The sequence below is a fragment of the Nostoc sp. DedVER02 genome, from assembly GCF_034530675.2.
Taxonomy (GTDB): Bacteria; Cyanobacteriota; Cyanobacteriia; order Cyanobacteriales; family Nostocaceae; genus Nostoc.
On record NZ_JAVRCP020000022.1, the window covers coordinates 1 to 57,671 of the forward strand.

At 39.1% G+C, this 57,671-nt stretch carries 41 protein-coding genes and 2 pseudogenes (1 of these 43 running past the window's edge); 19 read left to right on the plus strand and 24 right to left on the minus strand.

The window, feature by feature from the left end:
• Positions 1-67 precede the first annotated feature (67 nt).
• The 3 genes and pseudogenes from RMZ41_RS20715 to RMZ41_RS20725 form a co-directional block, all read right to left on the minus strand.
• Positions 68-391, minus strand: a pseudogene (locus RMZ41_RS20715) (FAD-dependent oxidoreductase); the annotation flags it as partial.
• A gap of 114 nt (positions 392-505) precedes the next feature.
• Positions 506-2,041 carry an NAD(P)/FAD-dependent oxidoreductase gene (locus RMZ41_RS20720; RefSeq protein ID WP_322642705.1) on the minus strand — a complete coding sequence of 512 codons (1,536 nt, stop codon included), beginning with the start codon at positions 2,039-2,041 and terminating at the stop codon, positions 506-508.
• 402 nt (positions 2,042-2,443) lie between these two features.
• Positions 2,444-2,734 carry a hypothetical protein gene (locus RMZ41_RS20725; RefSeq protein ID WP_322734394.1) on the minus strand — a complete coding sequence of 97 codons (291 nt, stop codon included), beginning with the start codon at positions 2,732-2,734 and terminating at the stop codon, positions 2,444-2,446.
• A 599-nt stretch (positions 2,735-3,333) separates the two neighbouring features.
• Between RMZ41_RS20725 and RMZ41_RS20730 the strand changes: the two genes are divergently transcribed.
• On the plus strand, positions 3,334-4,236 hold the full coding sequence (locus tag RMZ41_RS20730) for an ABC transporter ATP-binding protein (protein WP_322642703.1): 903 nt from the start codon (positions 3,334-3,336) through the stop codon (positions 4,234-4,236).
• Positions 4,237-4,238: 2 nt separating this feature from the next.
• Here the strand turns inward: RMZ41_RS20730 and RMZ41_RS20735 are convergent, their stop codons facing one another.
• Positions 4,239-4,919, minus strand: coding sequence for a tetratricopeptide repeat protein (locus RMZ41_RS20735; RefSeq protein WP_322642702.1), 681 nt, complete (start codon positions 4,917-4,919; stop codon positions 4,239-4,241).
• 811 nt (positions 4,920-5,730) lie between these two features.
• Here RMZ41_RS20735 and RMZ41_RS20740 point away from each other — a divergent pair.
• Positions 5,731-6,057 (plus strand): YbjQ family protein, encoded by a 327-nt coding sequence (locus RMZ41_RS20740; RefSeq protein WP_100900674.1) that lies wholly within the window; start codon positions 5,731-5,733, stop codon positions 6,055-6,057.
• A gap of 243 nt (positions 6,058-6,300) precedes the next feature.
• Here RMZ41_RS20740 and RMZ41_RS20745 read toward each other — a convergent pair whose 3' ends face one another.
• A complete protein-coding gene (locus RMZ41_RS20745) occupies positions 6,301-6,753 on the minus strand; it encodes a hypothetical protein (RefSeq protein ID WP_322642701.1) in 453 nt (150 codons plus the stop codon).
• A gap of 844 nt (positions 6,754-7,597) precedes the next feature.
• On the opposite strand from RMZ41_RS20745, the gene RMZ41_RS20750 reads away from it, so the two are divergent.
• The 9 genes from RMZ41_RS20750 (at position 7,598) to RMZ41_RS20790 (ending at position 18,873) form a co-directional block, all read left to right on the plus strand.
• Positions 7,598-8,230, plus strand: a complete 633-nt coding sequence (locus tag RMZ41_RS20750; RefSeq protein ID WP_322642700.1) for a hypothetical protein — start codon at positions 7,598-7,600, stop codon at positions 8,228-8,230.
• 327 nt (positions 8,231-8,557) lie between these two features.
• Complete coding sequence (locus RMZ41_RS20755; protein WP_322642699.1) at positions 8,558-10,204, plus strand: alpha/beta hydrolase; 1,647 nt, start codon at positions 8,558-8,560, stop codon at positions 10,202-10,204.
• An 803-nt stretch (positions 10,205-11,007) separates the two neighbouring features.
• Complete coding sequence (locus tag RMZ41_RS20760; RefSeq protein WP_322642698.1) at positions 11,008-11,676, plus strand: DUF6875 domain-containing protein; 669 nt, start codon at positions 11,008-11,010, stop codon at positions 11,674-11,676.
• 236 nt (positions 11,677-11,912) lie between these two features.
• Positions 11,913-12,377 carry a CYTH domain-containing protein gene (locus RMZ41_RS20765; protein ID WP_322642708.1) on the plus strand — a complete coding sequence of 155 codons (465 nt, stop codon included), beginning with the start codon at positions 11,913-11,915 and terminating at the stop codon, positions 12,375-12,377.
• Between the two features lie 500 nt (positions 12,378-12,877).
• Positions 12,878-13,093 carry a hypothetical protein gene (locus tag RMZ41_RS20770; RefSeq protein WP_322642697.1) on the plus strand — a complete coding sequence of 72 codons (216 nt, stop codon included), beginning with the start codon at positions 12,878-12,880 and terminating at the stop codon, positions 13,091-13,093.
• 72 nt (positions 13,094-13,165) lie between these two features.
• Positions 13,166-13,372, plus strand: coding sequence for a hypothetical protein (locus RMZ41_RS20775; RefSeq protein WP_322642696.1), 207 nt, complete (start codon positions 13,166-13,168; stop codon positions 13,370-13,372).
• A 326-nt stretch (positions 13,373-13,698) separates the two neighbouring features.
• Complete coding sequence (gene namA / locus RMZ41_RS20780; RefSeq protein WP_322642695.1) at positions 13,699-14,766, plus strand: NADPH dehydrogenase NamA; 1,068 nt, start codon at positions 13,699-13,701, stop codon at positions 14,764-14,766.
• A gap of 371 nt (positions 14,767-15,137) precedes the next feature.
• Positions 15,138-16,457 carry an MFS transporter gene (locus RMZ41_RS20785; RefSeq protein WP_322642694.1) on the plus strand — a complete coding sequence of 440 codons (1,320 nt, stop codon included), beginning with the start codon at positions 15,138-15,140 and terminating at the stop codon, positions 16,455-16,457.
• A gap of 604 nt (positions 16,458-17,061) precedes the next feature.
• Positions 17,062-18,873, plus strand: coding sequence for a vanadium-dependent haloperoxidase (locus RMZ41_RS20790; protein WP_322642693.1), 1,812 nt, complete (start codon positions 17,062-17,064; stop codon positions 18,871-18,873).
• Between the two features lie 105 nt (positions 18,874-18,978).
• Here RMZ41_RS20790 and RMZ41_RS20795 read toward each other — a convergent pair whose 3' ends face one another.
• The 3 genes from RMZ41_RS20795 to RMZ41_RS20805 all read right to left on the minus strand — a co-directional run bounded on the left by RMZ41_RS20795 (position 18,979) and on the right by RMZ41_RS20805 (position 22,951).
• Positions 18,979-19,785, minus strand: a complete 807-nt coding sequence (locus tag RMZ41_RS20795; protein WP_322642692.1) for a pentapeptide repeat-containing protein — start codon at positions 19,783-19,785, stop codon at positions 18,979-18,981.
• Between the two features lie 10 nt (positions 19,786-19,795).
• Complete coding sequence (locus RMZ41_RS20800; protein WP_322642691.1) at positions 19,796-20,437, minus strand: hypothetical protein; 642 nt, start codon at positions 20,435-20,437, stop codon at positions 19,796-19,798.
• Positions 20,438-21,112: 675 nt separating this feature from the next.
• Positions 21,113-22,951, minus strand: a complete 1,839-nt coding sequence (locus tag RMZ41_RS20805; RefSeq protein ID WP_322642690.1) for an alkaline phosphatase family protein — start codon at positions 22,949-22,951, stop codon at positions 21,113-21,115.
• Positions 22,952-23,294: 343 nt separating this feature from the next.
• Here RMZ41_RS20805 and RMZ41_RS20810 point away from each other — a divergent pair, with 343 nt between their 5' ends.
• Positions 23,295-24,284 (plus strand): DUF1350 family protein, encoded by a 990-nt coding sequence (locus tag RMZ41_RS20810; protein ID WP_322642689.1) that lies wholly within the window; start codon positions 23,295-23,297, stop codon positions 24,282-24,284.
• A gap of 138 nt (positions 24,285-24,422) precedes the next feature.
• Here RMZ41_RS20810 and argC read toward each other — a convergent pair whose 3' ends face one another.
• Positions 24,423-25,391 (minus strand): N-acetyl-gamma-glutamyl-phosphate reductase, encoded by a 969-nt coding sequence (gene argC, locus RMZ41_RS20815; protein ID WP_322642707.1) that lies wholly within the window; start codon positions 25,389-25,391, stop codon positions 24,423-24,425.
• Between the two features lie 743 nt (positions 25,392-26,134).
• On the opposite strand from argC, the gene RMZ41_RS20820 reads away from it, so the two are divergent.
• Positions 26,135-27,391: an MFS transporter gene (locus RMZ41_RS20820; protein WP_322642688.1), complete on the plus strand. Its 1,257-nt coding sequence runs from the start codon at positions 26,135-26,137 to the stop codon at positions 27,389-27,391.
• Positions 27,392-27,585: 194 nt separating this feature from the next.
• Here the strand turns inward: RMZ41_RS20820 and glpK are convergent, their stop codons facing one another.
• From glpK to RMZ41_RS20835, 3 genes and pseudogenes are all read right to left on the minus strand, one after another.
• Positions 27,586-29,097, minus strand: a complete 1,512-nt coding sequence (gene glpK, locus RMZ41_RS20825) for a glycerol kinase GlpK (RefSeq protein WP_322642687.1) — start codon at positions 29,095-29,097, stop codon at positions 27,586-27,588.
• A 168-nt stretch (positions 29,098-29,265) separates the two neighbouring features.
• Positions 29,266-30,439 (minus strand): annotated as a pseudogene (locus RMZ41_RS20830) (PAS domain S-box protein).
• A 1,262-nt stretch (positions 30,440-31,701) separates the two neighbouring features.
• Positions 31,702-32,994, minus strand: coding sequence for a hypothetical protein (locus tag RMZ41_RS20835; protein WP_322642686.1), 1,293 nt, complete (start codon positions 32,992-32,994; stop codon positions 31,702-31,704).
• A gap of 762 nt (positions 32,995-33,756) precedes the next feature.
• Here RMZ41_RS20835 and RMZ41_RS20840 point away from each other — a divergent pair.
• Positions 33,757-34,068 carry a hypothetical protein gene (locus RMZ41_RS20840; protein WP_322642685.1) on the plus strand — a complete coding sequence of 104 codons (312 nt, stop codon included), beginning with the start codon at positions 33,757-33,759 and terminating at the stop codon, positions 34,066-34,068.
• Positions 34,069-34,373: 305 nt separating this feature from the next.
• On the opposite strand, the gene egtC is transcribed toward RMZ41_RS20840, so the two are convergent.
• Positions 34,374-35,162 carry an ergothioneine biosynthesis protein EgtC gene (gene egtC / locus RMZ41_RS20845; protein ID WP_322642684.1) on the minus strand — a complete coding sequence of 263 codons (789 nt, stop codon included), beginning with the start codon at positions 35,160-35,162 and terminating at the stop codon, positions 34,374-34,376.
• Between egtC and RMZ41_RS20850 the strand changes: the two genes are divergently transcribed.
• A complete protein-coding gene (locus tag RMZ41_RS20850; protein WP_322642683.1) occupies positions 35,161-35,928 on the plus strand; it encodes a DNA polymerase beta superfamily protein in 768 nt (255 codons plus the stop codon). The two genes, egtC and RMZ41_RS20850, sit on opposite strands and share 2 nt — an antisense overlap.
• 309 nt (positions 35,929-36,237) lie before the next feature.
• Here RMZ41_RS20850 and RMZ41_RS20855 read toward each other — a convergent pair whose 3' ends face one another.
• From RMZ41_RS20855 to bchM, 3 genes are all read right to left on the minus strand, one after another.
• A complete protein-coding gene (locus RMZ41_RS20855) occupies positions 36,238-36,618 on the minus strand; it encodes a DUF423 domain-containing protein (RefSeq protein WP_322642682.1) in 381 nt (126 codons plus the stop codon).
• Between the two features lie 152 nt (positions 36,619-36,770).
• Entirely contained in the window at positions 36,771-37,259 is a 489-nt protein-coding gene (locus RMZ41_RS20860) for a hypothetical protein (protein WP_322642681.1), read from the minus strand.
• 242 nt (positions 37,260-37,501) lie between these two features.
• A complete protein-coding gene (bchM, locus tag RMZ41_RS20865; RefSeq protein ID WP_322642680.1) occupies positions 37,502-38,188 on the minus strand; it encodes a magnesium protoporphyrin IX methyltransferase in 687 nt (228 codons plus the stop codon).
• A gap of 605 nt (positions 38,189-38,793) precedes the next feature.
• Between bchM and RMZ41_RS20870 the strand changes: the two genes are divergently transcribed.
• Complete coding sequence (locus RMZ41_RS20870; RefSeq protein WP_322642679.1) at positions 38,794-40,875, plus strand: cation:proton antiporter; 2,082 nt, start codon at positions 38,794-38,796, stop codon at positions 40,873-40,875.
• 53 nt (positions 40,876-40,928) lie between these two features.
• Here RMZ41_RS20870 and RMZ41_RS20875 read toward each other — a convergent pair whose 3' ends face one another.
• Complete coding sequence (locus tag RMZ41_RS20875; protein ID WP_322642678.1) at positions 40,929-41,894, minus strand: DUF4351 domain-containing protein; 966 nt, start codon at positions 41,892-41,894, stop codon at positions 40,929-40,931.
• Between the two features lie 368 nt (positions 41,895-42,262).
• Between RMZ41_RS20875 and RMZ41_RS20880 the strand changes: the two genes are divergently transcribed.
• Positions 42,263-45,289, plus strand: coding sequence for an SMC family ATPase (locus RMZ41_RS20880; RefSeq protein WP_322642677.1), 3,027 nt, complete (start codon positions 42,263-42,265; stop codon positions 45,287-45,289).
• Positions 45,290-45,321: 32 nt separating this feature from the next.
• Here the strand turns inward: RMZ41_RS20880 and RMZ41_RS20885 are convergent, their stop codons facing one another.
• From RMZ41_RS20885 to RMZ41_RS20895, 3 genes are all read right to left on the minus strand, one after another.
• Positions 45,322-46,791, minus strand: a complete 1,470-nt coding sequence (locus RMZ41_RS20885; protein WP_322642676.1) for a peptidoglycan-binding protein — start codon at positions 46,789-46,791, stop codon at positions 45,322-45,324.
• A gap of 182 nt (positions 46,792-46,973) precedes the next feature.
• A complete protein-coding gene (locus RMZ41_RS20890; RefSeq protein ID WP_322642675.1) occupies positions 46,974-47,516 on the minus strand; it encodes an SH3 domain-containing protein in 543 nt (180 codons plus the stop codon).
• Between the two features lie 531 nt (positions 47,517-48,047).
• A complete protein-coding gene (locus RMZ41_RS20895) occupies positions 48,048-49,487 on the minus strand; it encodes a pentapeptide repeat-containing protein (RefSeq protein WP_322642674.1) in 1,440 nt (479 codons plus the stop codon).
• 277 nt (positions 49,488-49,764) lie between these two features.
• Between RMZ41_RS20895 and RMZ41_RS20900 the strand changes: the two genes are divergently transcribed.
• Together RMZ41_RS20900 and RMZ41_RS20905 are read left to right on the plus strand one after the other, a co-directional pair.
• Complete coding sequence (locus tag RMZ41_RS20900) at positions 49,765-50,100, plus strand: hypothetical protein (protein ID WP_322642673.1); 336 nt, start codon at positions 49,765-49,767, stop codon at positions 50,098-50,100.
• Positions 50,101-50,133: 33 nt separating this feature from the next.
• Entirely contained in the window at positions 50,134-53,544 is a 3,411-nt protein-coding gene (locus tag RMZ41_RS20905) for a LamG-like jellyroll fold domain-containing protein (RefSeq protein WP_322642672.1), read from the plus strand.
• Between the two features lie 35 nt (positions 53,545-53,579).
• Here RMZ41_RS20905 and RMZ41_RS20910 read toward each other — a convergent pair whose 3' ends face one another.
• The 4 genes from RMZ41_RS20910 to RMZ41_RS20925 all read right to left on the minus strand — a co-directional run.
• Positions 53,580-54,311 (minus strand): CHAT domain-containing protein, encoded by a 732-nt coding sequence (locus tag RMZ41_RS20910; protein WP_322642671.1) that lies wholly within the window; start codon positions 54,309-54,311, stop codon positions 53,580-53,582.
• A gap of 408 nt (positions 54,312-54,719) precedes the next feature.
• Positions 54,720-56,231, minus strand: coding sequence for an AAA family ATPase (locus RMZ41_RS20915; protein WP_322642670.1), 1,512 nt, complete (start codon positions 56,229-56,231; stop codon positions 54,720-54,722).
• A gap of 498 nt (positions 56,232-56,729) precedes the next feature.
• Complete coding sequence (locus RMZ41_RS20920; RefSeq protein WP_322642669.1) at positions 56,730-57,248, minus strand: YceD family protein; 519 nt, start codon at positions 57,246-57,248, stop codon at positions 56,730-56,732.
• Between the two features lie 184 nt (positions 57,249-57,432).
• Positions 57,433-57,671, minus strand: partial view of a protein jag gene (locus RMZ41_RS20925; protein WP_322642668.1) — the end only. 292 nt of this gene lie beyond the right edge of the window; 239 of the gene's 531 nt are visible here — the last part of the coding sequence; its start codon lies off the right edge, out of view — the gene reads right to left on this strand; the stop codon is at positions 57,433-57,435.

Below are 57,671 nucleotides of genomic sequence, written 5' to 3' on the forward strand. Positions count from 1 at the left end.
GATGATTGCTTCTCTTACTTCTTACGACTTTATCCTTGAAGCCTTATTTAGCGCAGCTTCATAAAGAATTGGTATCAGTTGTTACCCTCGATAAAAAGCGATCGCCATTTTTGGGGAATAAAGCTGAACCAACATGGATGGGTTCTAGTTCGACTCCTAGCTCTTGCATGAGAGCAATGAAGTTATGAAATATGCTAGGAAATTCTAATACTCCACTTTCCAACATTTCATTACAATCGGATTGGTTAGGCAATACATTCTTGTTAAGTGTGCGAATATGTCCCCCCAACATGGGCTGCCGTTCAAACACGGTGACATGATGCCCTTGTTTATCAAGCAGGTAAGCTGTAGCCATACCACTGGCTCCACCACCGATAACTGCAATTCTCATAACTGACCTCTCATACCAATTCGTAATTCGTAGTTCGTAATTCGTAATTAAGAAAGTCTTACTTAGTCTAAGTTTCAGGGTTTAGAACTGTTTCATTATTTTCGTGAAATGGTATTAGCTGTCACCTAAAAGCACGTCACCAGATAATCTTTGATACAGCAATGCTCCAGTCCAGAATGTGGGAGCAAAACCTGGATAACCGGATGAGGCATTGCAGAAATAGAAATGGTTGAGTGAGGTTTCGTGATTCAACCGTCCCAAGCCCATGTTGCGCGGTGTGAGACTAGAACCATAGGAATTCCCATTGGGACACCAACAAAAACGTTCATTGGTGGTGGGGCTACCCGTGACATGGAAGACTATATGTTTTCTAAAATTCGGTACATATTGTTTTTCTACTACATCCAGAATGGAATCGAATATCTCTTGCTTTTTCTGGTTGTAGGCTTTGCGATCGCGGCGCAACTCCTTAAAATAGTTGTAATTGGCAACGGTAAGGAATTCGACAATCTGGCAATCCTCTGGGCAATCCCGACTCGCTTCTGTTAATAAAGTGGGCGTTGTTATCGCAAAGCTGGGATTGGAAAAGTCATTGTGTTGATACATCTGAGCAAAAGCTTCATTCAAATCCTCATGACCTGTGTGGAAGAGATTCCACTTGCCAAATCCATAATCTCTGAGGTCGAGGTCTTTGACGACGCAATAAACCATGTAGTTAGATGCAGAATACTCATAGTTGAGTTTTCGGCGCACGGTTTTGGAAAAGTTTGACTCACCAATCATTTTGGCGGCTTTTTTGGGGTCAATGTTGCAAATCACGGTGTCGCCTGTAAATTCGTGAGTTTGATGGGTGGTTAAATCCATCGCCTCAACACCAGTGATGGTTCGGTCTGTAAGTCTAAAATTCGTGACTTCATGGTTGAGCAGTACCTCCCCTCCGTGTGATTCAATCACTTTGACTAAGGAATTGATGACATGCTCAAAATGCTGGGTTGGATAAAATGCACCAGCTTGATAGCCTTTGAACAAAGCGACCCAGGCATAAAACGAGAGTTGATTCGGAGGCAATAAAAAATCAGGCCATTGCAGAGCCAATAGGGTTTGGGCGGCTTGAGGTAGCTGAAACTTGTCGAATACATCCTGAAGTGTGCTGTTGAGATATTGGACAGCGCAAAATACTTCACCTGCATGGTTGAGCAGTTCAATTGGCTTAACTGGAGGAGCAAGTCTTTTCAAACCAGCGCTCGTTTTTTCAACGTCGTTGATGAATTGGCGAATGCAATTACTATGATTAGGAAACAGCGTTGATAATCGCTGAATCAATTCCTCCGGTTCCGAAGGAATATCTAATGCATATCCCGGCATTCGCATGTGGTCAAAACCATTCGGGTCGTACCGCTCAAAAGTCACTTCCCCATCTAAACCCAGTTTTTTGAGTACGCGATTAACCGTTTGTCCTTCACCGCAATCCCAAACATAATGGAATTGAGCATTAAACGTGTATTTTTTAGCTAGTGTAAACGTGTGACCAAAGCCGCCTGGATGCTCATGAGCTTCGAGTATTTGCACGGTCTTGCCGGAGTTTGCCATCAAAGCGCCAAAGACCAATGCCGATAAACCACTGCCGACAATCAGGTAATCCGGTTTCATAGGATATAAGCCTGTCCAACTGAAGGGCCGTTTGCAGCATACTAGTAGGCATAAATCTTAGAGACTTCCTATGCTGTCAGAGCTTTAGTTGCGATCGGATTAGGGACTGTAATGCTGAGTAAAAAGTAAAGTTATACAACTAAGGTAAATCCGAAAAATAAAATGTCCCTAAGAAGTAAGGTTTTACAACTAAAGGAAATCTAAGAAATAAAATGCCCACCTACTATATGAGCATTATTGTATCTATCCGAAAATCAAATTAACCTTAACTAAGGATATAAAATGCTACCTTTAGTAACTAAAATAAATACGCCAAAAGAGTGAGACGGCTCAAATTACAGATTAAATCGGCTAGGTAATCACAATTCAAAACCGTTATTTTTCTTTCTAAACTAACATCGACTATAGTGCTTCTCGAATAGAAGCAATACAGTTTAACTTCTCTCCTAAAAGGCTACGGGGTACACACAAGTCTTTTAAAGTTACCCTACATTTGACCTGCAATCCCAATGCATTGACCTGCAATCTTAATGCATCGACCTGCAACCTTAATGCATCGACCTGCAACCTTAATGCATCGACCTGCAACCTTAATGCATCGACCTGCAATCTTAATGCATCGACCTGCAATCTTAATGCATCGACCTGCAATCTTAATGCATCGACCTGCAATCTTAATGCATCGACCTGCAATGATTAGCCTACTCTACATTACGTAGCAACTGTAAAAGATTTGTGTGTACACAGTAGCTCCTAAAAGGAGAGAGGCTTTGAATCTTACCTACAAGGGAAGGGGCTAAAGATTAGCTCTGTATAGGAATCATATTTGATTTCTGAAAAATCTAAGTATTTGTTGGGTGTGTTAGGCGTAAGCCGTAACGCACCATTCTTAAGGCTTTGGTGCCGTACTCTTTGCGCTCACACCCTACGTATCTTTTCAAAAATCAAGTTTACTGACGAGATGTATAAGATGTATTACTAAGAACATCAAAGTAGATGTTCTTAGTAATACATTATGAGTAAAAAACATCCAGCGCAAAAAGGAAACTCAGAACTGTGGTAGCAAAAACATCTACCTACGCCAGCCATTGAACAAATAGAGAAGCGAAGAAAAAACGTTTAACTCCTTGTTTGGAGAGCAACCTTACAGGTAATCAGTATCAGTACTAATACCATTTTGCTTTTATATTTTGAATTAAGAATTATTTCTCTTAAATGGTTATAGGATTTTATCTGCCGCAATTATTTTTCAAATAAAGTGATTGTAAATTTTTAATTGGAGCAATGTTATTATGAGTGCTGCTGTTTTTCTAGAAAACGTCTACAAGTTTTATAACAATGTACCTGTAGTCAATGACCTGTCATTCAAAATTGAACCAGGGGAAATATTTGCTCTACTTGGCCCAAACGGTGCAGGTAAATCAACCACAATTCGGATGCTGACTACACTCACCAAACCGTCCCAAGGACGGATAGAAGTAGGTGGATATGATGTGATAAAAGAAGCAATGCTAGCAAAACAAAGTATTGGTGTAGTTTTGCAGCAAACCAGTGTGGATAACGATTTAAGCGTTTGGGAAAATATGGAACTGCATGGGAGACTACATCACATTAGTAACCCGCAGCGACAAAAACTGATTAATCAATGGCTAGAGTATGTTGAGCTAGCAGAAAAACGTAATGATTTGGTAAAAACCCTGTCTGGGGGTATGAAACGACGGTTGCAGATTGCGAGAGCTTTATTGCATCAGCCACAAATTCTGTTTTTGGATGAACCAACCGTAGGACTAGACCCCCAAACCAGGCGGCGACTTTGGGAAATTATTCGGGATTTAAATAAACAAGGGATGACGATATTACTGACAACTCATTATATGGATGAAGTCGAATTTTTGTGCGATGCTTTTGGCTCTACCAAGCCAGGACGCATCGGTATTATGGATGGCGGTAGGCTAATTTCTTTGGGAACTTTACAACAACTCCGTTCTGTTCACGGTGAAGGTTTGGTGATGAAACAATTGGGTTTGTCTGAAGTGGGGAATGAGAGTGCGCGTAGTTGGGAATATTTGTTTTTCCCATCATTAGAATCCGCGAATATTTACTTGAATGAACAGTCTGATAAAACCGGAATGATGGTGCGTCCCTCTAACCTGGAAGATATTTTTGTGGAATTAACGGGACGCAAGTTAGATTAACCTCATCCTCCTAACTGTCGCAGCATGGCTTCTACTCTGTCTACTCCTTGGGAGTCATTGCGACGCTTGTACAAGTCGCGGGCTTTTTGAAGCAAGCTGTTGGCAAGTTTCGCTTGTCGTCGCTGTTTATACATGGAACCCATCAACTCATAAGTTTGGGCATTGTTCTTATCTAAGTCGATTGCTTGTTGGTATGCCCAGGTAGCAGCAGTATAGTCTCCCATGCGAGATTGGGTTACAGCCAATCCCAAGTAGGCGTTGACGTTGTTACGGTTCAACTGTATGGCGCGACGGTAGCCTTCTTTTGCTCCAGGGGTGTCTCCCAAATTGGCTTTGATGTAACCTACAGCGTAGTAAAAATCACTATTGTTAGGGTTGATGGCGATCGCACGACGATAAGAAGTTAGTGCTGCTTGGTAATTTCCCTGTTGAGCGTATAAGTAGCCAATACCTGAATGAATTTTAGCATTTTTGGGATCTAGGCTAGCTGCTTCTTTATAAACTGCGATCGCACCAGCATAATCGCCACCATCCACTAACCTCCGTCCTTCTTCTAGTAGTTGCTTTAATTGTGGGTTTTTAGCTTGTGCCACTAATACCTCAGCCTGAGCCACTGAAGGTATAGTGAAGGCAAAGCATCCTAGTAAAACCACGCTAAACACAAATGATGTAGGCTTGTACACAGTAAATTTCCTGAAATTTTAGATGACTTTTTTCTTGTACATTAAAACAAAAATCTGGACTTTTGAAAACTGTATTTCTTCGTATTGATTAAGATGTGAATAGTTCATCTCATCTTTCCTTTACAATCAACAATACATTACAGAGTTTTTACTGAATAATGAAGTGTAAGATATCAAGTTCAGATGAAGTTACATACATATAAATCAGTAAAATAACAAAATGAAACTTTTTAATTCAGTAGTTATACGTGCATTTTAGAGAAAGGCTACAGATATCTAACTTAATCCTAAAGAGGTGATAAGTAGGTAGGTGTAATTAAATATAAGAGCAAACCTCACCCTCAATCCCTCTCCTCAGTAAGCAAAGAGAAGCTGGAGGCAGGGTGGGTTTTATATTTAATTTGGCCCACTTTTTTATGCCAATTTCAGAGGTTTTAACATTTATTACTGTTTTTTATTTTATTTAATAGCTCGCTGGTTCTGTATTAAATTTTCCTTGCATTTGGAGTCATTAATACTATCTTTTAGTAAACTGCTATCCAGACCTTTACATCCTTTTTTAGTCATTAGGTGGTAAGATAAACTTAGTAATTAAAATGTTCCTTCAGATTTTAACTTTTAGTCAGTACAATAGTAGAAATAAAAGCGTATTTGCGATGACCCTGTGCGCTCTTTCTCTGGAAGCGATCGCAATCTAAAAGTATGTGCGAGTATGTCGATAAAAACTGTATCAATACAGACTATACTTGGAAATGTATTTTGATAATAAATATCAAATCTTAACCAAATATGCCATCAAGGAGACTAATTTATGATAATAACTACCACTGATGTGATTCAAGGAGCCGTGATTGAGTCATATTTAGGCATTGTGACAGCAGAAGTAGTCTATGGTAGCAATTTCTTGCGGGACTTTTTAGCTGGTATTCGGGATATTATTGGTGGACGCACTGGTAGCTATGAGCGTTTATTTGAGCAGGGTCAACGCAAGGCACTAGAAGAATTAGAACAGCGAGCGCAACGTTTAGGAGCAAATGCAGTGATTGGGATTGAAATTGATACTGGTACAATCAATCTTGACCAGTCAGGAGTTCTTTTGCTGATTACTGCCACAGGTACTGCGGTAAGAATGCGTTAATTTTTGATTATCTTTACTTTTGAAAGTTGTTATAAAGCTGACAAACTTTTATCTCAAGTCTAACTGCATACACGATTAAAGCTGCTTTTTTATAGAAGTAAATAATTATTATTCAGGTATTAAGACTGAAGAAGAACGTAATTTTACTTTCTACTTTTGTGGGAATCCCACGTTCTTCAACAGGTGGATATCGACTATCTCTATTTTTTCCATTATAAAGATTTTAATTGAGTATTTTTACCTTTATCCCTTGTTTTGACTAGTTTTTAGTTCCGGGAAAGTCAACGTCCAATTTTTATTATCATTGATTTGAAAGTACAAGCCTTGGAAAATAAGCCTTAGAGCAGTTCGAGTTCTAATAAACTTTTTCAGCAGATAAGTTCCTGGTTCAGCAAATATATCATTAAAGTTTTTTTGATAACCAAATTGTTTTGAACAGTAACTTGCAGCACCTTGGACTGTTAACACAAAAAATTCAGCTTGTTTGTATTCATCAGGAATCATAAAGATTCCATATACATGGTGACGACCACGCCACGGCTGAATAATAACTTTAGTCGCATTCACTTTGAATTTTGTAGTTTTTGATGCTAAAAAAGCTTCGGAATTACAATCAGAATCATTCACAGGCCACCACACTGTAATAATAATCACAGAGAATAGCAGAATTAAAGTAAAGTAAAGTCTGCGACGCATAAAGTCAAGAAAAATTGTTGATGCGGTTGTTCAAATTCGATGAGTAATTATAGTGAAGCTACAGCAGTAAAGCTATTCACCTGCAACAACTCTGCAACACCTCTGCAACAAGTTCCAAATAGCAAAGACAAAATATTAATCAGGCGATTAAATTTTGATAAAAAAATTGTATTCAAAATCTCAACCACCAAAAAACTACAGATTGTATCTGCACTTGCCTATTCTGTTTTAGAGCTTCGTTACAGGATTAAATCTAGCTGAAAACTAATCAATATTTTGTGGCTAATAACACTGATATATGCTTATTTTTTTTACTGTGATTAATTCTACAATCTGTTGCTATTATTATTTTTTGATTATATTTATTCCTACTAACAGCGCCTTGGTGTACACTTCTGTAAATAATAGCCAAAATTATAGTTTTAGTTAGGTATACTCCATTAAGTGCCCATATTTACAGTAGCTTTACCTAACTTTTGTAATGGTAGATTCTAAAAAAATTATATTTGTATAACAGAGCGATTGCTGTCAAGTACAGGATAAAATCTGCTTTTATTTTTTGACAATCAATAGAGTAGTAAAATACACAAATGCCTCTGATACATTCCCGAAAAAAAGATAAAAATTTTATATTGAGAATTTATAAAGAATTATTCAAATATCAATAAACCCTAAAATGTATTAAAAGTTATTGCAGAAACCCATACTTTATTACCAAAGATAGACTAAGCAACTATTTCTGTTGATAGATATTAAAACAAACGATTAAGTTATTTAATCTTAAACAGAAACATGAATATATTTGAGATAAAGTTTGCTCAAAGAGCATTGGAGAACATAAACGATGTCATACGTAAATCGTACAGGTAATGACGTTATTCCTAATGAACCTGCTGTAGCAGGGCGAGTAGCTGAATATCACGATCTTGTTCGTTGGGGGCCGATTATTTCTGGTTTATTGGTTTCTTTAGCTACTCAATTAATTTTAAGCGCTATAATTGGCGCTGTTGCGGCAGGCACTGTTGAAGGTTCAGGCGCACCCAGAACAATTGCCCCTAACGCTGCGGGTAATGCGGGGCTTTGGTCAACTATCGCTTTACTAATTTCTCTATTTACTGGTGGTTGGGTTACTGCTCGTGCTTGTGGCCCAATGAACCGGAATACGGCTCTTCTTAATGGCGCAATTCTTTGGGCAACAACTTTAGCGGTTAGCTCATGGCTATTAGCAAGTGGAGTATCTGGTGCTTTTGGTGTTGCTGCTTCTAACGCTGGAGAAGTTATAAATCAGGTACAACAGCAAGGTGGTGTTAATATACCACAAGCAAACGTAAGTGCCCAACAAGCTCGGGAAGCGGCAGCTAATTTACGTTCAGGATTATGGTGGTTTGTGTTTGGTTCTTTGTTGGGTTTAATAGCTTCAATGATTGGAGCCGTAACTGGTACTCGCAGTCCCCGCGCTAACAATTACAATCCTTAAAAATTTGTCTGAAAAATCAAATGCTTTTTTTAGCACCTTAAGAAAAGGTGCTTTTGTCTTTTGTTTATTTTTTAGCAACTAAGAATCAAGCTTTGAACTAAAAATAGATAATTTTATTGGTTTAAATACTCTATGTTTTGATTGAATACTTATTTAATACTGACACTTATAAGGTTAGTTATATATAGGACTACTATTTGATTTTTGAAAAGATACGTAGGGTGTGAGCGCAAAGAGTACGGCACCAAAGCCTTAAGAAATGAATGGGGTAGTCAAATACACAAATATTCGTTATATTCCCGTAAGTAATGATTGGTATAAATATTTATGGGAAGAAGTTGGGGAAGCCTTAAGACAGTTGCAGGTTTCTTGGGTGCGGTCGCACTTACACAGTTCGCAGTAAATAGTTCGGCCATTGCGGCTGACACCGTTGTTATCCGTTTAGGCTTATTTACAGAATCCGTTTCTCTGGCTGAGTTGCAAAAGGCAGCAAAAACCGGGGAATTGCCTGGAAGTTTACAGCCTTATGCCAAAGGATTATCTGAACAACAACGCCGCTTCTTCTTGGGAGCGCTGGGCATGAATATACCAATGAATGTTGTCACCATTAATCGGTTAGTTAATACTCAGATTGGTACAACTATTCTCAATGACTTCGCTACTGCCTTAGCCAGAAAAGATAAAGCTGGGGTACAAGCACTTAGAGCAGGATTGGTATTAGGCTCTACTGCACCACAGGGTCTTTCTATACTAAGTTTTATCGCTGCTTATCCGAGTAAGCGTTTGGAAATTAATTTGCCACAGGCTTTTATAGTTGCAGGGAATTTGAATACAGCTTTTTGGCGTACCCAGCAATTTATGCTATCCATTGCTCCCCAACTCGATCCTAGAACACCGAAGATTGCATTTCCTTTTGATCCTAGCCAATCAGGAAATGCTCAAGTAAAAATACTCAACTTAAGCCTGAATGACCAAAAGCGTAACCGCAAAATTCCAGTTGATATTTACTGGTCAACTGCTGCAACCCCCAATAAACCCGTAATTGTCTTTTCTCACGGTTTCGCATCAGTCCGCACAGACTTACGCTACTTAGCAGAACATCTAGCATCCCACGGTTATGTAGTAGCAGCTTTAGAACATCCTGGTAGTAATGCGGCAAATACTGACTTAGCATTACAAGGCAAAACTAGGGTTGTGCAGCCTCAAGAGTTTTTAAATCGCCCTCAAGATATTAGTTTTGTTCTCGATGAATTAGAAAAACTTAACCAAACGCCTAATCATCCTCTCCAAGGGAAACTTGCAACCACAAACGCGATGGTTGTTGGTTATTCTTTTGGTGGTGGTACAGCTTTAGCACTTGCTGGAGCCGAATTACAATTAGAACGGCTCAAACAACGCTGTAAAAAGAATTTGGCTATCTTAAGTCTGGGAGAAGCTATGCAATGCATTGCCCAAGAATTACCAGAAAATACCTACCAACTACGGGATACTAGAATCAAACAGGCGATCGCTCTCAATCCTACAACTTCTCTGATGTTTGGCGAAACTGGATTAACTAAGGTGCAAATTCCTACTTTAGTATTAGCAGGTTCTGCTGATAAAACCGCCCCAGCTTTAAGCGAACAGATTGTGGGATTTGACAAAATTCCATCCCCAAAATGGCTAGTTGGTATAGTTGGGGGTACTCATCTAAGTATAAAAGACCCTAGTACTACTTTGGATCAGGTAGGACAACCAAATACACCGATTAGTGGTGGTGAAGTTGTGGGTGAACAAGCAGCAGATGTTCGCAAGTACCTTAAAGCCATAACTCTGGCTTTTGCTGCACAGATGACTCCAGAAGCTCAAAAGTATGCTATCTTCCTGACATCAGATTATGCTCAATTCGCTTCAACTACGGCATTTCCATTTCGCCTAATTACGCAGATTCCTCCTGATGCTATGACAGTGATAAAAGAATCTGTTGATAAATAAGGGACTGCCAACTAAAAAATATCCGCCTTTTGTCAATCAATTAAAATACTCAAAACATTCCTAGTAAAAATGATAATCGTATGCGGGGAGCGAGGTAGGAGGCAAGCGTGGCTCCCCTCCTCCCCTGTTTTAATTATCATTATCTTTAAATTTCATACTTTCATTCATGCTCCTACAGTAATCTTGCTACAGCTTTATCTACAATAATCGTTACAACAGTTTCTTTTCGCATGAAGTACAAAGCTACGGGTTTTTAGGCAGGAGGAAGGAGGTAGAACTCTTAATCTCATGAATAAGTTCTGCATTTTGTACCTCACTGACAAACTGCTGTAAATTAACTCTATTGTATGAAATTGAACTTCATTTTTAATATTTTACTTAAGCAAAATCTAACTAACTTGATATTAAGCTGATTCTATTGCTAAATTAACACTAAATTTTTACAGTAGAAATAACTATTTAGATATAAACTTTACAATATACTCGTTGAAAATAATAGAAACTTGAGAGTAGAAAATAGTAAGAGTAGTAGCTGGATAATACATGTATATTCTCGCTAAACCACGAGAAATTAATGGACACAAATTGCTTGTTGCAAAAATATGTTTGTGTATTGATTGCCATAAAATTATAATAAACAAAAATTATATACTATTTTTGTTTCTTTATAATGAATTGCTGAAGAATAAATCACAAAATTCATACGTGTTTTTTTGCTTAAATAGTTTTTGTTTATAAGCATATAGTTTTGAAGAAACATTTCCGAATTTTGACTTTAAATTTATTCAGTTTTACTCAAATTTATGGAACTTTATACAACTACTGAAATCAAACAAATCAAGCAAAGTGAAGACCTTCCTTACTTGCTTGAAATTATGGATTGGGTGAAAAGCTTTTTAGGGAAGCCTCATCCTGATTTAGGAAGACCTGGCCCAGTTTGCCCCTTTGTACCTCACTCTCTCAAGTCAAACAGTATTCGTCTAGCAGTTATTCGTACAAAAGATTTGTATCCAGAGCAATTAGAAGAGATTGTTGGACGCTACCGAAATCTCTTTATTGAGATGAAAGTTAAAGAGCAAGAATTAGCAATTAATAAAGCTTTTTTACTTATCTTTCCTGATATTAATGAAGAATCTTATAAAATAATAGATAGTGTCCAGAAAAAGCTTAAAACTTTATTTGTTGAATCAGGACTAATGATAGGAGAGTTTCATAAACGTAATCAAAGTCCTGGTCTGCATAACCCAAACTTTCGCCCACTCCGTAGCCCTATCCCCTTGTTAGCTATCCGGTTTATGGTTGAAGCTGATCTACCTTTCCTTCAGAGTCCGGCTGATCCCCACTTACGTATTAGGTATCTAGAAGCTTATTTAAAATATTTTGGTCATAAATTTACAGATGAAACAAAGTTTAAAAATGCTAATCAAGGATTAGCTTTGGCAAGAGAAGAACTTACAGCTATTGTCAGGTAAATTACTATAGGATTACTATTTGATTTTTGAACGAAATTAGGTATCGTAGCGTGTGTTAGAACGGAGTTAGTAACGCACTATTATCACGGGTTTGATGTGTTACGCTGTCGCTAACACATCCTACGGATATTTTCAGAAATAAAACCGAATTCCTATATAATGTTTTAAAAAACAATAAATCTACTCTATAAACCCTATTTATTCATAATCTTTTTTTGAAAAAAGGTATTGTAAAAATGGCGACAGAAATAGAAAGAAAATATTTAGTTATCGGAGATAGCTGGAGAGCATTAGCTGAGGGTAGTGTATATCGTCAAGGATATATTGCCACACAAAACAAAGCAACTGTACGTATACGTGTAGTAGGGGAAAAAAGTTATTTGACCATTAAAGGCCCCAATATAAAATATTCGAGATTAGAGTTTGAGTATCCTATTCCTGTAAAAGATGCTCAAGAAATACTTGAGACATTATGTGAACGTCCATTTATAGAGAAAATCAGATATAAAATCGAGTTTGGTGGTTTAATTTGGGAAATCGATGAGTTTGATGGTGTTAACAAAGGATTAATACTAGCAGAAGTTGAACTTAATGATGAAAATCAACAAATTGAACTACCAAGCTGGATTGGACAAGAAGTTTCTGATGACTCCAGATATTTCAACAGCAATTTAGTAAAACACCCTTTTTCACAATGGTAATGGCTAAAATTTTGCTAAAATCCCTAACGAATAGCTAACGAGACTCAGAGATACACACCCAGAATTACAGAAAATTAATTTCATCTAGCCTATTCGATGCTGAATCTGTTGTTTAACCATTAATGACAAGTATAATTATTATCCTTCAGTGTTAGGAATTACGTAACCAATAGCGCTTATAGTGTGTTGTTGGGCGTAATTCCTAATTTTTTTGAAAAAGTTTTCGCTACAGACTCAACTTTTTTACAGACTAATATCAATAAATTTTAATAACCTCTTGTTTTTTAGCGCAATCTATGTAAATCTAATCTCATAATTACATATTACTGTAACTCGGTCAAATTACCGTAGTTAACTGGTGAATTTTCTGGGTGAGCTAATCAACTCAAAATTTAGTGCTAAATAAACTTTTACCTTCTATTACAAGGGTTTTTAAAAGCTATCTCTCACGGTACGAGAGCAGAATCAATGCCCAATTCAATAAGTTAGGAGATTTAATCGTGAGTAAATATACATCTAAGTCAGATAATAGTTTAATCTCAGAACTGAATTTAAAGACTAATGTTTTAGTCATAAGTGGGAGACTATCAGCAACTTGGGCGGCTTGGAATGCTGCTGTTCAAGGGGTAATAGTGGTACTGCTATTCAATATGTTTTATCAGACACAGAACAACGGAAAGCTTTACGGAGTTTTCTCTGAGAGTGTCCTTGAATAAAGTGTGTATTAGATCAGACTTATATAAACCTGAATAAAAAATCAAACAGTGATATTAGTGGAGAAGAAAGCTATGTTTCTTGGACAAATTGAAAGAGAATATTTTTATGGAGAAATTTGGCCAATTTCGCAAAAAACTAAATTACCAGATCATTTACAGTTATTAATCGATCAAGAAGAAGTCAAATGCGATATTTGGGAATTGCAAAACCAAGAACCGGATTATAAGCCGATTCATCCAAGTCTTAATCAGGTTTCGAGTGAATCGCGGCAGAAATAAACTAACCATTCTAGATGAATGAAACGCTTCCATTATTAGAATTCTGCCTTCTCCCAAGGGGAGACGCTAAAAGCGATCTACCTCCTGCCTCAAAACCAATAGCTTTGTACTTCATGTAAAAGAAAACTGCTGTAAGAGTCTTATACATGAGGATTGGGACAGAGGGAAAGTATTTGTATATTGGCGTTTTTTTTATTAGCTGTAGCTTTGATGGCTCATTTCAGTGTACGCAACAAAAAATCTTCAGCCGTTTAATGCAAAATTGAGTTCATTCTGCAAATCCCTCCCCAATTTATTTTAACTAGCAAGAGAAGGAATAAATATTAATGGCACATCTGTTTGAAGCATTCAAGATTCGTGAAGTTACATTTCGCAACCGTATTGCTGTTTCACCGATGTGTCAATATTCCAGTACGAATGGATATGCTAATGATTGGCACGTTATTCATTTAGCTTCTCGCGCAGTTGGTGGTGCGGGTATAGTCCTAACAGAAGCAGCAGCTGTAGAACCTCGCGGACGCATTAGCCCTCAAGATTTGGGAATCTGGTCAGATGCACACATAGAAACTTTAGCTAAAACTGTGGCATTGATTCATAATTTTGGGGCTGTTGCAGGTATTCAACTTGCTCATGCAGGTAGAAAAGCCAGTACTGCCAAACCAAGTAAAGGCGGGAAAGTGCTGGATGAATCTCAGGAAGGTTGGCGACCTTTGATTTCGAGTAGTGCGATCGCATTCAGTAAAGATAGTCCAGTTCCAGAAGCCCTCAGTATTGATGGAATTCAGGAAGTTATTGATGCCTTTGTCCAAGCTGCTAAACGTTCTCTGCAAGCTGGTTTCAAGGTAGTTGAAATTCATGCTGCTCACGGCTACTTATTTCACCAGTTTCTCTCACCCCTTGCTAACCAACGGCAAGATGATTATGGTGGTAGCTTTGAAAACCGCACTCGTTTACTTAGAGAAGTTGTTCAAGCAGTCCGAGAGGTTTGGCCTGAAACGCATCCACTTTGGGTACGTCTTTCTGTCACAGATTGGGCAGATAAAGGTTGGGACATTGAGCAAAGTATCGCTTTAAGTGACAAACTTAAGTCTTTAGGAGTTGATCTGATTGATAGTTCATCAGGTGGCATTATACCGGGTATCAATATACCAATTAAACCTGGCTATCAGACTCAGTTTGCCGAACGCATCCGCCGCGAAGCCAATATCCAGACAGGAGCCGTAGGCTTAATTACAACCCCTGAACAAGCTGATGAAATTATTCGCACAGAAGTAGCTGATATAGTACTGTTGGGACGTGAACTACTCCGCAACCCTTACTGGCCGCATCTAGCAGCCAAACAATTAGGACACGATAAACTCTGGCCTGTTCAATACGATCGAGCTTGGCTATGATCTCACGTTCTCCACCCGTTGCTGCTTGTCGGTAGGGTTTATGGATTGATTTGCAAACATTGCGGGTATTCGACCAGACATGTTGCTGTACATACTCTAGTCACATTCTGGCTATTTTTTTATGTTAATACTAAGCACACAAACTTTATGAATTACTAATATTCAGCTTGACTAATACTCTCTGAGGGCTGGTGATATGTAAGTCTGCTTTCATCAAGAAAATTAGTAGAGACGTTGGAATATCTCTACTAAAGTTACAAAAGTTTGTAATGAAGAATTTATCACTCAATCTCAAAGGCTAAAGCCGTTATTACAAATAACTAGTTCAGATTTTAAAGTTAAGTCTATTTTGACAAAATTGGGAAATATTCATGCTACCAACCAATAGAGAGAACTTCCAAAAATACAAACGAAATTTTGCTAATTTTGAACTTCCCCCTGCGCTTAAATCTGTAAATTTTTCTTGTTTCGTTATTGGAGAAAGCTTATCTTTTTTTGGGTCTTGGATGACTCAAATTGCATTAGTATGGTTAGTTTATCAATTAACTAATTCAGCTGTATTAGTTGGAGTTGCTGGATTTACGAATCAAGCTATGGGTTTGATTATTACTCCTTTAGTAGGAGTGTTGCTAGATCGCTGGAATTTACGATATGTTCTATTAACTACTCAGCTAGTATCTATTCTGTTATCTTCTATCCTGACTTTTTTAACTATTAGCAATAACATCAACGTTGTATGGATTATTGTTATTGGCACACTTCAGGGAATAGTGAAATCTTTTGATTTACCAGCCCGCCAGGTAATTATCCCTAGACTTTTGGATAATAAATCAGATACTTATAGTGCAATGGCTTCCCATTCATTCTTGATTAATACAGCAAAGTTTGTTAGTCCTATGATTGGAGGTTTACTAATTGCTAGGACTGGCGCAGCTTCTTGCTTTTTAGTAGATAGTATTAGCTATTTACCTTTTGTATCTGCAATCTTAACTATCAAAGTAAACCCAATTATCAATAACTCATCGACTCAAAAACCCAAAATTTTGAATAATATTAAAGAAGGGTTTGTTTATGCATACAAATTTTTGCCAATTAAATATTTATTGATCTTGCAAATTGTTATCTGTTTTATGGGAATGACTCATGTCAATCTTGTACCAATTTTTGCTCAAGAGGTTTTGAAGGGTAATGCTGAAACGATGGGTTATCTAATGACGGCTTCGGCTCTTGGTTCCATCGTTTCAGGCATTTATCTCATTTCTAGAAAAAATATTATAGGATTGGGAAAGATTATAGCTATTTCTGCCACGATTTTAGGTTTAAGTTTAATAGTTTTTTCTCGCTCAACCAATTTAGAAATTTGTTTAATATTCATGTTTATTATAGGCATGAATAATACTTTAACTTTGGCTTCAATTAATAACTTTATGCAGTCGATTCTGCTTGATGAAGATAAAAGAGGTAGAGTAACTAGTATATTTACAACTGGTTTTTTAGGAATACTACCTTTTGGTAATTTATTTTTTGGAGCATTAGCAGGCTATTTTGGTGTTACTAATGCTTTATTATTTGGTGGTATTTGTTGCATTTTTGGAGCATATTTTTTTAGTAGACAACTGCCCGAAATAAGAAAGATATTACATCCAGTTTATGCAGAGTTGGGCTTACTTACACAATCCAGTAAAAGCTAAATGTCTAAGAATGTAGGACAATACGGCTCAGTTAAGTCTTAATTTTTTATCAAAGTAATTTTTTAACAAACCGCGATCGCTTAGTGTCTCATAGAGAAGGCGCAAAGAAAGCGATCGCGCAGTGTCTCGTCAGTGAACAAAGAAATGCTTGCTTAACGAGACTGTATTGGGTTTGATTTTTGAAAAAAACTCGGTACGCTTTAATCCTCTTGCCCCTTCCTCTGGGGCTTTCACACTATTGCTAAATTTATTGTAAAAACCTCTTGATTTTAATCCCTAATTGTGAGAAAGTCTGACTTAACAACACTAAATACTGTAAATCAGTCGAGTTACCGTATTTTAGTTTAACTAGAATTAGCAGTGGTTTTAGCGAAGTATCACTGCTATCTGATCGAAGGCATCATATCAGCACTGAATGCCGACATGACTTTTGGGAAAATCACTCTAGTAGAGTAACCCCAGGTTTTATTGCAAATCCGGTAAGATTACTCTGTTTCTTCGGAGATGGGTATCTTGTTTGGGCTAGTTGTTCTAGCTTTCAATTGCTCATGTATTCACACATGACTAGCTTTTGGCATTATTTTTTACCCGTGGAGAACATCTTATGCAAGTAGATCCTAATTCTCATCAAGATTCTGAGCTAGATACTCAGGCTAATAGTGAAGTAGAGAAACCAAAACAACCGCGTGTAAGTAGCAAACGTTTTTTTGGTAGTCATGCCAGTAGACGTTCATTCCTTGGTCGTGCTGGTTTGTTTAGTGCTGCTAGCGTTGTTGCAGGAGTTTTCGGTTCACCTTTCTCGTCAAAGAACGGAGGAGATATTGTACAAGCCCAAGATATTAACAGGCGGTATAATAATCGACCGTTCGACTACAACAGATTTGTTGATAAAGCCTATCGAGTACGTGTTGAAGCAGCTAGACTTGAACGGAATATTCCCATTCCGCCACATCCAACCAACGGCGATGAGGAACGTTATCCGAACAAAATCGGTTCTGATAGTAGGGGACTACCTCATAACGGACTTGGTGAAGTTCAATTGGAAGCTTACAAGTCTTTGACTAAAGCACTAACAACACAAAACCCGAATGATTATGAAAATATTATCTTGGGTGGTACGAGAAAGCTGGTCAATCCTCAAGGGCCACTAGCAATTAGCCTAGAAGGAATCAATGCAGCCCAGATAGCAGTGCCGCCACCACCGACTCTAGCTAGTAAAGAACGTGCTGCTGAAGCAGTTGAACTCTACTGGCAAGCTTTACTCCGAGATGTGCCTCTTTCTAAGCTCGAAAACAATACTGACAACCCAAAGGTTTTAGCAGCTGTTGAAGACCTCAACAAGCTTTCAGCCTTTCGAGGGCCAAAACAAAATGGCCGTGTCACCCCTCAAACTTTATTTCGCGGTAGTGTCAATTACGTCAATTCAGATCAAACTACAAAATATGTTATTCCACCAGGAGTACTAGATGGGCCTTACATCTCACAATTTTTATTACGAACTATTTCTTGGGGAACTCAATCTGTTTCGCCACTGATTCGTACTGCTCTTCCTGGTAATGATTTTCTAATCGATTTCCAAGAATGGTTAACTATTCAGAATGGAGGTAGTTCCGGGAAGTCTATTAAATACGACCCCAACAACCGTTATATAGTTACGGTTCGGGATTTAGGTGAGTATGCCCATATTGGCGGCCCCACATACCTTGGTGCTTCTTTTATTCTTGGTAGCATCGGTACACCTTTAAACCCGGGCAATCCCTACATCAACTCGAAAACTCAAAGTGGTTCTAATGCAACCTTTGCAGTAGGACATTTACAAGCTTTGCTTAACTTGGCTAGTTCACGTGTCATTAGAGCGTCATACTGGCAGAAATATTATGTACACCGCATTCTACGCCCGGAAGCCTATGGTGGGCTAGTTTACAACAATATTATCAATAAAACTCAGTATCCGATTAATTCCGAGGTCTTGAATTCTAAAGCTTTGGCTCAGACCTTTAGCACCTTTGGCAGCTATCTATTACCCCAAGCATATCCAGAAGGAGCGCCTACCCATTCCTCCTATACAGGTGGTGCGGCTGCCACTGCTGGCGTTAATGTCACGCTGTTGAAAGCATTTTTTGATGAAAACTTTGTTATCCCCGATCCTGTAGTGCCTGATCCCAACGATCCTACAAAAGTAATTCCTTATAGTGGGCCACCACTGACTGTAGGTGGAGAGTTGAATAAACTGGCAACTAACTATGCTATTGGTCGCGGTCATGGTGGTATCCATTGGCGTTCGGATGGTTCAGCTGCTTTAGCTTTAGGGGAAGAGGTTGCTATTAGTCTGCTGAGGGATGAGAAATTGGGTTACAACGAAATATTCAATGGCTTCACCTTCACAAAATTTGATGGTTCAAAAGTCACTGTTTAAAGCGATTTTGGTATTTAATGATTTCAAAACTTTTGTATAGACGCGAAATTGCTGTAATGCTTTCGCGTCTCTATAAAGTACAACGTTAATGCTGTTTGTTGTTAACTAATTGTGCCTTGAAGCATCAGGCATAATTGCCTCCTGAAGATTTGCACCGATGAGGTTAGCTCCTCTCAAGTCGGCTCCTCTGAGGTTAGCTCCTCTGAGATTAGCGCCTCCTAAATTTGCGCCTCTCAGGTTAGTCCAACTCAAGTCAGCTTGACTCAAATCAGCTTCACTTAAGTTAGCCCGCAACAGGTAAGCACCACTGAAGCGAGCCTTATTTAAATTAGCTTTGTAAAGGTCAGTTTTATAAAGATAAGCCCCCAGTAATTCCGCCTCATATAAGGTTGCCTCGCTGAGGTCAGCCTCAATCAAGTTAGCTTCAATCAGGTTGGTAAAAGAGAGATTAGCCCGGATTAGTTTCGCTGCACCTAAATCAGCATCTCTTAAGTTAGCGTTTCTTAGGTCAGTTCCAATTAGATTAGCATGAGCGATCGCAGCGCCTCTCAAATTTGCCTCACTCAAGTCGGCTCCAATCAAATTAGCATGACTCAAATCTGCCTGCGTAAGCATAGCACCACTCAAGTTAGCAACACTGAAGTTAGCATTACTCAAGTTAGCTTCAACAAGCAAGGCTTTGGAGAGGTTAGCACTACTGAGGTCAGCACCACTGAGGTTTGCTCGCACGAGTAAAGCATTACCTAAATCTACCTTTCTCAAATTTACCTCCTGGAGGTTTGCGCCTCTGAGGTTATCCCCTTGCAGATTTGCGGCGCTGAGGTCTGGTTCAATCTGAGGATTTCTCTTTCTCCACTCAATCCATGTAACTGCACCTGCTTTCAGTAAAGCTAGATGCTCTCGATTTGCCATTTTCTCTCCTTTACTCCTGACGACCACCTAGAGGATTTGCCCGACCAGCTACACTTTCGATGGCCGATAACGCCCCTGCCGCACCTGCTAGAATATCTCGCTCATGTCCACCTAAGTAAAGCCGTCCAAAACTTCCTACAGCTTGAACCTCAAGGATGTTAATCGATGCGGCTTTTTCAGCTTCATTAGCAGCGAGTGCCGCGTAAGCAGCAGGCTCCACTTCTAATACATACAGTGTTTGTCCTGCTAGTAGTAGCTGTCCCCGTCGCGTGCGATTAATAAGTTGTGTTTGGTAAGCATCGATGTTGCGGATAATTTGGCTAGAAACAACACGCGGCTTTAGACATTCCTCTTTTCGGACTCCTAATGTCGCTAAAATGGCTTGACCAGCAGCCCGTGTTTCGCCTTGAGAGCTAGAATGAACTTCCAACAGTCCGTAGAGTCGTTCAACTACCTGTACTCCCGGACGAACAGAGGCCGCTTTCAGCGCTACATCCGTAATCTTATTAATTTCGATACCAGGAGAGATTTCAATCCACAGTGATGTATCCCCTGGTAATGGTAAGAAGCCTTGGGCTACTGTTCCCATATATGCTGCATGTTGAGGTTGCAGGCTGTCGAGAAATACGAAACTGCGTAGTTCTATTCCCAAGATTTTGCTCTCCAGTCATAAGGGTAAAAGTTATCTATTGCAATATATGAGTGCTTAACTTGGGTAATTTTTGCCACAAGTGAAGGATGGAAAAATACAAAGTATAAAAATTTTGCTGTCGATAAATTTTACACCTGAGAAGTATTTGGCAGTAAAAACCGCCTTGATAATTGTACAAGCTTTATTACGCACAAATCGCTGGCGACAATGCTTAACTGGTCTTGATTTACTGATAAAGTTGATGTGACAAAAAAGTTTTTAGCTAAACTGAAGCGGGAAAAGTTCGCTGGGCTTGTGCCAATATCTTCAAAATGCTGCCAATCAAACTGACAGTGTTAGGATTTACATATTGCACGTAAAAACGATGTTGATATTAGCAAGTTGCTTTATGATGAAGTGTTCTAAGGAGTAGGATAGTTTTCTGGTTTTGCTCAACTTTTCAATATCAGGAATGCTTCAACTTGCGATGAATACCTTCAAGATAATGAGGATGAAGAATTTGTTTACATTCCAGATCCCTCAATTTAAATAGCACATAACTAAGCACGTAGCAAGGTTCCTGAGTGACCATGTTACTGCTTGGCTTTCTGCCCTAATAGCTATAAAAATTAAGCTGCAATTCGGGGTCGGGTATTGGGTACAGTTTGAGCCAACAAACGAGTATAAAATTGCGTACTATTTTGCTAAACCGAGCGTCCGACCAGGAAAACCAGCAACATCAAAATATCTAGTTGAGCCAACAGTTTGATACTTCAAGATTGTTCTTAATCCATTACTACTTGGTTGAGATGTCAAAGTATTAGATTTAAAAGAAACTTTTTTGGCTCCTCTGACCAAAGATTCATCTAAAACACGACCTATAAGTTTTCCTTGATGAGGAGTCTTCAAATTTAAAATCTTAGCTAAGGTAATAGCCACATCAGCATTACTCACAGGTACTCGGTCTACAAAAGCTTTCTTAAAGTCAGGGCCGATTGCAGCCATATAATTGTAAGTATCAGCACGGCTAAAAGAGCCATGCATCCCCTGTCCTTGCTGTAAAGCAGAGTCTGCAACTTCGACACCGCAAGCAGTTGGGTCGCCACAGCCTGTATCAAATGTTCGAAAGTTTACTGCGATCGCAGGGCTAGGAAGATGAGATTTACCATTAAGCGCGATCGCACTTAAGGGTAAAGTCCCTGGAATCGAACCTAATGTATCATTTACAAATAAACCACTAACATAATCTTCTTTTAAGAGGATATCTATAACTTTTTTAGCAAGTGCTTTGTTATTTTGACTATTAGGTAAATAAATCAAATCTGAACCACCATTAGCAGCCACTAACACATCAGGTTTATTCAGATCTTTACCAATCAAACCGTTTTTAGAAAACTGACCCTGAGTTGGATCGACCGCAACATTTTGCTTATCTGGATCGAATAAAGGCAATCCTAAACCATGAGCAATATCAACAGCTAAAAAACCAGGTGGCAAAAATCCTTTTACAACATCTGGATAATCAAGTGTCTTTGAATAACTGGTTTTACTCTCCTTGCTGATGGTAGAAAAACCGTGATCGGCTGTCACAAAAATATCTGTGGAAGCTTCTAAATTTAGCTGTTTGAGAACGGCACGGATTTGTCCGAGATTGTTATCGACATTTTGACGGGCCGCTAGTGAAGTGGGGCCATTAATCCCTGGAGTCAGAGTGTTTAGACTATCACCTTGGTTATGCTGAGTTCCATCTGGATCGCGTGACCAATAAATTAAAGCAAAAGGTTTTTGCCGTTGTTTGAATAGAGGTAATAGAACTTTTGTAGTTATATCGGCAAAGTATTGTTGTTGAACTATATTAGCGATTTTAGTACCTGGTACTGTGCTGTTTCCAGATTTGCCGTTATCTCCTCGCGTCGGTGATTTTAAGTCAATGCCATTTTTTGTTAACAGTTCAGCTATTTCGGGACTCAAAGGAATTCCCGTTTGAGAACCTGTGGCATCATCAATTATGATTGTAGATTTACCACTTCGTTGAGTAATATCTTGAATTAATACTGGCCCAATCTTTCCAACGGCGGCGGTACTAAATCCAGCTTCACGCGCGGCATCTAACAGACTTTCTTCGTTTAAATAATTGCCATCAAAGTGTTGGCTAATTTCACCCAATACAGCATTATTTTCTAAGAAAGGAACGGGGCTATTATTAGCACTATTGACAGGAAAGCCAACATTAATTGTATTGCTGAAATCACCAGTATCACCGAGATAATGTCCAGTTGCGATCGCAGAAGCATTAGCGGTAGTAAAAGTAGGAAACAGCGAATGACTATTGACAAAACTTACACCTTGCTGGCGAATTTGATGAAGATTAGGAGTTTCTCTAGCATTAACTTTACTAGGTCGCAATCCATCGGTAATGAAAATTATTACATTGTGTTGAGGTTTGGTCTTAGCAAATCCTGAAACTGCCAACACTGTAACTAGTGTAACAGTAGCTATTATCAGAAAACTCTTATATATCTTAGGTAAAACCATCTGCACTACATCTCCAAATATAGATATTTCTCGCTTTTTGGGACTTTAGTATTTTATTTAACCATGTATCAAACTTTATGGCGTATTAATTGGAACACCAATTTTTTCATACCAGAATAAATTTAGATGGCTGCTTGAACTTCAGTCAATTGAATGTGGTAACTTGAGTATTTATACTCAGAATAAATATACAAGCTTTTTGAATCCATATAAGTAAAGTTTATTGGTTTAGATGAGCATCCCAGTTTTGGAAAAATATCTTTTAAATAATCCGAAAAGCAACAACTTCAGTTTGGAGATTAAGCATACAGTTACCAAAATCAGATAGACTCATTGCTAAATCATGGTTAATACAAATTTAAAACTGAGATTTAAACCTGTTTCTCACAGTTGGGTTGCTCTGCATCCACAGCCTAAAGGAGTAATTCAATTTGTTGCAGGAGCTTTCTTTGGTACATTTGCACCCATGCTTTTTTATCGCCATCTGCTTCAATCTCTATTTGAGCAGGGATATACTATTATTCTTTTACCGTTTAATTTTACGTTTGACCATTATGTAGAAGCGGGTTTTCTCATGAGAGAGCAGTATGAAATTCTGCCAGAGCTTGTGAGGATGGCAACTGTTGAAGGATATGATTATGAAGCCTATCTAGATGATAAAAACTTTTCTTGGATCGGACATAGCCTTGGCTGTAAATATATTTCCTTGTTAGAAGGATTTACTGCCTTACCTCCAGAGCCTCAAGAAAGGGAAAAGTTTATTCGGAGTCTGCTAGCTTATACTTCAAATGAGTCACAGATAGAAACTGTTATTGCAGATATTAATATTCTCTTTGAGGAGCTTCAACGAAAAATTGCAGAAGATCAGAAACTAATTTGCACTTATGTAAATCGGAAAGTTAAAATTAATAGCATCTTTATTAAAGGGCAAGTTTCTATCCTCTTAGCGCCTGATATTAGTGATACAGCAAGCGCAATCCGCCCTCAGTTTTTAGCGAATATCATTGACAATCTTGGTTGGGGTGTGAAACCAACTCCTGAAGAAACCAAGAATTTAATCAAGGATAGTGGGCTATTTAAGATCATGGGTTTAGTCTGCTTCCGGTCTGACAACATTGCTAAACTAACCTGTGAATGGTTTACTGATATTTTTAAAAAACCACCTCAAAAATTTGTGCAAACTCTTGAAGGTGGGCATTTAAAACCTTTAGGCATTCAATTAGGTAAATATGTTATTAATCTTTTTGATAAACCTTTGATTGAATCAGTTGAAAACCGAAATAAATGTTTTGAAGATCATGTAATTCAATTACTTAATGAACTGAAAAAATAATTGGGAATTGGGAATTGGGAATTGAAAAGAGGTAGAGGGGAAAACTAATCTCCCTGCTCCTTGCTCCCTTGCTTTCTCCCCATTTCCCATTCCCTATTTCCCATTTCCCATGCCCCATTCCCCATTCCCATTTTTTTATCACAATCCCAACTCTTCTGGAAAACCCAACATAATATTTAGGTTTTGGATTGCGGCTCCTGATGCGCCTTTGCCTAAGTTGTCGAGACGAGCAACTAGCAACGCTTCTTTGGTGGTGTCATTGGCGAATACAAAAACCTGAACAATATTAGTGCCGTTCATTGCGATCGCATCCAAAAATGTTCCGTCTCGCAGCAGAGTAGAATCTTGATATGGAGCAACCTGCACAAATTTTTCACTTTGGTAGTAGTTAGCGATCGCTTCATAGATTACCTCACCTGATGGTGGATTATCCAAAATTCCTAGTGGCAAAGGTACTTGAACTAGCATCCCTCGCTCAAAATCCCCTACTGACGGTACAAACAGTGGCGGCGATGCTAACCCTGAATAATAATGCATTTCCTTGACGTGCTTATGCCCAAACCGCAAACCGTAGATGCCATAAGGATGTAGTGACTCTCCTCCGGCTTGTTGTTCATGGAAAGTATGATATTGATTGATGAGATTCTTTCCGCCACCAGAGTAACCTGATATTGCGTTAACGGTGATGGGAAAATTACTTTTTAAAATTCCCTTAGCAATCAACGGACGGATACAGGCTAAAAATCCTGTAGGATAACAGCCTGGATTGCTGATAAACTGGGCGTTGGCGATTTTCTCTCTCTGCCCTGGATTGAGTTCAGGGAAGCCATATACCCAGCCATTGGCTGTGCGATAGGCACTACTAGCATCAAGGATTTTAACCGTATTACTACTTACTAAGCTAACAGCTTCGCGGGCTGCATCATCAGGTAGGCAGAGAATAACAACATCAACGGCATTGATTAGTTTAGCTCGCTCACTTGCATCTTTACGTTTCGATGCCTCAATGCTAACTAACTCGATATCATCCCGTTGATTGAGACGTGAGTAAATTTGTAAGCCTGTGGTTCCTGATTCGCCATCAATGAAAATCTTAGGTTTAGTAATCATACGGAGAGCATCCTTAGATGAGATGTCAGTAGTATTTTAAAACAGCTATGGGACTCATGTTTGATTTTTGAAATATACGCAGGGGAGCCAGTGCGTTGAGGAGGTTCGGCAACTGGCGTTGTGTTATGTCTCTGGCTAACGCACCATTTGAAGTTTTTGGTGCTGTACTCTCGGCGATAACACACCCTACACATACTTAACAGTATTCCAAGTTATTGGAACGTAAATCGCCAAAACCTTGCAAATACATAATTCGAACTTTTAAAAAAAATATTCTCCAATGATAATTTAAGCGCGGCATCTGGGAACAATTTATTGAACTCAGATTTTTGTTTGGTACTTAGTACATACTAAGTATCTAAAAAGAACATAAATCTGTTTAAAATGCTGCCCAAATTTTCCTAAATCACCAGTGAGTAAAAAAACAGAAAATCTAAAATTCTAAAGCTATGCAAATTTGAGGATATGGATGATAATCATCGCTATTTGCTTTGCTGTGCCAATCTTTAGCAAAATTCAGGTGATCGCGTTCATTATTCAATTTAAAAGAAACACAATCCCCACAGAATATAGCTAAAAAGAGCAATAAATAACAGAGGTATTTCTTGCTCGGCAGACTGATGGATTAGTTTCTTCTAAAAGCGTTATTTTTCAAATTTTTAATTATCTAAATGCGGCTTGAAAAAGCCGAATTTTGGTATGGCAGAAAAAACTTATCTACACTTGCAATATCTATAAAAATGCTTAACTCTAAAATTCAAAAAGACCTTCGTCATAACTTGACTGTCAATGTTGCTGAAAGTGCATTTTTTGGTTTAGGGGCTGGTTTTGCCTCATATATCACGATTATACCTCTATTTGTTAGTGGTTTTACTAGTTCTGCACTGCTTATCGGCCTTATCCCAGCTATTCCGCGTTTAGGTTGGCAACTACCCCAGCTATTAATAGCTCATAGAATAGCTCGGCTACAGTGTTACAAACCAACTGTAATGTACTTGACAATTCACCAAAGACTTCCTTTTTTAGGATTAGCAATGGTTGCTTTGTTAGAGCTAAAACTCAATAGCCAAACTATCTTATATCTGACATTCGCCATACTGATTTGGCAGGCACTAGGCAGTGGATTTAGCGCTCCTGCTTGGCAAAGTATGGTTGCTAAAATTGTTCCCTCTGGAAGGCTTGGGATTTTTTATGGTACTTCAGCTGCGACGGCTAATCTGATGAGTGTCTTTGGTACTTTGATCGCTGCTTTACTGCTCAAACAAATTGCCCAGCCATTTAACTTTGCTCTCTGTTTTTTGTGCGCCAGCGTTGCAATGGCTTTGTCTTGGTTTTTTATGTCTAGAACGCGAGAGCCAGTAAATAACTCATTATCCACCATTGAAACTAGACGTGAATTTTGGGACAGTCTGAGTGTGATTCTTCGGAGCGATAAGAATTTCCGTCACTTTGCGATCGCACGTATGCTTTCACAATTAGCATTAATGCCCCTTCCGTTCTACACACTTTATGCCGTACATCAATATGGGATGGGAGAAGAATCTATTGGGTTAATTACTGGTCTGTTGATGATGACGCAAACTATTGCTGGATTAGTTTTGGGTTGGGTAGGCGATCGCTGGGGTAATAAGTTGGTCTTAGAAGCTGGTTCTGTTGTTTGTGCGTTCAGTTCGGTTTTAGCTGGGCTAGCAACAAATATAAACTGTTTTTACTTGGTGTTTATCGGAGCGGGAATAGGTATGAGCGCTCTGCAAAATGTTGCTGCGGTAATGACCTTAGAGTTTGGTAATCAGCGTCAACGAGCAGCCTATATTGGTCTTGGTAATACCCTTGTTGCCCCTGCTACAATCGTTGCTCCCCTTTTAGGTGGATGGATAGTGGACAATATTGACTATAGAACTGCCTTCTTGGTGGCAGCGATAGGTGGGTTAGTTACAGCAGTGATTTTGCACGTAGGAGTGCGCGATCCACGTTATCTGGAACAAAATTTTAATTAACCCTTCGGGTAGGGAATGGGGAATAGGGAACAGGGAATAGTAATAGAAACTTTAGTTAGTTATGGGTTAAAAGCTCATTTGAAAAAAGATATTTTTCGAGACGCGCAGCGCTCTTAAATTCTTCGCCCTTATTAAAATCCCACGCTTAAAAGCTGTGGGTTTTCCCCATTCCCCATTCCCTATTCCCTAAGCATTTACTCCTCCCAAGCGAGAGTGCGTTTCACTGCCTTTTGCCAGATAGCAAAATTGGATAATGGGGCATTGCTTCCTGGCTCAAACACACGCTCAATTCGCCGTTGCTGCACCAGTGCTTCATAGTTCTCCCAAAATCCTACAGCTAAACCTGCTGCAAATGCTGCACCTTGAACGGTCGTATCACGCATTATCGGTCGTTCAACTGAAATACCTAAAACATCAGCCTGGAATTGCATCAAAAAATTATTCTCGCAAGCACCACCATCTACAGTTAATCGCTTAACGGGAGTACTGCTAGATGCATTAATCGCTTGCACTACCTCCAAAACTTGGTAAGCGATCGCTTCCAACACAGCGCGTACTAAATGCTCTGGTTGTACACTAGCGGTAATGCCAAAAAAGGCTCCCCTCGCGCTCATATCCCAATAGGGTGCGCCTAGCCCACTAAATGCAGGTACAAAGTAGACTCCGCCATTATCTTTTACCTGATTTGCCATCATTTCACTTTCAGCAGCAGTTTTAATCAGCTTTAGGCGATCGCGCAACCATTGAATACAAGCTCCACTCGTAAACATACTGCCTTCAAGAGCATAGCCTACATCTAAAGTACCGCTTGGTTTGGCTTGTGTCCACGCCACTGTAGAAATAAGTTGATGGTGCGATCGCACAATTTGTTCACCTGTGTGAGCTACCAAAAAGCTACCAGTTCCGTAAGTACATTTCATCAAACCAGGGCGATCGCAGCCGTGACCAAATAAGGCCGCTTGTTGATCCCCCAAAATGGCAGTAATGGGAATTTCAGCACCCAACAAATTAGCATCAGTAACTCCAAATTCTCCTAAACTAGGTTGAATTTGGGGCAAAATCTCAGCCGGAATCTGAAACAGACTCAGTAAATTTTCATCCCATTGGCAGGTTTTGAGATTCATCAACATTGTCCGGCTAGCGTTGCTGTGGTCAGTAGCATGGACTTTCCCACCTGTGAGATTCCATAGCACCCAGGTATCAATAGTGCCCGCTAACACATTGTTTAGATCAACATCTGTAAATTTGTCTAATAGCCACCTGAGCTTAGTAGCAGAAAAATAGGCATCAATGATTAATCCAGTGCGATCGTAAATTTCTTGAGCGTAATCTTGTTGTAACTGGTGACAAAGGGGGGCAGTGCGGCGATCTTGCCAAACGATCGCTTTATGGAGTGGTTTACCAGTGGTTTTGTCCCAAATCAAACAGGTTTCACGCTGTACAGTTAGTCCCAAAGCTGCGATCGTTGATGGAACAATCTGGGCATTCTCAATTGCGGTTTGCATTACCCAACACGTATCTTTCCAGATTTGTTGAGCATCGTGTTCTAACCATCCGGGCTGAGGATAATACTGAGTTAGTTCTTTGTATGCCTGCCCTACAATCTTGCCGTCTGCGTTAAACACAAAGGCGCGATTGCCTGTTGTACCTAAGTCCAGTGCTAAGATGTAGCCCGATGATGGAGTTGTGTTGCCAAATGTGTACATAACTGATTTGACATGTTGCGTAGGTGTAGCCCGCCGTAGGCATCGCGGTTTTAGCAATACATATCAAATTAGATATACATCATTTTGGGTACATTTTTAAATTCTGTGATCACCTTATGTCTTGGCAGCCTACAAAGTTAATTCCCATAAGAAATTATCCATAAGTAATTAATCAAAATCTTTTAATATCATGTGTTTTTTTAAGTCAAAACTGATTATCCCTTCTTCTTGTAATTTACCGATCAATCGTGTAATTGTCACCCTGGTAGTACAGCAGGCACTAGCAAAATCTTCGTGAGTAAAGCGAACATTTAGGCGAGTTCCCTCCGGTATAACTTCACCAACTTCCTGTTTCAAAAGTTGTAATAGTTGCTGCAAGCGCTCTTGTACTCGTCGCCTTCCAGAAATGGCTAAAAAAGATTCTGTTTGCCGTAATCTGTGATTAATTTTTGGTAAAAGTATATGGCTCAGAGTTGGGGAAGTTGCGATCTCTGCTGAGTAAATTGACACTACCTACATCAACATCCGAGAGGGCTGTTGCTTGGTAAATGTTGAGAGATGTTAAACTAGAACCAAAAACCATTCCTGCTGTAGCCAATCCTATTAAAATTTCTTCACCCGTTTCACAGTAGGTATTAAGTTTAACTAAACCCTGACAAACATAAAAAATTACTAATGGGTTAAGAGAAATAGTTTCTCCTTTAGAATATTTCTGTACAGGGCGATCGTAGAAGAGGTCGCTATCATTTTTAATGACCGCTAATTCTTCTCGTTTTCGTTCAGTAGTATTGCGTACTAACCAACGCAGAGAGGTCGCCTGACCCTGCGAATTACGGACAACTCCTACTGTTAAAGCTGCATCAAAGAACTTACCATGACGTTGTTGTAAGCGTATCAATAGCTCTCTACCTCTATCTGATTGCGATAGTTGGATAAGTTCGCTACGAAGGTGTTGACGTTCTTCTAGAGGGACAAAGTTAATCATTGGTTTACCCACTAAAAGTTGCTTTGAAACATTGAGCAATTTAGCTGCGGTGAAATTAGCTTCTTTAATGATTCCTTCTGTATTAGTTACTAAATAGGCATCAGGTGCAAACTCGAATAATTCTTGATAGTGTTGGCGTTCTATTTCTAACCGATTCCGTGTTTGTATTAGTTCCTCGTTTTCCTCATAGAGTTCCTCTGCTGCTAACTGCACTACCTTTGAGGTGTTATAAAGTTCCTTAAAAGCTTGCGGCAGAAGATCCGATGAAATCCAAGGTAATACACTAGCAGTTTCGTATAAATCTGTTAAACGCTTGTGCAATGTTTCTGTACGTTGGATAAATTTTTCTATGTTCACCTTAAATTCCCGCGACTTGTTTGCAGAGGTTGAGCAAAAAAATCTATTAGTAGAAAACTATTGAGTGCTTGTTAATACTTATAAACGCTCAGATGGTTTTTTGCAATAGAGGTTACGGCATTTTGCTAAGTATTACTTCTACCTTTGGTAAGACAATTCGGTAAACTAAGCTATACAAGCGCTAAATGTGCTATTTAAAAGGCTATTTGAAAAGTCCGTCGGTATCAAAAGTTTTATATCCTTCTAAATCCATTTACTTGCTCTCCAAATGGATTGGATAGTGTAAGTTCGGGGAAATCCAAAAGTATCTAAAGTTACAGTGAAATACCTCTCAAACAACCTATAAAATTATGCTAATTTTTGATTAAATTTATAAGTCGGTCACAACTATGACTAAGAGAGAAATTGGATATAGGAATCATATTTGATTTATGAAAAATCTAAGTATTTGTAGGGTGTGTTAGGCGTAAGCCGTAACGCACCAAAGCCTTAATAATGGTGCGTTATGTTGTCCCTAACGTAACGCCAGCGACGCAGGAGCGTCGCTACCGCTACGAAGTAGCTCAAGTCGGGAAACCCCCCATGCAACTGGCTCCCCTACGTATCTTTTCAAAAATCAAATAGTAGTCCTATAAAACACCACAATCACAAAACCCTGGATCTAAGCCTTAAGCCTCTACTCTTGTTTAACCCACATTGTCATTCCCCCAACGAATGATTTAGTGCTAATATTCATTGTTTCCATAATTACTTAGAATAACTGATAATCTTTTCCCTAACTTCCATCACAGGCATCAAGCTAATACTACCAAAGATATATAATCCAAGTTAAGTTTGGTTGTGCCCATGAATACGTTTTTTTAACAAAAAGATTACTAACTTGTTGTAAAAGTCCGTAATCTGAGCTTTTCGATTTTCATAAATTCATTAAGCAACTATTTGGCATAAGCAAGAGTAAGACTAATGGATATTAAGAAGTTAAAAGCATTAGTATAGACAATTACATAGCAACTTAACAATTATCCGCCTCTTTAGTTAGAGGATAAATGAAGTAGTAAGCTGGTGTAATTTAACAATGCGTAACAGCTAATCAACGCGCAAATCGTCAGGAGTGATGAGTAAGGTGTCAATACGATAAAATCTCATCACTCCTTTTATTTACTTCAATTTACAGCGTTTTTCAAGTAATTGAGCTACAGTGACCTACTCTGCATTTCCCGTCTCAGTCATGGTCTAAATACCTGAAAACTGCTGTATCAAACTTAACGGATGCCATCATTATCAATAGCGCTGTAGCTGTCGCTGGGGAAAAGCCCTAGCCAGGGGTCTGAACTAGGAGTTAAAAATAGTTGTGCGTATACTTGCTCATTGAGCGCTTCCACATTGCTTGTTTGCTTACCTTGCATAAACCATTGATGAATTTGGCTGTGTAGCATATATTCATTTCTGACTGTATCTAAAGCCATTGTGGTTTCAAATTTTTTCACTATTATCGGCAAATTATCTTGTTGAGCGTTAGCAGACTGAGATTTTTTAGCTTTGATTAGAGAGATGCTGTTCCGATCTAGCTTGACATCGGCGGCATACAGTTGAGCGATTTTGTTCCAAACTTCCTGGTCGGTAATTTCAGCTAAAGCGTTTTGATTCCGTTCAGCATCAGACTGGAAAGCACTCAGCATTGGCGTTTCAACTCTCATCTTAGAAACTGCAAGAGAACTTGCTATTTCTGCTGTCGGTGACTGGCTGGGATTGCTGGGAATTTTCACCAATTTAGGAGGAGACTGGATACCCAGGCGGGATAAATCTGCAACCCACTGGGCTTGGATAGAATTTAAGCGATCGCTGTGGTATTTTTTTAAAAAAGCCTCGCGATCGCTTGGTGTCAGTTTACTATAATTTTTTACTGCTACTTCAGCCTGCTGAAGCTGACGCAAAAATGCCTTGGGACTATACAACCCTGGAATTGCATCAATTGGACGACCCGATGCATCTAATATATAGTGAATACTATTTCCTGTAATTGTCCGCTCCAACTTGCGTCCGTCGCCAAAATCAATAGTTACTTTAGGTACAGGGCGCACTGATTGCCAGTGCAAAATGAAGCGGTCTTGAAGCAGCTTAGAAATTTCATTATTTGGATACAGCGCTACCCTGAAGAACCTGCTATTAGCACAACTCAAATCTTGATCTAGTCTGCCCAGCAACCGCAGAGATAAAATGGGTTTACCACTGGTTCTAGCAGCAGCTTTCGCTTGTTCTATATCGGTATACCAGTAGAGACGAGAGGCATAACAATCTCGTTGTTGACAGAGTTCATCTAAAGCTAACCGAAGTTCAGAGGAAGGTAGAACTGCATCTGAAGAATTAATCTTTAGTCTATTGATATGAGATTTTAGAAAAACTTGTAACCCCCTTGGGCCTTGTTTCCGAAGTACAGCAGCTTCTTGAGATAGCTTAGGGATTTCAGTTACCGGAGTTTGAGCATCAACAGTCTGCAAAAAACTAAAGTTGACTAGCAAGAGTGCGAAAAGATATTTGAAGGTTGTAAATCTCATATAATTTCAGAAAATAGGGGCGTGGATATCGCTATTCCTAACTAGAGAAGTCTAGTCTAACTTGTTAGATTCCCCAAATGCTCTGAAAGTTTCACATGGGATAGTAAAGCTTAAAATATCGACATAAGAGGAAAAAACGATCGCTTGATTGCTGGCTAGTCCGATCTGAACGGGATGCTGCTTTAAGATATTTATAAATAAACGATTAGTATGCATTGCTGAACGCATACAGGTATTTATTTACAGAAGCTACTTCATAAAGCTCAGGTTTTATTAAAAGTTCATAGACTTTCTGCCTTAGTTACTTAAATATGCTAGCTAAGAGTTAATCTCCTATAAACTAGCTTTATCAAAAAATCAGTAGTATTCCTCTTTCAATAACAAGTTAAATAAAACTAAAGTGTAGATAGTTGTGCTGGCTTAGTTGATTAATGAAAACGTCAGCTAATTCAGGTGTATCTATCTGCTAACTTTCTGTCAAACTGATTCAGTAGTCTAGAAATAACCACTCTCTTTTTATTAAAGAGAAATTTATATCACCCTTGACTTATAGGGGATTTGATTCGGTACGCTTAGGATTTTTCAACTAATTAATGTACTACTAAAGGCTAGTAGTTATTTACTTATAAAACCTAAAGTTATGGTTTTATAGAATAACATTGCCATGTTTTACACACTAAAACGACGGTTTATTTATTAAAACTAAGAGAAAGCACAACTTCTTAAGACTTTTAATATTTACCAACCCATTTTGCCAATTCCATGCAAAAATATTTTTCTCATTTCCTCATGCTAGCATTAGGAACAGCTTCGGCTTTGATCGTTACTCCATGCCAAGCTCAAACTCCAGTAAAGCCCAACAGTCACAATACTGATAATATTAGTTCTGTATCTTCAAATTTATCTTCGACTATTCCATTGAATGATTCTGCCAATTCTACCAATAACAAACCAACTATCGTCTCTGAGGTAAGCAATAACTCTTCTGCTAATACCAATATAGCTGCCACTAAGCCAAAACTAAGGCTTCCTATATTCAGCAGAATATTTCCTACACCATCGATGCGGCAATAATCGGCGGCTAATATTTACATAATTTGCAACTTTACCTAGTTCAAATATCACTCCAACAAAAGAGATTTTAATTATTCTCTTTTGCTGGTGTGAGAGGAATTTGAAGAAGAATTCAGAAGTCATAATCTAGAAGTCAGAATAAACCGAACCATTGATTTTGATCTGTCTATAACTGAACAGATAATAAACCTTGTGCTGTGAGTTGTTGCTTGATAATGTCGAGGTCAAGTTTACATAAATTTTAGGTGAGAATAGTCTCACTTAGCGCTAGCTTAAATAAGGTTTATCAAATAGTTGATTTGGCACTAAATTCGCTCAATTTGGATTTCACAGTCTGTTTTAACAGTAATAATACTATTTTCTGGGAAAGCGTTCCAATTACCTATAAATAGAGGTTCGGACGCAATAATTATAGAATTTGGAAAAGTTGGCTCGTCTCGAATCCAATAAAGAGATGGAGGCGGAGAGTTTGTAGCAAATCGAGAGGCTATCAGGCGATGTCCGTCACTAAAGATTATATTGATTGAGGCTTCTATTTGATAGCGCTTTGCCATTTCTAATAATGTTAATAATGTAGTACGTAAAGCATACTCTGGAGGTCGATGTTTGTTAATTTGACTTTGTGAAAGTAACAATGCAAAAATATGTTCAGAGTCAGTATTGCCATTAACTTTTTCGTAAAAGTCTTGAGTTAAAGTGCTGCGGATTTTTCTGTGTAATGTTTTGCGGAAATTTTCGATGAGTCCATCATGAATAAATAGCTGTTGTTGATGTTTAAAGGGCTGACAATTAGCAAAATCTAGAGCTTGTTCGGATGTAGCATTGCGGACATAAGCAAGTACACACTTAGATTCAATATAACGGCTGAGGCTGGGTAAGTTTATGTCATTCCAAATAGGTAGGGTATTTTTATAGGTAAATGGTTCGATATCTTTTTGGCTATGATACCAACCTACACCAAAGCCATCTGCATTTACTTCCCCAGAGGGCATTTCGCGGGGTTGATAAGCTTGAACTATAAGTGAGTGTTCTGGTTTATACAAAAGATTTTCTAAAGAAACAGGCGAACCGAGGTAAGCAAGTAAACGGCACATGATAAATATTCCACCTTCTATAAACACAATTATTGAGCAACAGCCTTACCCGCTTTTATTCACCATCATTAGTGGTTCCCATTTATATGGTTTTCCATCACCTGATTCTGACTATGACTTGCGTGGGGTGTATGTTTTACCGATTGAAGAAGTTGTAGGATTAGAAACTGGGAATGAAACTATTGAAGTTTCAGAAGTTCGAGAATCTTTAGAAATTGATTTAGTAACTCATGATGTAAAAAAATTCTTTTTAATGCTGCTTAAAAAGAATGGCTATGTATTAGAACAATTATACTCACCTTTAGTATTAACAACTTCACCCGAACATGAGGAATTAAAGTTTATTGCCAAAAGTTGTATTACCTGTCATCATTATTACCATTATATTGGTTTTGCAACAACCCAATGGAAACTTTTTGAAAAGGAAAACACATATCGATTAAAGCCATTACTTTATATTTATCGAGTTTTATTGACTGGGATTTATTTGATGCAGACAGGTATAATTGAAGCTAATTTAATTAAATTAAATGAAGTTTTCAAGTTATCATATATTCACGATCTAATTGCTCAAAAAATAGCAGGGCAAGAAAAGTCTGTTGTGTCAAATATTAATGTAGATTTTCATCAAATAGAATATGAACGTCTGCGTCATAAGTTGCAGGAAGCATACGAATCTACCCTATTACCTGAAGTACCTACAGCGAATGCAGCTTTGCATAGTTTTCTGGTACGCCTGAGAACTAATGTAAAATTGCAGAAATAAATTTTATTTGTAAATCCTATTTAAAATATACTGGTCGCTTTCAAAACTTCTAATTAAAAAAATATCCAATTTGTAGGGAGCATTAGACAGGAGCAGTTAACATACTGAGAACAGTCCAAAGATGGCCAATACTTTTCGGATAAGTGCCAAACACCACTTTGGCGGTTTGGGAAAAGGGTAAAGGGTAAGGGGCAAAGGGTGCATTTAAACCTTTTCCCTTTTACCTTTCCCCTTTAACCGAAAAGTATTGCAAAGATGGCGCATTACACTTTATTAATGCACCCTACAAATATCGGATAATTAATTTTTTTACAACTTCAAATTCCAAGCAGCAAAAGCTAAAGTACCCCAACCAGCAAGAAAAGCTGCACCACCTAGTGGCGCGATCGCTCCCAATGACTTAATGCCGGTTAAGCTAAGGGCATACAAGCTACCTGAGAAAATAGCAATGCCAGCGAGAAACAGCCATCCACTGGCTACAAGAGTGGGTTGAGGTGACTCGCTACGACTAATTAGTATTGCTACTAAAAAAAGTGCGAGAGCATGATACATTTGGTAACGAGCGCCAGTTTCAAAAATTTCTAGCGATCGCTCACTAATTTTTTCCCGCAATGCATGGGAAGCAAAAGCACCACCAGCAACTGACAAACCGCCTAAGATGGCAGCTACGCTCAAAAAAATCTGCGTCATTAGACCTATCTGTAAGTTGATTATTAGTCATTAGTCATTAGTCATTGGTCATTAGTTAATAACAAAGGACAAATACTTCTCTACGAGAAGATCCACCAACGGCTACGCTCAGTACAAGTGACAAAGGACAAAAGACAAGTGACTAATGACAATTAGACATCAAAATGATATGATACAGCCCCTTCTTCGTTGACTTTAAAGTTTGCATTGAATTCTTTAGCTTTTTCGTCTAAATATTGTCTGGCGTAGGCTGCGGGTAGTTTTGATTGCATTGCGAAGCCTAAAACAGTTACGCGCCCATGATTCTCTTGTAGCATCTCATAAAAAATCGATTGCAAGCGATCGCTAATTTGTTGATTAAGCGCCTTTTTCTCCTGTCGACTTTGACGGTATAATCCCAATGCTAACCATGTGCCCAGTGTTAGGCTAGGAACGCCAAAAATTAGACGTTCTACCACAATCTTATCAATTACAGGGGTATCTGTTGGTGCTGCAAACTCAATCGATCCATCCCAGGCTAAGGGTAGCGTGATTGATTTTTCCATAGTCGTTTTATTAAATACGTCTGCTGCTGATAGCATTACAAACATAAATCCGAATGTCAGTAGCCAAGCGGCAGCCAATTTTTCAGCAGTTTTCATAGTTCCACTTAAAATTTGAACTTTGCTAGCGATTTTAACCTGACTTTCGTAAAGGTTCTAGTATATCAATCTACTACGACGATGGTTTTTAGCTTTTATACCGAAATTTTTGCTTACCTTGCTAATGATTAGCTGTCAACAAACAACCAATATGTGCGGATTGTTCGTAGTTTGCGCTATCTTAGCTCAGGTGCAAACTACGAACCTATCAAATTAAATTTGACAGACTGATAATATTTATCTTAATTGCGTGTAGCTTCCAGTAGGCGGGAAAAATAGAAACGAGTCTTCGTCATCGCCTTTCGTTGCAATGAAAAGCCATTAGTTTCTAAAATTTTCACCACATCAGCCTCACGATGCAAATATGCACGAGTCGCTTTACTTGGCCCAGGAAAGAAACTGCCAATTTTCTTGAGTATACTCAGGGCACAGGTCTTCGGTGCAAAACTGAGAATTATCCGCGACTGTGCTAAAGAACAGAGATGAGAAATCATCTCATCGGCTTTTTCTTGGGGATAGTGAATGAGAACATCCAAGCAAATAACGGTATGGTAACTCCCACTCAACGATTCTAAATCCTGCACAGCAAAAGTGGGATTTTCAGCATTTGGCAAGATAAGCTTTGCTCTATCCTTGCCTTCTTCCACCATTTTTTCAGAAATATCGGTGGCATAGACTTTCGCACCATCTACCGCTAGAGGGATGCTAAGACTACCGACACCACACCCAGCATCGCAGATTGATAGCTCTGGTAAATTGTCATCAGCCTTCAACCAGGCGATAACTGTATCTACGGTTTGCTGGTGTCCATTGCGAATGTCTAGTTGGACTTTGTTGACTTCGCCATCGCCGTAGATTCGCTTCCAACGGTCAAACCCTGTGGAATTGAAATACTCACGAACAATCGTTTTATCGTCGGCTGCGTTCATAAACTCTGAATTTTTAGGGGTTCCCAATGCTTAAAATTATCATTGATAGGAACCCATAAGAGCGGTCTTCCAGATTTTTCTAGATATGGTGGATAGAGGTGGGGGCGCAAATATGTGTGCCTCCAATCATTCAAACGAGAAGCGCTATAGGACTACTATTTGATTTTGGAAAAGATACGTAGGGGAGCCAGTCGCGTGGGCGAGTTTCCCGACTTGAGCTACTTCGTAGCGGTAGCGACGCAGGAGCGTCACTGGCGTTGCGTTAGCGACAGCGTAACGTACTATTATTAAGGCTTTAGTGCGTTACGGCTTACGCCTAACACACCCTACAAATACTTAGATTTTTCAGAAATCAAATATGATTCCTATATGAGCTATTTTCTACTATTTATTCATTTATTAAATTCATTATTATAAATTCCATTCTTATTTCAACCTGTAGATGTAGAAAACCCCTTCTTAAGGTAGTATCGTAATTGCGATCGCAACATTTATGCTGTTAAATATTTAATTGTTTGTAACTAATAAAACTAAAAAAATAAAAATTTTAAGTAGAATTTCCTTATATTAATGGTAACTTTCCTATTTAGACTTAATTATTAAACATGGAACTGAACTCGTTAACAGACAGTCCTATCGTTGCATTTACGATTCTCCTAACAGTAATTTTTACTGTACCTCCTATATTTGAGCGACTACGACTACCTGGATTAGTGGGGTTGTTGGTGGCGGGTATATTACTAGGGCAAAATGGGCTAAAGTTGTTAAACCCTGAGTCTGAAACTATCAATCTGCTCTCGGAAATAGGTAAACTTTATTTGATGTTCGTAGCAGGGTTAGAAATTGACTTAGAGCAGTTTCGTAAAACTAGAAATCGCTCAATCGGGTTTGGGACTTTAACATTTTTAGTTCCAATGATTGCTGGCATTGCTACAGGGCGGTTATTTAATTTTAGTTGGAATTCCTCTGTCCTAATTGGTTCTTTACTGGCCTCTCATACCCTCTTGGCATATCCAATTGTGAGTCGTTTAGGAGTGGTAAGAAATGAAGCGGTAACGGTCACAATTGGTGCCACAATCTTTACTGACACAGGTGCTTTGCTAGTATTAGCGATTTGTGTCGGAATTCACGGAGGGGAATTCTCTGCCTTAAGTTTAGCGATTTTGTTAGGTGGATTAGCAATTTACACTACTGTTGTCCTGTTTGGCTTTGACTGGGCAGGAAAAGAGTTTTTTCGCCGCTCTGGGGATGAACAAAGTAACCAGTTTTTGTTTATTTTACTAGCATTATTTTTGGCATCTGTCGGAGCGCAAATAATTGGAGTTGAAAAAATTGTTGGTGCGTTTTTAGCAGGTTTAGCTGTCAACGATGTTCTGGGACGTAGCCCAGTCAGAGAAAAAATCGAGTTTATTGGTAGTGTTTTATTCATTCCTTGTTTCTTTGTGGACATGGGATTATTGATTAATATTCCTGCATTTATCAAAACCCTCAGTTCAATTTGGCTGACTTTGGTAATTGTAGTAGCTTTGATTGGTAGCAAATTTATAGCAGCATTCTTAGCCAAATTATTGTATCGCTACAACACGGCGGAATTGCTAACGATGTGGTCATTGTCACTACCACAGGTAGCAGCCACACTAGCAGCAACTTTGGTTGCTTATCAAACGAAAAATCCTGCTGGTGAACGCTTAATCAGTGAAGCTGTTTTAAACAGTGTGATTGTCCTTATGCTGGTGACTGCAATTTTGGGCCCAGTTATCACATCACGATTTGCTTCTTTATTACAGCTTGCTCAGTCAGATTTTGAAACAGATAGTTTGACCAGTTGGTGGCAAGATCATGAAGATCACCTAGTGGAGAAAAACAAATATCCATTTACTATAGTAGTGCCAATATACAACCCCCAAACCCAGCGCTATTTAATAGAAATGGCAGCACTACTGGCTAGTCATGAATCTGGAAAGATTGTGCCATTAGCTATTACTAGAGCGCATATCCAGATGGATGATCCGCAATTAGTAACTGCACTTGACCAAAGTCGAGAAAGATTGAATTTAGCTATAGAAATCAGTCAAGAATTTGAGGTGGAAGTCTCACCAGCAATTCGGATTGATGATGATGCAGCTTTAGGAATTAGCCGTGCCAGTCGAGAACAAAATGCTAATTTAGTAGTGATGGGTTGGTCGCAGGCAACAGGTTTGCGTGCCCGCTTATTTGGTAGTGTAATTGATAGCGTTTTCTGGTCTTCTCACTGTCCAGTAGCAGTAACACGCCTTTTGAGCAGCCCCAAGACAATCCAAAGAATTCTTGTGCCAGTTGGAGACTTAACGCGCCAAACTATAGGCGCTTTGCGGTTTGCTCAGATTTTGGCTGATGTTAATCAGGCGGAAGTTGTGTTATTACATGTATCCGATCGCAAAACACCACAGGTTCGCGTGGATAACTTTGTATCGCAATTGTCTGATATTACTTCTAAAAGTCAATTAGAGGTGAATACAAATATTCAAACAATCAAAGGCGATGACATTGCTAGAGTCATAATTCGGGAAGCTCAGGCGTTTGATTTAGCGGTGTTACGTTCCGTTCGTTATCGCACAGCAGGGGGATTAGCCATTAGCGAAGTGACGACGCAGTTACTTCGAGAATTGAAGTGTTCAATTGTGTTGTTGGGAGAGCCTCATTCGTAATGTAGGGAGTAGTGTAGGCTACTCTTCATAAATCAATGAAAGGTGCGATCGCACTAAACTGTTTGATGAGTTTGTAGCCAATTAAGCAAATCAGCGATCGTACTAAAATCTAACAAAGCCTCACCTAATGCTTCCAACTGTTCTAGAGAAAGACTTTGAATTCGTTCCCGAACTTCGTCGGGTAACTCTCCTAACCGTTTTTGTAGCTGTCGTAAGACAAGTCCTTGCTCACCTTCCTGTTTTCCTTCCTGTTTTCCTCGCTCGTAGCCGATGCGCTCGCCTGTAGTGATGTAACTCATGGTACGCTCCTGCTCGAATAACTTAAATTCTTGCCAAAATTCTGCTTCTAACGCTTTTGGTAAAATCATAACCCAATCAATAAAACGATAAAGGTTGCGAATATCCCTTTCTTGCAGCCCTTGTTCATATAATCGCCGAATTAAGCTAAATTTCCAATTTTTCCGTTCTCCTGGCTGTTTACTAGTTTGCTGGGTTTTCAAATGTGCCATTACCACCGTTGCAAACGGATTATCGCTATTCTCTAACTCTGTCCATTTTTGTTGATAATCCAGCAGTTTGATAGTTCCAAATCTAAAATTCAGACCACAATCGGGATAATTGTAACTATATTGATTTGGTCTCCAAGTAGAGTCAGCATCACACAAAATTGCTAGGCTAATGGCTGGTTGAGCAAATTTGTCAAAAATTCTCAGGTTGTAAGAAAACATCCTTTGAGCAAATATATCTTCCGGTTTACCCTGAACTTCGACATGAATCAACAGCCAAATTTCCTCTCCTTGAATTTGCCAGACTTTGACTAACTTATCTGCATATCTTCTACCAAGTTCAGCTTCCCGTGCTATTTGTTGAAATTCCTTGTCGAGAAACTCGTGGGGACGTTCCCAATTAATTAGTGCTGCTGTTTGGGGGAAAAAAAACTGCATTGCTTGGGGAAAGTATGCTTCTAAGATTTCTTTCCACGGCGAATCGTTATCGGCTCTTTCTCGTTCCTCGATCATCAGTTGATTGGTAGATTCACGTTCTTAATAGTAAGGTGTGAGCAACCAATATTTTTCAGTAGATTGAAGTTCTTCGATTTTCGCGCACATTCTCTTTAGCTTGTAAACCAGTCAAACCGCGATTTGATGCTTAAGGTTGTTTTTGGTGCGATCGCTCATCGTCTTTCGACAATTCGCCACGGAAGTTTCATTTTTCTCCGAAAATAGCAAAAATTTTTCATCCAACAACAGAAATTTACTTATCCTATTGTTAATTTTTGTAAAATTGAAGTCTTCAAGACTAGAAACCTGATATCTAGATAGCTAAACTAACAAACAGTGCATCTGTACTGTTAACTATTAAAAGTAGATGTGGCGCTATAGCCTGAATGATCCCAGTACAACTTATCCTCAAAAACTTTCTTAGTTACCGTGATGCAACTTTAGATTTTGGCGGTTTGCATACGGCTTGTATTTCGGGTTCCAATGGTGCGGGTAAATCTTCGCTTCTGGAAGCAATCACTTGGGCTATTTGGGGTGAAAGCCGCGCCACTGCTGAAGATGATGTGATCTATTCTGGGGCGAAAGAAGTTCGAGTTGATTTTACTTTCAAAAGTAACGAGCAAAAATATCGGGTGATTCGTACTCGAATTCGCGGAGGTACTAGTGTCCTCGAATTTCAAATAGAAATCCCATCAGGGTTTCGCTCACTTACTGGCAAAGGGGTAAGAGCAACCCAAGATTTGATTTTAGAACATATCAAGCTAGATTACGATACATTTATTAATTCTGCTTACTTACGTCAAGGTCGTGCAGACGAATTCATGCTCAAGCGTCCCACGGAACGCAAAGAAATTTTAGCGGAATTGTTGAAACTTAATCAGTATGATGATTTAGAAGAACGGGCAAAGGAATCTTCTCGTCAGTTCAAAGCGCGAGCAGTAGAGTTAGAGCGTTCTTTGGAGTCGATCAAAATTCAGTTGCAACAACGTGAGATTACCGAAGCGCAAAGAGTCGAGTTAGAAGCCGAACTCAACCAACTCCAACAGGTGCAAGCTTTTGATAATATTCAATTACAAAGTTTGCAAGTTGTCCAGCACCAGCGCCAAAGTTGGGAACAACAACTTAATTTTGTGAAACAGCAATACCAAAATCTTACCCAAGATTGCGATCGCCTCCAACAAGAACAATCAGCTATAAGCTCTCAGCTATCAGATTTAGAAAAAGTATTACACCAAGAAGCTGAAATTAAAGCTGGGTATGCTCAATATCAAAGTCTCCAATCTCAAGAAGAAGCCTTTGCTGCCAAATTTGAAGAATATACCCGCGCTGGGCAGACTCGCCAACAAAAGCAACAACAGCTTACCAAACAAATTCACGAAATCGAACGCCAACTGCAACAAGCCCAAGCCCAAATCGAAGCTTTACAGCAACAAGAGCGAGATATTCAGCAAACTCTGACTAAATCAGGTGAAGTAGAAGCCGCTTTGTCACAGCTTACCGCAGCCCGTCACCATGTTGCTCGTCTAGATCAACTGCAAATGCAAGTGACTCCATTGTTGCAACAACGAGCAACTTTACAAAGCCAACTCGATCGCACTCATGCTGGCTTAGTAGCGCGGCTCGAACAACTCCAAAGTACTGAGAATCAATTGCAACGACAGCAGCGCCGTCAACCGCAACTACAACAAGCGGTGATGGATGTAGCAATCCAGATTGAGGAACTTGAGAAAAAGCGGGTTTATCTGCAACGAGTCCAGGAAAAAGGACAAGAAAGGCGGCATTTTATTGAACGTCTGCAAGCTCACCAACGGGACTATGAAAAACAACTGGGAGAATTAGAGCAAAAATTGCTTATGCTCCAAAATCCTGAAGCACTTTGTCCATTATGTGAGCGTCCTTTAGATGAACATCACTGGAATCGGGTGGTGGAAAAAACCCAGACGGAGTTAGAGGATACTCAAGGGCAGTTTTGGGTAGTGCGAGAACAAATGGCTGTGTCTGACAAAGAAATTCAGACATTGAGGCAAGAATATCGGGATATTTCTCAACAATTGGCGAGTTACGATGGTTTACGCGAACAGCGAGGACAGTTGGCAGCACAGTTGGAAGCTACAACTGATGTTCAACAACAGTTACAACAAATTGCGGTTGAAAAACAACATTTAGAGCGATCGCTCCAAGCTGGTGATTACGCTCCCGATAAACAAGCCGAACTCCGGCAGTTAGACCAATATCTGCAACAAGCTAATTATAATGAACAAGACCACGCCCTCGCCCGGAGTGAAGTTGAACGGTGGCGATGGGCAGAAATTAAACAAGGGCAGATTAAAGATGCTACTAAGCGACAGGCGCAACTATTAGCCCGAAAACCAGAATTACAATCCCAAATTGCTCAATTACAACTCAAAATCGAACAGGAGCGGACTGATTCTGAATGTGCTAGACAAATCGCGGCTCTTGAGCGTCACATTGCCGAAATAGGCTACAGTTCCGAGCAGCACAATAATTTGCGTATAGCTGTCCGCCAAGCCCAATCTTGGCATTTGCGGTATCAACAACTGCTCTCAGCCCAGCAGCAGTATCCCCAACTCCAAACGAGATTGCAAGAGTTAGAGGAATCTAGAAGCGCCAGAATAACCGAGCGGCAAAAACTCGGCGGAGAAATCGAAAGCATTATCCAGCAACTACAAGCAACAGCTAACCCATCTGCTCAAATTCAAGCTTTAGAGCAGCAGTTAACCATACGCAGACGGCAACTTGATGAGCAAATAGCCAAGTTAGGGCGCTTGGAACAGTTGGCGCTTCAACTGGAAACGCTGCAAATTCAGTATGAACAACAGCACCAGCAACTAAAATCTTGTAAGCAAGAATATAGGGTTTATCAGGAATTAGCGCAAGCTTTTGGTAAAAATGGTATCCAAGCACTGATGATTGAAAATGTGTTACCACAACTTGAAGCTGAAACAAATCAACTACTTTCGCGGTTGAGTGGTAATCAGTTTCACGTACAATTTATTACTCAAAAAGCTGGGCGCAGTGCTAAATCAACCAAGAAAAATGCCAAGCTAATAGATACCCTAGATATTTTAATCGCCGATTCTAGAGGAACGCGATCTTATGAAACTTACTCTGGTGGAGAAGCCTTTAGAATTAACTTTGCCATCCGTTTAGCGCTGGCGAAATTATTAGCGCAACGGGCGGGGGCAGCGTTGCAATTGTTGATTGTAGATGAAGGTTTTGGTACACAAGATGCCGAAGGATGCGATCGCTTGATTGCAGCGATTAATGCGATCGCATCTGATTTTGCCTGCATCCTCACCGTTACCCACATGCCCCACCTCAAAGAAGCTTTCCAAGCCAGGATTGAAGTGAATAAAACTCAAGAAGGTTCGCAGTTAAGTTTGTCAATTTAATTACGAATTACGAATTACGAATTACGAATTAGTTAATTGTATTTTACCCGTGCATCCAAACCTAATGAGCGGAGCTTTCTCGTTAGGGTTTCGGCTTGGGCGCGATCGCTAAATGCCCCAGCATTCACATAATCCCCTAGATGGGATTGCTCTGTAATAGCATCAGGTATATATTGTTGCACTTTACTCAAAGTATCATTACCAGAAATTGGTATTATTACTCTGTAAGGATTATTAGCAACTAATGTGTTGCCATTAGTCCCAGGTACGGCATAGCCATTGGCAGGGGGTAATACATAACGATTATTCTCAGGCGTAGCATAGCCAGTATTAACAGGTACTAGATAGGGAGTTTCTGGCGATATATAACTATTAGCCTCAGCAGGATTGCCCGCAGCAACGCTATTCAAGCCTAATGCTTGCCAAGTTGGCCAATCTACATTTCCACTAGCATTAATTCGAGAATATTGCTGGAATGCAATTACCGATTCTCTGGTGTAATCGCTGAAAAAGCCATCAGGATTGGTATTAGAGAAACCCAACTGTGATAAACGCTCTTGAACTAATGCGACATTATCTCCGCGATCGCCTACAGTCAGATAATCTCTGCTCGCTTGTTGAGTAATAGCTCCACCTGTAGAGGCTCTACGCACTGCCTCCAAAACTTGAGCATCGGCAATGCCATCAACAGGTAGGCGATAATTTTGCTGGAATCTGATCACAGCATTTTTAGTTATTGGGCCAATAGTCCCAGTAGGATTAGTATTAAAATAACCTAACTGTCGCAAACGCACTTGTAGTTCTCTCACTTGTTGACTAGAAAGACTCGACGATCTAGAGGATCTAGCTTGAGTTGGAGAGGAACCCAGTAGTGCATTCCAAGTTTGTCGATTTACAATTCCGTTAGCAGCTATGCCATAATTTCGCTGGAATTTAATCACAGCATCTTTAGTCTTTGGGCCAAAGTTCCCATTGGGATTAGCATTCAAGTAGCCTAATTGTCGCAGACGCTGTTGTAACCTTGTGACGGCTGCACCAGTTTTGCCTTGAGAGAGAACAGGATATTGACCAATTGCCCGCGATGCACTATTAGTATTTCTACCTTGACATGCTCTTTGTAATGTTTGTTGCGTATTAATGCCTACAACTCCATCAGCAGGTATTCTATTAGCTTGCTGGAATCTGATTACAGCATTTTGAGTCAAACTAGCAAACTTGCCACTTACTGGGCCATTAAAGTAGCCTAACTTTTTTAAACACCTCTGGCTACTGCTAACTTCCGGCCCATTACTTCCGATTTTTTGAAGTGCTAAAGCTTGTCCAGCGACACTCAGAAGCCCCGTAATTATTGCCGCAGATACAAGACGCATCGCTGTACCGCTAGATAACTTTTTCCAATTCAAAAATTTGAAATTAGCTACGGTAGGAACAACCTTGATGCTTTCAGATGCCTCAAAGACTGAGGCAAGCTTGGTTAAATAGCTATCTACCCCTGTTTTCACTTGCTTTTTTTCAAGTTATGACCATACAAGATTATACTAGTTTCTCTGTGTCGTAGTTGGTTTTTGTATGATTCTTTACAAGTAATTTTCCAGAAGATGCAGGTGCAGGGATCTGCTCTTTAAAAGGAGAAACAATTAAAACCATCCTGGTTTCAGAGCAACTAAATTTATTTATGGAATAGTTATTGCTCTGTTTTTTCTGTATCCTCTGGTTTTTCAGGCTGTTGTTCATCAACTTTTTCAGTATTACCTGCTTTCACCCAACCTTCTTGTTCGCTACCTTCCAAACGGATCTTTTCCCAAGCCTTATCCTCGCTTTGTTCCAAAATAATAATTTTTTGATTAAAAGCAACCCCACCAATTTTTTCAGCTTCTTGATTTGGTTGCGATCGTAAACTCAAACCTTCAGCCCAACTAACACGCCCTCGGTAAGCTCCTGATGGCAATGGTTTTGCTGATGGGGTAGCCTTTGGCGATTCTGTAGGAGTGGGAGTTGGAGACGATTTACTAGATGTCCCAGGTGTAGGGCTAGGTTTAGCTCCTCCAAGCTGAGTTCCTTTTGGAGCTTGGGCTTTCACCGAGGGACTATCGTTAGAATAAACAGGTTTGGCAGGAGGTATGCCGGTGCGATTCATAAAATAGAGTGCAATTGCAGCGCCGCCACCTATTAGCACAGCGATCGCTAAGAAAAACCCCAGTATAAACTTTGTTAAGCCAGACAACATAATTAAAACCTGATTATCAAGAGTCAAGAGCGAAGGTGAGCCAATAATCTGCGTATTTTCCCCCACATTGAAGGGAGTGGTGTTGAACTGGCTCTCAGGAATTACAAGTAGAGAAGCAAGTAACCCATCATTATAAGAATCAATTGTCCATAATAATTCATCATTAACTATTGACTTTTGACTAACTCATTATTGTAGCTATGCTGAATAGACATCTGGTGAAAATAAGCTGTGACTCATTTAATTTGTATATTTAATCGTGAGAGTTGTCATTGGTCATTAGACTTCTTGGCATTTGTCGGGAAAAGGGGAAGGGGAAAGGGGGAAAGGTTTGTTATTTTCCCTTTACCCTTTAACCTTTACCCTTTTCCCCTCTCTTGCAAAAAGCACTTTTGCAAGAGGTCTATTGGTCATTGGTCATTATGTATTAGGACTTACGCAAGGTATAAATACTGTCTGAGCTTCGGATGCACTCGAATTTCCCTGATGTCCCGCCCGCCGTAGGCGATCGCCTGGGTTGAGATTTCAGCCCTACCGGAGTTGCGCGATCGCATTTTGAATAGCTGTTGCCAATATACCTTGTGGAAAAGCAGCTATAATTTGCTGTTCCTGTTGGATCAAAAATTGCTTCAAAACTAAATCTTTTTCTGCTTCGGCTAAAATCATCTGCTGCATCAGCTCTGCTTGCGTTTCCTCTGTGGCTGCAACACTCTGACGTTGAAGTTTCGCTAAAAAATTCTGCAATATCGCTGTGGCTTGTCCAGAATCAGCACTACTAGCAACAATATTGCGTACTTGAACCGCCGCTTCATCATACTCAATTTGTCCAGAACCAGCTAAGTTAGTAATGCTACTGCCAGTAATCCAGAAATTATTACCAAAACGTTTACTGATTTCCTTAAATGCCTCTGTTTGGTTTTCGACAATTCCTAGTAACCTGTTTATTTGCTGTTCTTTAGTCGCCAGCAATTGCTGTAACTGTTCATAGGCACTATTCAGGCGTGTCTCAACCTCGTGGGTGGAAACATTCTCATTATGAGTCACCTTGACAACCCAAAGATCCCCTCGTTTCTCAACTCCTTTGATTTCTAGCCCTAAACCTTCGTCTTCTAACTGGAGTTTTTGCATGGTGAATGCAAAAGCACGCCAATTCACTCCTTCTCTAAACACTAATTCAACGACATTACCAACTTCTTGATAAAGAGATTCAAATTCTCTGGGATTAAAGTTGCGATCTGCTGGAAAGCGATCGCTTGGTTCTCCTTTATCATCTAATCTGCGGTAGATGTAGTCACACTCGACATTTGTAAAGCACGTTTGGCTATTAACGTTCCAATTTAGAATACAGATTCCGGTTAAGTTAGCATCTGTAAAGTCAACGTCGATAACTTGAGCATTTGCTAGGATACTAGCGCGCAAATCTGCACCTCGTAAATCTGCACTAGTAAGATTTGTGTCAATGAAATTCATGCGGCGCAAGTCTGCATCTTGCAGATAAGCACCTCGCAAATTCAAACCACTAAAGTCTGGATCTTCAGAATGCCCCTGAGTCAAAAGTTTTTGTACCTTGGGTATTTCTAAATCCATATAGCGACTATCGACTCTTGATCTTTCGAGTCCAGTTACACCTTGAAAGCAAGTGCGGTAAAGTTTTCTTGCCCGTAAGTCAGTGTTAGCTAATTTAGCATTTCTAAAGTTAACTCTACTCAGGTCTAGATTGTAGAAAGATGTACCACCCCATGAACCAAAAGCTAGTGCCCATAGGCTTAATAAATTCTGACGATTCAAAGGTATATTCCTAAAGCGGTTGCTTAACCATGCACTTCCTGCTATGTAAGATCCAAATGCAATTCCTCCCAAAATAATTACTATTTGTAAATTAAAGGATGACAAATTTTCTTTAAATTTTGTCTGCTGAAGCTCAAAAGATATCTCTATGATAGAACCTAGCACACTTGCAATTAGAATCATAATCAAAATCCCAAATGTTTTTACTAATTGGAACCGATTAATTAAAACATTACTCAGAGCAAGGGCAAAGCAGAACAATAAAAAACTTATAATGCTAATTAATAAACCAAACAAAATTATAAATAAAGCTTTTGGCAAGAATAAGTTAGGCAAGAATAATTTTGGATTTTGCAAAATACCTAAATGGTAGACTAAGTAGTATATTAGCACTGGAACTATTACCGCTAGTATGATAGATAATATTCCTATCAAGGTAATTCTATTCAAACTTTGGTAAATGGCATTAATCAAAACAATAGATACAACTAATATCATTAATAGATATTCTAATTTACCATCCGTTCCTATACCTATTTGCAAACTGGCAAGCGCACCTAAAAAACCTGCTAAAAAACCTGCTATTAAAAAAAATAAAATAGTGATTATAATTGCTTTATTCCAATTAATTAAACTTTGCCCAGCAACAATATTACTTAAATTCGATTGTAAAGATTTTTGGCTAAAACGCTTACTTCTAACATTTGTTGCTCGATCGTACATAAAATTAAACAGAAGTCTTTATACTCTTAAAAATAAGACTACATTGTATATTCATAAAATGGCAGTTAATTGAAGTTAAATTTTATTAATAAAAATTAAAAATTATATGGAAGCTAAGGATAGTCATACCAGTCAAATAGCTACAGACTCTTTAGAATCTTGGATTTTAAATGACTGGATAGGAATTCTAAATACATCAAATTTTTCTACCAAAGAACCAGATAGAGTTTTACTGACACCTAAAGATTTGTTTCATCCTGAAGAGGAGGAGAAGGATAAAATTCTAGAGACTTTTAGAAAGCGTGTTGAATATGCCAAGTATTCACAACAGAATACTCTAGTTACTTCTGTAATAGGAATTCCAAATTTTCTACCTTCATCTTTTTTATCAAGAGCAAACCAAATAGGTTTATCTGTCTGTCGAATAGTTAGAAATTTTCCGCATGAAGATTTTATCAAAATTGTTGAATATGCTCTCAGTCTAAATAGCAATAATTTTGATAGCCAAGATAAAATTAAAGAAATATTCTCAATTCCTCAATCATTAGCTGAGGAGATTTTTAGCAATTCAAATTTAAGACCATTAGAAGCTCTAAAAAATATTACTGTTGGTCAGCTTGCAAAACTAAATCCACTACCAATTGGAACTGGGTTTTTAGTAGGAGGTACTCATTTAATGACAAACTGCCACGTAATTTCATCTTTAGAAGTTGCTTGTCAGTGTATAGCACAGTTTAACTATATTGATGAACCATCAGATATTTCACAATCTATTATAGAATATGAACTGGCCCCACAAGAATTATTTGTTTACAATAATGATCCCAGAATGGATTATGTAATAATCCAACTGAAGCGTTACTCATCAGGTAAACAAACTGGATACCAGTTTGGGTGGATTACTTTAAATGAAGATAATGATAATATAACTCCAGCTTTAGATAGAGATGGTGTAAAAAATCTTCTAATAAAGAATGGCTTTAATGAACAAGACTTAACATCTTTAGGCTGGACTTCTGAAAATCCAAATATACCTGGAGAACCAGTCATTATCATTCAACATCCGAAAGGTAGACGCAAGCAGATTATTTTATATAATAATCAGGTTAATGGTTTAAAGAAATATTTTTTGAGATATGAAGCTGATTCTGATTACGGTTCTTCTGGAAGTCCAGTTTTGAATACTAAATTAGAATTAGTTGCACTAAATCATGCAGCTATACCTAATCATCTTAATCAAGAGAAAATTATCACAAGTCATACTCCTCAAAAAACTCAGATAATTGCTGAACAAGGCATCCGAATTTGTCGAATTGTTGAGGATTTAAAGAAAAAAAGTCTGAGCAATCCTAAGCTAAGAAGCTTTATTCAAGATTTCGTAATCACTTCTGAGCAGCTTAACTACCCACCCTTACCATCTGCGCTTGAATTAGATGGATTGAATGATTACATACTTTTAAGAGATTGGCAACAAAAAAAACCTATTGATGAATTTAGCATTGAAGCTTTAATATGCCCGTATTCTAATGAAGTAGAAAGTACAATATTCAGCAAATTTTTTCAAAGCTCATCTGCTGATGGGATTGCAACCCTTGGTTATGACAGTATACGAATTTATCTAACAACAAAAGGTAAAATCGTTTTTTCCCGAAAAATGTATACGCTTCCTACTCTACCTCTGGAGATACCTGAAGAAGAAAATAAGCAGAAAGAAGTTATCTGTAATCTGCAAAGTATTCTGAAAAGCCTGTATTCTAGTAAGAATCCTACTCATGCTTACTATAGCTATGAACCCAGTGGCAAATATGATGATGCTACTAAGCAAGCATTAAAAAAATTTGTATCTGATTTTAATGAAAACAAAGATCAGGAAAAACAAATTGATTCTCTTGAAGAGAGTGGCGATATACATACTATACATCCTAGAATATTAGATGCTTTAAATTCTGAGATTACTTTTTTAGGATTGTACGAACTTGATTATGAAAAGCTTAATGACGATAATGGATTTAAAATACCTGCACTTGAAAATCCAAGCAGAGGAGAAATAGTAAAAGCTATTCAAAATATTTTAAAAAGCCTAGATTACTATAAAGCTGAGTCAAATGGTTGTTTTGATAAAACAACGGCAGATGCTGTAAAACATTTTCAAAAAGATTATGGACTTAAATCTGATGGTGTTGCTGGGCCGTTAACTCAGAAAATGATCGCCCTAATTCAATCTTATGAATACATGACAGATAAAGGAGTTCAGTTTGGCCAATTTAATCATATTGCTATAACTTGCAATATAGGTAAAAAATTAACAATATATATCAATGGTAAACGTTGTGAAACCACATTAAGTTCAGCTTTACCTAAAGATAAATTATTAAAAATTCAAAAAAGTATATCTGCTCAGAAAAATGTTGACCTTACTCAAGGTAGTCCTCTTTTCATTGGTGCTTACTCTAACAAAAATTTTGTTATTCCGTCTTTTCCGCCTGAAGGCAACTTGTGGAGTTTTTTCAAAGGAGCTATTGCTGAAGTACGTTTGTGGAATATGGTTCGTAAGGAAAAAAATATTAATCAAGATAAGTCACGGCGTTTAAGTAGTCAGCAAGAAGAAGGATTAATTGGTTATTGGAGATTTGAAGAAGGTGAAGGCAATGAAATATGTAACCTCATATCCAAAAAAGATAAAAGTGAAGTTAAAGGCGCAACATGGTTACGTCAATCTAACTTTCCTACTCCACCTTTACCTTCTGCATTAAATTTCAATTGTGAAGATCACCGTGTTGATTGTGGCAATAATTCAGGTTTAGATATTACTGATGGAATTACAGTTGAAGCATGGATTAAACATGTTTATGGAAATGCGTTAATTGTGAGTCGAGGCTGTAGAAAAATTGATGATAAAAGACATGAAAATGGTTATTCTCTTTCGTGGCTTAGTGGGAGAATCCGGGTAGAGTTAGGCAATAATAACAATAAATCTTATTCATGTGTTGAGACTCAAGAGCTTGCCCCGAATGATAAATCTTGGCATCATATTGCATTTACATGGGGCAAATTAGGAGAAGATGATAACTCACACGAAGGACAAGAAATAGAAATATATATAGATGGAAAACGACAAAATTGTGTAGTAATCGCAGGAGATTACAAGAGTATGTTGGCTGGAGGGCAGCATAAAACTTGGGGTATTTTCACAGCACCAATTGGCAAACCTGATGAAACTTTACATATTGGTAGTGGAAAAACGTCTTCTATTAAAGATAATTCTAATTTCTTCAACATCTCTATAACTGATGTTCGACTTTGGAAATTAGCTCGTACTCAAGATCAAATTAAAACAAATCTGTTTCGGCGGGTGAAGGTTGATGAAGAAATTAAAAATGGGCTAATTGGTTACTGGCGACTGGATGAAGGTGACATGAAGAGTGTACGAAATCTTGTAACTACTAATAGAAACGGAAGTGATAAGGAGTGTATATCCTGTGCCGTAGATGCAACCTGGGTTCCCCAGCTAGATTAAGTTTTGATAGAAACGCAAACACGCAAACCTACTAATCACTTCTTCTTCAGCACGGGTGTTAAGTGTTCGGGTATTCCAGCCATGCGGATACTGCTACAACCAAACTTGTAGGCAAATTCAACAGACTCTCCTGCACCTAAAGCATCATAAAATCCTACCGCAAACTCAATAGCGGCTCGATCGCCGATCGCTTGATTCATACCGATTACGTAAGGAATGTGACGAGCGATCGCTTCTGCTTGAACTTCACTATAACAAGCGTTGAGAATCACGCATTCCATATTTTCACAAAACAATTCAAATAATCCTGCCAACGCCTCTGTGTCTACAAACTTAATGTTTCCATGTTCATCCTCTAGTACCAAACCTTCTTCTCCTCCCCCATGTCCAGAGAAATGGACAATTTGGGGTTTCAAATCTAGCATCGCTCGTTGAATATCTCTGGTACGTACAGCCCATCTCTGCTGTAGTTGAAATTGCTCACGACGTTTAGCTCTATGCAATCCATCCTCAATATCTCGTTCCTCTTCCTGTAAGCGAAGTTGGGATGTACCTTGAGGATTAGCAGCTAAAAATAAGATGGTTCTGACCATCGCTGCTTTAGTTAAATCTGATTTAGGGTCTAGTTGATGAGCTTGAGAATTTTGATTCTCTGGTTTGAGAGTTGCTTCGTTGTAATGAATGGAACCAGAGCCAGTTAGATTTGTAATCGAACTGCCTGAAATGTTGAAAGTGTTCTGTGTTGAAGACGGATCTGATTGAGACATAAATACTAGAAAATAACTTTAAATATAATTTTGGTACATACTTAGACGCTACTTAGTACTAACACACCCTGACACCATTGCTGCCAAACACGTCTTTCACCGCCAATGTGCAAGCTTCGTTAATTTGGCAAGCAGCATAAAGGCATACGCCAAACAAAGCGCGATGGCGTAATCGCACGCCGTAGCGCGTGGGTTGACAAAGCCCTCGCTAAATAAGAGATTAATTTGGTCGGGGTGAGGATTTCTGCCCTACCGAAACGGTTTATTTTCATAGGTTATAGCTTACATTGTCTAATTAGCAGGAGATCATACAAATTGGTCACGTCCGGATGCAGTAACACTCCAAGAGACAAGTGTCAAAAAAAATGTAGAGACTTAGGAGTGCTACATCTCTACATTTTTTTTGGTTCACGTAGTGCGCCGGAGGCGTTCGCTTAAAGGATTGTGTTTCGATGCTAAACGCGCTCTCCCCGCCGCCGCCCATTCTTGGAGTTGCTGAATTTGCTCTACAGCAGTTCGCGCCAAGGGGATAATTTGACTCGCCGCTTCTAAAATATCGTCGGTAGCAAAGTCGCGGTTTTGGCTAAATCCAATATGCATCGCTTCAATTAAAGTTTGCTCAATCTCTGCTCCTGAAAAATCGGGCGTTTCATAAGCTAACCTTTCGATGTCATAACTTTTCAAGTTATGAGGGCGCAATCGGGATAAATGAACGTCATAAATTGCTTTTCTCTCTTCTTGGGTGGGCAATCCCACAAAGAAAATTTCATCAAATCGCCCCTTACGCAGCATTTCTGGCGGTAAGGCTTGGATGTCGTTGGCGGTGGCGACGACAAACACGGGTGAGGTTTTTTCGGCTAGCCAGGTAATAAAAGTACCAAATACACGGCTGGCTGTTCCGGCATCACCTTTACTACCAAGTCCAGCAAAGGCTTTATCTATTTCATCAATCCACAAAATACAGGGAGCGAGGGCTTCGGCTACTTGGATCATTTGCCGAGTCCGAGATTCTGATTCACCCACCAAGCCACCAAATAACCTGCCCACATCCAGACGTAGTAAGGGTAAATGCCAGTGATGAGCGATCGCTTTTGCCGTTAACGATTTACCAGTTCCCTGAATACCCACCAACATTAAACCACGGGGGTGCGGTAATCCGTACTGTCGCGCTCGATCGGTAAATGAACCTCCCCGACGGATCAGCCAGTCTTTCAAGTTATCCAGTCCGCCGATATCAGAAATTTGCTCAGTAGCAGGGTAGAAGTCCAAGATTTGGGTTTGGCGGATAGTTTGGCGCTTTTCTTCCAAAACCAGATCCACGTCTTCTGGCTGCAATTCTCCGTGGGTAGCGATCGCTCTTGCCAAAACCCGGCGAATCCGTTCCATCGAAAGCCCTTGACAAGATAGCACCAACTCATCTAAAACTTTGCCAGGAAGGGAGTTACCAGTACTTTGTAGTAAGCGTTCTACCTCAGTTTTAATTTCTGCGGCGGCGGGTAAGGGAAACTCGACGACTGTCAAAACTTCGGTTAAATCGTCAGGGATGGCGATGCGTGGCGACAATAGTACAATATTTTTTGGTTGCGACTTGAGGAGTCGGCAGAGATTGCGGAGTTTGCGGGCGATCGCTACATCATCTAAAAAGCGATGATAATCTCGGAGAATTAATACCGCAGGTGCAGAAGCTGGTAATTTTTCGATAAATTCTAAAGCTTGTAGGGGGTTACGTCGCCCAAACCCCACATCATTGGGGTTTCCTTGGTAGCCATCGACAAAATCCCAAGTATATACTGGGCGATTACCCTGGTTGCTTGCTTCTTCTCGGATAGCTGCTTCTACCCGTTCTTCCTCGTACGTGGGAATATAAATTAAGGGATAGCGGGCACGTAGCAGCAGTTTAAACTCTTCACGGAAGTTCATATATAGCTGTGGTTATTAGTTCTTCTCTCATTGTTCAGGTTTGTATCGCCTCTAACAACTAAAAACCAACATTTACCACTTTATAGTGGTTGGCAGTGCGATCGCTCTATGTGAGATATTCTTCAAGGGTGAGCGATCGCTCTATTGTGGTAAGCAGCATCTAAATTATTAGGTTATTGAGATATACTTTTCCTAATCAAATGAGGTACATCGTAGCCCACTCCTTGCTTGCGGGGAGGGGGTTGGGGGTGGGGTTTTTGTATCTCACTAGAGCAGGAAACGCCATAATTTAATTTTGGAACTTATGTATTTATTTTTAACAAAAACTATTCAAAATATTATTTTTAATAATTTGAAAAATTTAACATTACCTTAACTTTACTCTAAAGAAAAGTAACATTTATAACTACCATTATGTTTAATAAGAAAACAATAAGCCTGTGTAGACAGGCTTAGTTCGTGTAGGTGCAGACTTCTATCTGACGGAATTATCAAATACTATCCCGGAAGTTGCTTTTTCAAAGCTTCCAGAGAAGCCCAACGGTTATCAACTGGAGTTTCAGGAATATCAGAATTCTCAACTGTACTACTTATAGGAATACCTGGACAATTGCGATCGCACAATTGGCGCTGGGGTACTGCCAAGCACATCTGCTCATACAGCCATTCATTGGGATAAAAATAACCATCAGGTGGCAGGCTTTCAAGCAACTCTTCCATAATTACTTCCCGCTCTAAGGGCAAGTCATTTGCTTGATTTGCATTTTCGTCTAACCAGATGATTTCTTTGGTATCAAGACCTAAGCGGCGATTGTATTGCTGTAAGCATCGGTTGCAGGTACAAGTAATAATTGTTTCTGCCTGAGCGGACACTTCCAGGTAAGTGCCATGATGCTGTACGCGCACATGACCGCGAACTGGTGTCAACGTTTCCAGACCAGGCAGAAATTCCTTAACCTGAACTTCCTCTGTCCGCTCCGGGGCTTTGGTTAGCTGCGGAATATAAATTGCGTCCATAGGATTTGTGAGACATCCTCACGAAAAATTAATGGTGATTACCAGTAATAATACTGATACTACATCTTTATTTTAGCTTTTAGGAACAAGAGAAATTTTGAAATTATATTGAGCTTTCAATTAACCCTTAACTCTTGTACAGACGCGATTAATCGCGTCTCTCCTAACTCTTGTACAGACGCGATTAATCGCGTCTCTCTAATTCCAACGAAGCTGGTCGTACAACCAAATGGCGATGCGGTTCTTTGCCACGACTGAAGGTTTCTAAATCTCCAAATTCCTTCAAGAAGGTATGGATTTGTCTCCTTTCAGCAGAACTGAGAGATTTGATTTCCACTTCTCTACCAGAAAAGCGCACTTCATCAGCTGCTGCTTCTGCTAATGCGCGAATTTCTGCTTCTCTTTTAACCCGATAGCCATTTA

Excerpts from the sequence above, each read along its gene's own strand:
- RMZ41_RS20720 (WP_322642705.1), bottom strand. The coding sequence starts at position 2,041 with ATGAAACCGGATTACCTGATTGTCGGCAGTGGTTTATCGGCATTGGTC.
- RMZ41_RS20730 (WP_322642703.1), top strand. The coding sequence starts at position 3,334 with ATGAGTGCTGCTGTTTTTCTAGAAAACGTCTACAAGTTTTATAACAAT.
- RMZ41_RS20740 (WP_100900674.1), top strand. The coding sequence starts at position 5,731 with ATGATAATAACTACCACTGATGTGATTCAAGGAGCCGTGATTGAGTCA.
- RMZ41_RS20745 (WP_322642701.1), bottom strand. The coding sequence starts at position 6,753 with ATGCGTCGCAGACTTTACTTTACTTTAATTCTGCTATTCTCTGTGATT.
- RMZ41_RS20750 (WP_322642700.1), top strand. The coding sequence starts at position 7,598 with ATGTCATACGTAAATCGTACAGGTAATGACGTTATTCCTAATGAACCT.
- RMZ41_RS20755 (WP_322642699.1), top strand. The coding sequence starts at position 8,558 with ATGGGAAGAAGTTGGGGAAGCCTTAAGACAGTTGCAGGTTTCTTGGGT.
- RMZ41_RS20760 (WP_322642698.1), top strand. The coding sequence starts at position 11,008 with ATGGAACTTTATACAACTACTGAAATCAAACAAATCAAGCAAAGTGAA.
- RMZ41_RS20765 (WP_322642708.1), top strand. The coding sequence starts at position 11,913 with ATGGCGACAGAAATAGAAAGAAAATATTTAGTTATCGGAGATAGCTGG.
- RMZ41_RS20775 (WP_322642696.1), top strand. The coding sequence starts at position 13,166 with ATGTTTCTTGGACAAATTGAAAGAGAATATTTTTATGGAGAAATTTGG.
- namA (WP_322642695.1), top strand. The coding sequence starts at position 13,699 with ATGGCACATCTGTTTGAAGCATTCAAGATTCGTGAAGTTACATTTCGC.
- RMZ41_RS20785 (WP_322642694.1), top strand. The coding sequence starts at position 15,138 with ATGCTACCAACCAATAGAGAGAACTTCCAAAAATACAAACGAAATTTT.
- RMZ41_RS20790 (WP_322642693.1), top strand. The coding sequence starts at position 17,062 with ATGCAAGTAGATCCTAATTCTCATCAAGATTCTGAGCTAGATACTCAG.
- RMZ41_RS20795 (WP_322642692.1), bottom strand. The coding sequence starts at position 19,785 with ATGGCAAATCGAGAGCATCTAGCTTTACTGAAAGCAGGTGCAGTTACA.
- RMZ41_RS20805 (WP_322642690.1), bottom strand. The coding sequence starts at position 22,951 with ATGGTTTTACCTAAGATATATAAGAGTTTTCTGATAATAGCTACTGTT.
- RMZ41_RS20810 (WP_322642689.1), top strand. The coding sequence starts at position 23,295 with ATGGTTAATACAAATTTAAAACTGAGATTTAAACCTGTTTCTCACAGT.
- RMZ41_RS20820 (WP_322642688.1), top strand. The coding sequence starts at position 26,135 with ATGCTTAACTCTAAAATTCAAAAAGACCTTCGTCATAACTTGACTGTC.
- glpK (WP_322642687.1), bottom strand. The coding sequence starts at position 29,097 with ATGTACACATTTGGCAACACAACTCCATCATCGGGCTACATCTTAGCA.
- RMZ41_RS20835 (WP_322642686.1), bottom strand. The coding sequence starts at position 32,994 with ATGAGATTTACAACCTTCAAATATCTTTTCGCACTCTTGCTAGTCAAC.
- RMZ41_RS20840 (WP_322642685.1), top strand. The coding sequence starts at position 33,757 with ATGCAAAAATATTTTTCTCATTTCCTCATGCTAGCATTAGGAACAGCT.
- RMZ41_RS20850 (WP_322642683.1), top strand. The coding sequence starts at position 35,161 with ATGATAAATATTCCACCTTCTATAAACACAATTATTGAGCAACAGCCT.
- egtC (WP_322642684.1), bottom strand. The coding sequence starts at position 35,162 with ATGTGCCGTTTACTTGCTTACCTCGGTTCGCCTGTTTCTTTAGAAAAT.
- RMZ41_RS20855 (WP_322642682.1), bottom strand. The coding sequence starts at position 36,618 with ATGACGCAGATTTTTTTGAGCGTAGCTGCCATCTTAGGCGGTTTGTCA.
- RMZ41_RS20860 (WP_322642681.1), bottom strand. The coding sequence starts at position 37,259 with ATGAAAACTGCTGAAAAATTGGCTGCCGCTTGGCTACTGACATTCGGA.
- bchM (WP_322642680.1), bottom strand. The coding sequence starts at position 38,188 with ATGAACGCAGCCGACGATAAAACGATTGTTCGTGAGTATTTCAATTCC.
- RMZ41_RS20870 (WP_322642679.1), top strand. The coding sequence starts at position 38,794 with ATGGAACTGAACTCGTTAACAGACAGTCCTATCGTTGCATTTACGATT.
- RMZ41_RS20875 (WP_322642678.1), bottom strand. The coding sequence starts at position 41,894 with ATGATCGAGGAACGAGAAAGAGCCGATAACGATTCGCCGTGGAAAGAA.
- RMZ41_RS20880 (WP_322642677.1), top strand. The coding sequence starts at position 42,263 with ATGATCCCAGTACAACTTATCCTCAAAAACTTTCTTAGTTACCGTGAT.
- RMZ41_RS20890 (WP_322642675.1), bottom strand. The coding sequence starts at position 47,516 with ATGTTGTCTGGCTTAACAAAGTTTATACTGGGGTTTTTCTTAGCGATC.
- RMZ41_RS20895 (WP_322642674.1), bottom strand. The coding sequence starts at position 49,487 with ATGATTCTAATTGCAAGTGTGCTAGGTTCTATCATAGAGATATCTTTT.
- RMZ41_RS20900 (WP_322642673.1), top strand. The coding sequence starts at position 49,765 with ATGGCATTAATCAAAACAATAGATACAACTAATATCATTAATAGATAT.
- RMZ41_RS20905 (WP_322642672.1), top strand. The coding sequence starts at position 50,134 with ATGGAAGCTAAGGATAGTCATACCAGTCAAATAGCTACAGACTCTTTA.
- RMZ41_RS20910 (WP_322642671.1), bottom strand. The coding sequence starts at position 54,311 with ATGTCTCAATCAGATCCGTCTTCAACACAGAACACTTTCAACATTTCA.
- RMZ41_RS20915 (WP_322642670.1), bottom strand. The coding sequence starts at position 56,231 with ATGAACTTCCGTGAAGAGTTTAAACTGCTGCTACGTGCCCGCTATCCC.
- RMZ41_RS20920 (WP_322642669.1), bottom strand. The coding sequence starts at position 57,248 with ATGGACGCAATTTATATTCCGCAGCTAACCAAAGCCCCGGAGCGGACA.